This window comes from Sphingomonas sp. SORGH_AS_0438, from assembly GCF_031453475.1.
GTDB lineage: Bacteria > Pseudomonadota > Alphaproteobacteria > Sphingomonadales > Sphingomonadaceae > Sphingomonas.
In genome coordinates, this window is the sequence record NZ_JAVIZS010000001.1 from 3,737,930 (window position 1) to 3,795,600 (window position 57,671).

Genomic DNA, 57,671 nt, shown 5'->3' on the forward strand with positions numbered 1-57,671 from the left:
TTCGTCAACGGCACGTTGATCGGCCGGGGCGAGGTGGTGACGGTCGGCGACCGGTTCGGCGTGCGGATGACCGAGCTGGTCTCGCCCGACAAGGCCGGCGGGCTGCGGGGCTGATCCGATGCTCTGGTCCTACATCCTGAAGCTCGTCATCCTCCTGCCGCTGGTCTGCGGCCTGATGATCGGCTGCCTCTATCTGTGGCGGCGGCTGGAAAGCCGGATGCCCGGCCGGCCGGCGACGCGGCTGATCGCGGTGAAGGAGACGATGATGATCTCGCCGGGCCTGCGCCTGGCGGTGGTGGAGTTCGAGGGGCGGCTGCTGCTCGTCTCGGTCGGGCGTGGCGGCGTGTCGCTGGTCGACAAGGTGGACGCATGAGCATTTCCGTCACCCGCGGCGGTGTCGGTCCCGCGCTGGTCCGCGCCGGTCGCACGCCGCGCGCCGATCGCCGGTCGCGGGGCATGACGCTGCTCTGGATCGCGCTGGCGCTGGTCGTGGCGCTGATCGTCGCGATGCCGGCCTTCGCCCAGGCCGCCCCCCCGGTCGGTGCGCCGGGCGCGCCGGGTGCCGGGCGTCGGCGACGCGGTCGACCGCGCGCTGGGGCAGCTGGGCGGCCAGCAACAGGGCCAGTCCGCGCCGCTCAGCCTGTCATTGCAGGTCCTCATCATCATGGGGCTGCTGACGATCCTGCCGGGCATCCTGCTGATGATGACCAGCTTCACGCGGATCATCATCGTGCTGGCGGTGCTGCGCCAGGCGCTGGGCCTGCAACAGACGCCGCCCAACCAGGTACTGATCGGCCTGTCGCTGTTCCTCAGCCTGTTCGTGATGGCCCCGACGATCAGCCAGATCAACACCCAGGCGATCCAGCCCTATGCCGCCGGGCAGCTGGCCGGGACGCAGATGATCCAGACGGCGGCCACGCCGCTCCACCAGTTCATGACCAAGCAGACGCGGGTCAAGGACGTGACGATGTTCGCGCAGATGGCCAAGTCCGGCCCCTATGCCTCGCCCAACGACATTCCGTTCGCGGTGCTGCTGCCCGCCTTCGTCACCTCGGAGTTGAAGACGGCGTTCCAGATCGGCTTCCTGATCTTCCTGCCCTTCATCGTCATCGACCTGGTGGTGGCGACGGTGCTGATGAGCCTGGGCATGGCGATGCTGTCGCCGACGATCATCTCGCTGCCGTTCAAGCTGCTGCTGTTCGTGCTGGTCGATGGCTGGGCGCTGACCATGGGCAGCCTCGCCAACTCCTTCGCGACGTGAGGGCCGCCCTGCTCCTGCCTGAACCGGAGCATCGGCGCGACACGGCCACCCTCTCGAAACGGAACCCAAGGACATGGACGCCGATTATTTCCTGACCATCGCCAACCAGACCATGTGGGTGCTGGCGCTGGCGGCCGCGCCGATCCTGGTGCCGGCGCTGCTCGCCGGGCTGATCCTGGGGATGGTGCAGGCGGCGACCTCGATCAACGAGCAGACGCTGACCTTCGTGCCGAAGCTGGTCGTGGTGGCATTGTCGATCCTGATCTTCGGCGGGCTGATCCTGGGCCTGCTGTCCGACTTCACCGTGCAGATGTTCGAACGCATCCCGGACCTGGTGAAGTAGCGTCGCGATGCTGGGCTTCGGCCTCTCGATCGAGCCGCAGCTCTGGGCGCTCCTGTTCGTGATGGTGCGGATCGGCGCGGCGTTCGTGGCCGCGCCCGTGTTCGGCTCGGTCAGCCTGCCGCTGCTGGTCCGCGTCTCCCTGTCGGGCGCGGTCGGGGTGCTGGTGCTGGCGACGCACAGCATCGCGCCGCCGCCCAGCGTGTTCGCGGTCGCCACCTTCCTGTCGATCGCGGCCGAGGCGCTGGTCGGCTTCGCGATGGGCTTCATCCTCCAGATCGCCTTCGCCGCGCCGCTCATCGCCTCCGAACTGATCGGCGGCGCGATGGGGATCGGCTTCGCCTCGTCGATCGACCCGCAGAACGGGCGGTCCAGCCCGGCGCTGGGCCAGTTCTTCAGCATCATGCTGACGCTCCTGTTCCTGTCGATGGACGGGCATCTGGTGCTGGTCGACATGGTGGTCAAAAGCTATGCCGCGCTGCCGCCGGGCCAGGCGTGGCTGGGCGCGGACCGTTTCAAGGCGATCGCCTTCTTCGGCGGCTATGCCTTTCTGGCGGGGCTGCTGCTGGCGCTGCCGGTCGGCTTCCTGCTGCTCTGCCTCAACCTGGTCGTCGGCATGATGAGCCGCGCCGCACCGGCGCTCAACCTCTTCTCGGTCGGCCTGCCCGCCAGCCTCGCGGTCGGCGTGGTGGCGCTGGCGATCGCCTTCCCGGCGATGGGCGATTACATGCAGGTGATCGTGCAGGAGTCCTTGGGCGCGGTGCAGACCCTGGTGCTGGGCTGAGCCATGGCGGACGAATTCGGCGAAAAGACCGAGGCCCCGACCCAGAAGCGCCAAGACAAGGCGGTCGAGGACGGCAATGTCTGGCGCTCGCGCGATCTGGCGGCGGCGGTGGTGACGCTGGCGGGCGTCGGCTGGGTGCTGTTCATGGGGCCCGCCCTGCTCGCGGCGTGCAAGGCGGTGATGGCCGCCAGCTTCCAGTTCGGGCGCGGCGATGTCGAGGATTTCGCGCCCTGGCGGCCCCTGGCGGAGGCGGGATGGCGGCTGGCGGCACCGGTCGGCTCGCTGCTGGCGATCAGCCTGGCGGCGGCCCTGGTGTCGGGCGCGATGCTCGGCCATTTCGGCTTCAACGGCGGGCTGCTCGCGCCCAAGGCCAGCCGCATCAATCCCGCCTCGGGCGTGAAGCGCATCTTCGGGATGCAGGGCTGGATCGAGCTGGCCAAGTCGCTGCTCAAGGTCGTGCTGCTCGGCAGCATCGGCGGCTGGATGCTGTGGAAGGCGTCGCGGGCCACGCTCGGCCTGTCCTCGTCCAGCCTGCCCCAGGCGCTGAACGAGGTCGGCGGCACCTTCACCGGCATCCTGGTCGCGATGGCGCTGGGCATGGTCGCGATCGCCGGCATCGACGTGCCGGTCCAGTGGCTGCAACGGATGCGCAAGCTGCGCATGTCGAAGCAGGAGATCAAGGACGAGCATAAGGAAAGCGAAGGCTCGCCCGAGGCCAAGGGCCATATCCGCGCGCGCCAGCGGGCGATCCTGACCGGCGGCGCGCGCAAGGCGGTGCAGGAGGCGCATGTCGTGCTGACCAACCCGACCCATTTCGCGGTGGCGTTGCGCTACGACCGGGGCCGGGACCAGGTGCCGGTGGTGGTCGCCAAGGGGCGCGGCGCGACCGCGCTCGCCATTCGCGAGATCGCCGGCGAGATGGCGGTGCCGATCTTGGAATATCCGGCGCTGGCCCGCGCGGTCTATTACACCAGCCGCGAGGGGCAGGAGGTGCGCGACGACCTGTATGTGGCGATCGCGACCGTGCTCGCCTTCGTCTTCGGGCTGAACGCGAAGGTCGGGGGCAGCGCCGCGCCGTTGCCGCCGGTCGAGGTGCCCGACACCGCGCGCTTCGACGAGAATGGCGCCAAGCAGTAAATCCTAAAGGATGCGGCCCGCCGGCCGTTTACCCTGCCAGACAAGGGACGGGTGATGACCAGTACGACCTCGGCGACCAGTGGCTCTTCCTCCATCACCCAGGCGCTGGGCGTGGGATCGGGCATCGACCTGAAGGCGCTGGTCGCCTCGCTGGTCGATGCGCAATATGCCGCCAAGACCAGCCAGTTCACCGCGCGCCAGGACACGCTGACCGCGCAGATCAGCGGTCTCGCCAAGCTGAAGAGCGGCATCACCGGTTTCGATTCGGCGCTGCGCTCGCTGGTCAAGGGCGGCTCGCTCGCGACCCAGCCGACCAGTTCCAATACCGGCGTCGCGGTGGTCAGCCGGCTGACAGGGGCGAAGGTCGCCGGGATCAGCGCGAAGATCGACGTCACCCAGCTCGCCGCCGCGCAGGCCGCGACCACGAACACTCCGGTCGGCGCGACCGACGGGTTCCGCGCCGGCACGCTGTCGGTGGCGATCGGCAGCTATGTGACGGACCAGGACGGCAAGACCAGCCTGTCGGCCACCCGCAATGTCGCGGTCAGCATCGCGCCCGGCGCGACGCTGGGCGACATCGCCGCGCAGATCAAGGACAAGACCGGCCTGTCCGCCAGCGTCATCAGCGACGGCAACGGCCAGCGGCTGACGATCAAGGGCGCGACCGGCGCGTCCCAGGCGTTCGAGATCACCGGCAGCGACACGGGCGGCGACGGCGTGTCGCTCGCCACCCTGTCGGTCGGGCCGGGCGCGCAGGGAACCACCGTCGGCACCACCGCGCAGGATGCGGTGGTGATGCTCGACGGCGCGCGCTTCACGCGCAGCAGCAACACGATCAGCAACCTGTTCGACGGGGTGAGGCTCGACCTGCAATCGGTCGGCACGGTGACGATCGGCACCGCCAGCCCGTCCAACAGCCTGATGCAGGCGGCACAGGATTTCGTCGACACCTTCAATCAAGTGAAGGCGGTGATCGCCGAGGAGACCAACGTCACCGACGGCGTGCTGAAGACCGACAGCGCCGCGACCACGATGTTGCGCGCGCTGGGCGCGCTGACCACCACCCGGCTGGCGACCGTCGGCAGCGGCGGGGCGCAGACGCTGGCCGATATCGGCGTGTCGACCAATCGCGACGGCACGCTGTCGTTCAACACCGCCACCTTCAACAAGGCGATCGCGACCGATCCGGCGGCGGTCGAGGCGCTGTTCGCCGATGGCAGCGGGGCGAGCGGCGGCGGCCTGTCGGCGGCCCTGTCGGCGGTGGTCGGCAAGCTGACCGACAAGAATGCGGGGCTTGACGGCTCGACCGCGCGCTACACCAAGCAGCAGAGCGACCTGGCCGATGCCAAGAGCAAGGCGGACGATGCGGCGACGATACTGTCGACGCGCCTCACCAGCCAGTTCGCGGCGATGGACGCGCGCGTCGCGGCGTACAAGGCGACTCAGGCGTTCATGACGCAGCAGATCGCGCAGTGGACCAAGGGCAACGACTGATGGCCTATGCCTCCACCCTGCTCCGCGATCCCTGGGCGACGTATCGCGAGATCGATGCCGCCGGCCGCACCGCCCAGGCGGCGACCGGACCCAAGCTGGTGCAGCTCCTCTATGCCGAACTGGTCGCGGCGCTGCGTGCGGCGGCCTGTGCGGCAGAGCATCGCCAGCACCGTGTGAAGAGCGACCGGGTGACCCGCGCCACCGCGATCCTGTTCGCCCTGGAGACGGGGCTGGACTTCGACCAGGGCGGCGAGGTGTCGAAGACGCTGGCGCGGCTCTATGCCGGCACGCGCGCGCAGATCGTCCATGCCGCGCTGGACGACGACCCCACGCCGTTCCGCGCCACCGCCGACAGCATGGCCGAGATCGCCGCCGCCTGGGCCAGCATCTCGGCGGCGTGAGAGGGCGCGGCTGGAGCCCGATGACAATCTTGACTGAGGATCGTCATTGCGAGCGCAGCGAAGCAATCCATGCCCGCGCGCGTGACGCCCTGGATTGCTTCGCTGCGCTCGCAATGACGGTTTGAGTCAATCCGATGTCATCCTCTCCAAGCCTGTCCCGCCATTTCCGCGAAAGCGTGGCCTTTCAGGGGTCAATATTCCCCCATTAGGCACCACACCGGCGGAGGCCGGTGTGGTGCCTAATGCGTATGGGATGCGCTCGTGGCAGGCCGGGGCTCAGGCCGCGAACTGGTTCATCGTATTGTGGACGCCACCGGCCTTCAGCGCCGCCTCGCCTGCGAAATATTCCTTGTGGTCGTCGCCGATGTCGGAGCCGGACATGTTCTGGTGTCGGACGCAGGCGATGCCCTCGCGGATCTCGACCCGCTGGACGCCGCGGACATAGCCCAGCATCCCCGCCTCGCCGAAATAGTCGCGCGCCAGATGGTCGGTCGACAAGGCCGCGGTGTGATAGGTCGGCAGCGTGATCAGGTGGTGGAAGATGCCCGCCCGTGCCGAGGCGTCGCGCTGGAAGGTGCGGATCCGCTCATCCGCCTCCTGCGCCAGCGCGGTGTCGTCATAGTCAACGCTCATCAGCCGCGCCCGCTCGTAAGCGGATACGTCGCGCCCCGCCGCGCTCCACGCGTCATAAACCTGCTGGCGGAAGTTGAGCGTCCAGTTGAAGCTGGGGGAATTGTTGTAGACCAGCTTGGCGTCGGGCACGACCGCGCGGATGCGATCGACCATGCCGGCGATCTGGTCGATATGCGGCTTCTCCGTCTCGATCCACAACAGGTCCGCACCGTTCCGGAGCGCGGTGACGCAGTCCAGCACGCAGCGATCCTCGCCGGTGCCGGCGCGGAACTGGAACAGGTTGGAGGGGAGGCGCTTCGGCCGCATCAACTGCCCGTCCCGCTCGATCACCACATCGCCGCGCAAGGCGGAGAGGTCCGTCACCGGTTCGCAGTCGAGGAAGGCGTTATACTGGTCGCCCAGGTCGCCGGCCGCGCGCGAATAGGCGATCTGCTTGGTCAGCCCCGCGCCGAGCGAGTCGGTGCGCGCGACGATGACGCCATCCTCGACGCCCAGCTCCAGGAAGGCGTAGCGGCAGGCGCGGATCTTCGCTAGAAAGTCCTCGTGCGGGACGGTGACCTTGCCGTCCTGATGGCCGCATTGCTTCTCGTCGCTGACCTGGTTCTCGATCTGGAGCGCGCAGGCGCCGGCCTCGATCATCTTGCGGGCGAGCAGATAGGTCGCCTCGGCATTGCCGAAGCCGGCATCGATATCGGCGATGATCGGCACGACATGCGTCTCGTGATGGTCGATCGCGTGGAGCAGCCGCTGCGCCTCGATCGCGTTGCCGGCGGCGCGCGCCGTGTCGAGGTCGCGGAACATCATGCCCAGCTCGCGCGCATCGGCCTGGCGGAGGAAGGTGTAGAGTTCCTCGATCAGCGCGGGCACGCTGGTCTTCTCGTGCATCGACTGGTCGGGCAGCGGGCCGAACTGGCTGCGCAGCGCCGCGATCATCCAGCCCGACAGATAGAGGTAGCGGCCCTGCGTGCTGCCGAAATGCTTCTTGATGCTGATGATCTTCTGCTGGCCGATAAAGCCGTGCCAGCAGCCCAGCGACTGGGTGTAGCGCGCCGGGTCGGCGTCATAGGCGGCCATGTCGCGGCGCAGGATCGCGGCGGTGTGGCGCGCGATGTCGAGGCCGGTGCGGAACCGGTTCTGCGCGCGCATCCGGGCGACCGCGTCCGGGTCGATGCCGTCCCAGCTGCCCTGGTGCGCGTCGACCAGGCGGCGGATCTGGCTGGTCTGTTCCTGGTAGGTCATCGATGCGATCCTGTCGTGATGGGGAAGGTGGGCGGAGATGGGCGATGGCGACGGGGGAGCGACCCCACCCACGACCCTGCACCACCCCGGCCCTCGCCGGGGCGGGGGAAGGACAGAGGTCAGCCGAGCCGGCCGAGCCGGTGGTAGAGATTGGAGAATTTCACCGAGCGCGGGTCGTCGGCGATGCGGCGGACATAATCGGCAACCGCCTCCTTCATCAGGCTGAAATCCTCCGTCGAGAAGACGGCGCGGCTGCGTTGCGGTTCGTTCGGCATCGGAAATCCTCCTTCGCTCTGGCGGATCAGTCCGCCGGATAGATTGTGGTGTAATCCACCGAATCACCGCTGCTCAGCCTGTATCGATCCGGAATCGTGTCGCGGCGTCGGCCGGGGCGCGCTATGATCCGTCAGTTTGTAAATTTATCGACAGGATGCGGGATGGCGCGCGACAAGCTTTTCGCCGGACATGCGGTCCGCCGCCTGCGCCGCCGCACCGGCCTGACCCAGGCGGCGATGGCGGAGATGCTGGCGATCTCGCCCAGCTATCTGAACCTGATCGAGCGCAACCAACGCGCATTGCCCGCCGCCTTGCTGGTGGCGATGGCGGAGCGGTTCGACTTCGACCCGCGCGGGCTGGGCGGTGGCGATCCGGGCGGCGGGGCGGAGGCGATCCGGCGGCGGCTGGCCGATCCGCTGTTCGCCGACCTGGCGATCGACCGGCACGAGGTGGAGGAATGGTTGGCGGCCGCGCCGGGCGGGGCGGAGGCCTTCGCCCGCGCCTTCGACCGGATCGGTGGCGGCGGCGCATCGGGCGGGGGCGAGGACGATGATCCGATGCTGCTCGCCCGGCGCGAGATCGACCGCTGGCGCAACCATTTCGCCGATCTCGACGCCATGGCCGAGGCGCTGGCCGACGAATTGCGGCTGAGCGGCGCGGACCTGTACGGCGCGCTGGTCGAGCGGTTGCGCGTCCGCCACGGCCTGTCGATCCGCATCCTGCCGGTCGAGGTGCTGCCCGACCTGCTCCGCCGGCTCGACCTGCACGCCCGCCAGCTCCAGCTCAGCGAGCGGCTGGCTCCGGCCGAGCGGATATTCGCACTGGCGCACCAATTGGGGCAGGTCGAGGCGCGCACCGAGATCGACGCCCTGGCGCGCGGCGCGGGCTTTGCCGACCGGACGGCGGAGCGGCTGTTCCGCCAGCATCTGCTCGGCTATTTTGCGGGCGCGGTGATGATGCCCTATGCCCGCTTCCTGCGCGCCTGCGAGGCGAGCGGTTATGACCTGCTGATCCTGGAGCGGCGGTTCGGGGCGAGCTTCGACCAGGTGGCGCGGCGGCTGACGACCATGCAGCGCGTCGGCGCGCGCGGCCTGCCCTTCTTCCTCATCCGTATCGATCGGGCGGGACAGGTGGCCGAGCGGCTGGCGGGGGCGAGCGGCGCGGTGCTGGTCGAGGCGGCGGGGCGCTGCCCCCTGTGGCGGCTGCACCACGCCTTCGACCGGCCGGGCACGACGGGGGTGCAACTGGTCGAGCTGGAGGATGGCGCACGCTGGATCACGCTGACGCGCAGCACGCCTGCGCCGGGCGCGCCGACGGTCGGGCCGGAGGCAGTGCCGGCCGAATATGCGATCGGCCTGGGCGTCGCCGCCGCGCAGGCCGCCAGCCTGCACGCGGCGCGCGGGCTGGATCCGGCGGGCGCGGCGACGCCGATCGGCTTGGGGTGCCGCGCCTGCCTGCGCGCCGATTGCCCGCAACGCTCCGCCCCGCCCGCCGGCCGGGCGCGGATCGTGCAGGATCGCGAACGCGGCCTGTCACCCTATCGCTTCGCGGAGGGGTGACGGTGGATGGGCGCCGAGGCGCAAGACCTGCGTCTTCGCGTCGTCGCGCGAAAAGCAGGATCGATCAGCCTTTATCCGGCCGACAGGGTGCGGGCGCGCTCGTCCAGCCGGGCGATGGCGGCCTGCTGGATGCCGGGCGCGGCGACCAATACGCCGAAGGCGCGCGGATCGGGCTTGTTGAACGACAGGGGCTGGCCCAGCGCGTCGGACACGCCCGCGCCGGCCTCGCTGGCGACCAGCACGGCGGCGGCGATGTCCCATTCATTGCCCCAGCGCAACGTCGCGACCAGATCGGCCTCGTCCGCCGCGACCATGGCGATGCGCAGCGCGATCGAATTGGGCTTGTCGACCAGCACGAAGTCGCGATCCGCCTTGGGCAGGGCATCGGCCGGCACCCGCGTGCCCGCCAGTTCCACCCGATCGCCCACCGCCAGCGCGACGCCGTTGCGCCATGCGCCGCGGCCCGCCTTCGCCACCCAGCTTTCCCGCCGGGCCGGCGCGTCGAGCACCGCGAAGACCGGGCGGCCATTCTCGACCAGCGCGATCGACACGCACCAGCCGTCGCGCCCCCGGATATAGTCGCGCGTGCCGTCGATCGGATCGACCACCCAGACGCGGGCCTGCGCCAGCCGGTCGGGCGCGTCGGCCGTTTCCTCCGACAGCCAGCCGGCGTCGGGCAGCAGCGCCGACAGGCGCGCATGCAGCATCCGGTCGACATCCAGGTCGACCTCGCAGACCGGGCTGCCCGGCTCCTTCTCCCAGCGACGGAAATCGGTCCGCCAGCGGGCGAGCGCCATCTGACCCGCCTCGCGCGCGATATCGACCGCCGCCTCCAGGAGATAGCGGTCAGGCACTCGCGATCGTCATCCCGTCGATCCGCAGCGTCGGGACGTTGACGCCGTAGCGGAAGCGCAGGTCGTTGGCGGCGGTCATCGCCAGCAACATGTCCTTCAGGTTGCCGGCGATGGTGAACTCGGCGACCGGCGCGGCGATCTCGCCGTTCCGGATCAGGAAGCCGGCCGCGCCCCGGCTATAGTCGCCGGTGACGCCGTTCACGCCCATGCCGATCAATTCAGTGACATAGACGCCCTCGGCGATGTCGCCGATCAACGTTTCGACCGGCAGCTTGCCCCCGTCGAGATAGAGGTTGCTGGTCGACACGCCGGGCGCGCCGCCGATGCCGCGGCTGGCATGGCCGGTCGGCTCCAGCCCCAATTGGCGCGCGGCGGCGGAGTCGAGCAGCCAGGTCTCCAGCACCCCGTCCTCGACGATCGCGGTCGGCGACACCGCCAGCCCCTCGCCGTCGAAGGGGCGCGAGCGCAGGCCGTGCGGGCGATGCGGGTCGTCGCGCACCGACAGGCCGGCGGGCAGCACCGCCTCGCCCAGCGAGTCGAGCAGGAAACTGGTCCGGCGGGTAATCGCCGCGCCACCGATCGCACCGATCAGATGGCCGATCAGCGAGGCGCCGACGCGCGGGTCGAATACCACCGGCATCGCGCCGCTGGTCGGGCGGCCGGGATTGAGCCGCGCCACCGCCCGCTCGCCCGCCTCGCGGCCGATGGCGTCGGGGCCGTCGAGATGCTGGCGCTTGCGCGCGCCGTGATGCGCATAGTCGCGCTGCATCCCGCTGCCCTCGCCGGCCAGCACGCTGGCGGACAGGCCGTATCCGGTCGCGGCATAGGCGCCCGCGAAGCCGGTCGAGGTGGCGAGCGCCCACAGGCTGCGCGAGGTGCTGGCCCCGCCGCCCTCGCTGTTGGTGACGCCGGGCACGGCCCGTGCCGCATCCTCGGCCGCCAGCGCCAGGTCGCGCAGGGCTTCGGGCGAGGGTTCGCCCTGGCCGTTCGCCTGATCGTCCAGGTCGAGCTGCGGCGGCGCGCCGTGGAGCAGCCGCTCGGCGGGCGCGAGGCCGGCCCAGCGATCCTCTGGCGCCTCGCGCGCCATGGCGACGGCGCGTTCGACCAGCGCGTCCAGCGCCGCGTCGGACAGGTCGGAGGTGGACACGCTCGCCGAACGCTGACCGACGAAGACGCGCAGGCCCAGCTCGGCGCTTTCCGACCGGCCGACATCCTCCAGCTTGCCGAGCCGCACCGAAATCTCCAGTGCGCTGTCGGCGGCGAACACGGCATCGGCGGCATCGGCCCCGGCGGCGGTGGCGCGGGCGACGATGTCTTGGGCGCGGTCGCGCGCCTGGTCGGGGGACAACATGCCCGTGGACTTAAGCGCGGGTCTGCGCTCGCGCAACCTAACGGCTGAGGCCGACCACCAGAAAGGCGAGGAACAGCAGCAGCCCGGTGAAGCGGTTGCTGCGGAACCGGGCCAACGCGCCCGCGCCGTCGTCGGGCCGCAGCGTCGCGACCTGCCAGCCCAGATGCAGGCCGGCCGGGGCCAGCGCCGCGACCGCCAGCGGATCGGGCCGCACGCTCCAGATCGCCAGCGCCCAGGCGAGAAGCGCGCCGGCATAGAAGCCCGCCACGCCGCCGCGCACCCGCCGGCCCATCCGCAGCGCCGAGGAGCGGACGCCGATCAGCGCATCGTCCTCCCGGTCCTGCAACGCATAGATGGTGTCATAGCCGATCACCCACAGGATCGATCCCAGATAGAGCCACCAGATCGGCGCGGACAGGTCGCCCGCCGTCTCGCTCCACCCGACCAGCGCCGCCCAGGAGAAGACCAGCCCCAGCCACGCCTGCGGCCACCAGGTGATCCGCTTCATGAAGGGATAGGCGGCGACCGGCGCCAGGCTGGCGAGCGCGACCCCGGCGGCGAGCGGATGGAGCTGCACCAGCACCACCAGCCCCACTAGGCTGAGCGCGACCAGCCACAGCCAGGCGGTGCGCAGCGAGACGAGGCCGCTGGGGATCGGCCGCGCGGCGGTGCGCGCGACCTGCGCGTCGAGATCGCGGTCGATGATGTCGTTATAGACGCAGCCCGCGCCGCGCATCGCGATCGACCCGGCCAGGATCCACAGGATCAGCGGCCAGCGCGTCGCCGCCCCGCCGGCCAGCGCCACGCCCCAGGCGCCGGGCCAGAACAGCAGCCACCAGCCGATCGGCCGGTCGAACCGGGCCAGCAGGGCGAGGCCGCGCAAGGTCGCGGGAAGGCGCGCGACGAGCCCGCGATGCTCGCTGTCGGGAACGATGCCGATGGTCATCACGCGGCCTTATCGCAGCCGGCGCGCGGCGTCACCTTGCCGGGAAGCGGTAACGGCCGTGCGAAGACGCGATGCTGGGACGGGGGCGGGGGAGGCGGACGAACCCGCCCGTCCCGCCCTCCGCCGGGGTGGCGCACGCTCTTGGTGCTCCAGGCATCTTGAGACGCCCGCGCCTCCGCCATTGGCGCACCCCCGATCCGTCGCTATCCGGGGACGCATCATGCCTCGGCGCGCATCCTCTTGATCGGCCTGTCGGTCGCGGTCGGGCGCTTCGTCGAGGCGCTGTTCTGGGCGATCTTCCGCGTCGCCGGGGCGGTGGCGGGCGCGGCGATCCTGGCGGTCGTCGCGGCGGCGGCGCTCTGGTGGATCGGTCGCCGCCTGCTCCGCCGGAGACGCTGATGCCCGCCACCCCCGCCTGGCCACCCCAATCGACGCCGCGGCTGTTCGTCGACGACGCACTCGCCGCCGGTCCGCGCCGGATCGACGGACCGGCGGCGCATTACCTGCTGTCGGTCATGCGGCTGAAGCCGGGCGCGCCGGTCAAGCTGTTCGACGACCGCACCGGCGAATGGCTCGCCACCGTGGCCGATGCCGGCAAGCGCGACCTGACGCTCACCGTCGAGACGCTGCTCCGCCCGCGCGAGCCGGTGCCCGACCTGTGGCTGTGCGCCGCGCCGCTGAAGAAGGGCCGGGTCGACTGGATGGCGGAAAAGGCGTGCGAGCTGGGCGTCGCGCGGCTGGTGCCGGTCGTCACCCGGCGCACCGTGGTCGACAAGCCCAATGGCGAGCGGCTGCGCGCGCATCTGGTCGAGGCGGCGGAGCAATGCGACCGCACCGCGCTGCCCGAACTGGCCGAACCGGTGAAGCTGCCCGCCCTGCTGCGCGACTGGCCGGCGGAGCGCGCGCTGTTCTTCGCCGACGAGACGGGCGGGGAGCCGGCGTTCCAGGCGATGGCGGCGCGGCCCGGCCCGGCGGCGATCCTGATCGGGCCGGAGGGCGGCTTCGACGCGGAGGAGCGGGCGGCGGTGCGCGGGCATCCGGCGGCGGTCGGCATCGCGCTCGGCCCCCGCATCCTGCGCGCCGACACGGCGGCGGCGGCGGCGGTGGCGCTGTGGATGGCGGCGGCGGGCGACTGGCGGTCGTGACTTTCGATCGTCCGCAGGCGCTTGCACGGGGCGGCCGCACCGGGCAGACACCCGCACAACGGGAACGGGCAGGACGACAGACATGACCGCAGCGACGACGAACAGCGGCTCGGGGACGGGCACGGGTGAACGGCGCGCCGTGGTCTGCGTGATGGGCGCGGGGTCGCTGCGCTATGCCAAGGCGTGTCTGGCCAGCCTGATCCGCAACGTCGCCGAGCCGATCGAGCTGATCGTCGTCACCGATGGCGACAAGGACGTCGCCGCGATCAGCGCCGCGCTGGCGGAGGTCGATGCCCCGCGCCACAGCGCCTGGAGCGTCGTCGGGAAAGCGGCGGTGGATGCCATCGCCGAGGAACGGCTGGCGGGACAGCCGGCGGTGCGCCGGTTCCGCAATGGCCATCCCTGCTGGCGCAAGATCACCGATCCCGCGCTGGTCGTGGATGAGGGCCGGCCTGTCGTCATCATCGATCCCGACGTCTATTTCCCCAACCGCTTCACCTTCGAGCCCGCGCCGGCGCGCGGCGTGCTGCTGATGTGGCAGGGGCCGAACTGCCTGTTGCCGAAGGAGGTGGTCGAGACCGCGTTCGACCGGCAGGTGGCGCTCGCCGACCATACCGATATCGGCGTCGCGCAGGTGCGCGGGATCGACTGGGCCTATCTGGAGACACTGCTGGTCGAGCTGGGCGACGCGGCGTTGCCCACCTGGTCGATGCACGTCGAGTCGATCGTATGGGCGGCGCTGGCGATGCGCGAGGGCGGCGGCTATTTCGATCCCACCGCCTGGCATTGCTTCGCCAACAGCGTGTCGGTGCGGCTGCGGCGCAAGATGGGGCGCGACGGCGTGGCGATGCTGCGCGACCTGAACCTGCAATCGGCCAAGTGCCTCCATGCCGGCGGCGTCGCCAAGAACTGGCTGGTCGATGCGGAGCGCGCCGGCCTGTTCGACCATCCCGCCGACCTGACCGCGCCGACGCCGGTCCGCCCCTATCAGCCCTTCACCCGCCAGAAGTTCGACCGCAAGTTCCGGCTGCGGGCGGTGGCGGCCAAGCTGGGGCTGTACAAACTGTTGGCGCAATAGGAAAAATCACCTGCGGCGCGACGGCGGATCGGGATCGCTTCAATCCCGGCTGGCGTCCGCCTTCACGCGCGCGTAAGGGCCCGCCATGACCACCAAGACCGCCGAACCCAAGCGCTCGCCGATCATCGAATCGCGGGACCAGTTGATCGCCAGCTTCGCGCGCGGCGAGAAACCGGCGGAACGCTGGCGGATCGGCACCGAGCATGAGAAATTCGTCTATCGCACCGCCGATCACAGCGCGCCGGACTATGCGTCGCCGGGCGGCATCAAGGATCTGCTCGCCGACCTGACCCGGCATGGCTGGCAGCCGGTGACCGAGGGCGACACGGTGATCGCGCTGAGCGGCCAGGACGGCAGCGTCAGCCTGGAGCCGGCGGGCCAGTTCGAACTGTCCGGTGCGCCGCTCGACAATCTCCACCAGACCTGCGCCGAGACCGGCCGGCATCTGGCGCAGGTCAAGGAAGCGGGCGAGCGGCTGGGCCTGGGCTTTCTGGGCCTGGGCATGTGGCCCGACAAGGCGCGCGCCGACCTGCCGGTGATGCCCAAGGGCCGCTACGACATCATGCGCCGGCACATGCCGCGCGTCGGCTCGATGGGCCTGGACATGATGCTGCGCACCTGCACCATCCAGGTCAATCTCGACTATGCGTCGGAAGCGGACATGGTGCAGAAGTTCCGCGTCGGTCTGGCGCTCCAGCCGCTCGCCACCGCGCTGTTCGCCAACTCGCCCTTCACCGAGGGCAAGCCCAACGGCAAGCTGTCCTATCGCAGCCATATCTGGTCGGACACCGATCCGGCGCGCACCGGCATGCTGCCCTTCGTGTTCGAGGACGGCTTCGGCTATGAGCGGTACGCCGACTATATGCTCGATGTGCCGATGTACTTCGTCTATCGCGACGGACGCTATATCGACGCCGCCGGCCTGTCGTTCCGCGACTTCCTGAAGGGCGAATTGTCGGTGCTGCCGGGCGAGAAGCCGACGCTGGACGACTGGACCGACCATCTCTCCACCGCCTTTCCCGAGGTGCGGCTCAAGACCTTCCTGGAGATGCGCGGCGCCGATGGGGGCCCGTGGAACCGCATCTGCGCGCTGCCCGCGCTGTGGGTCGGCCTGCTCTATGACCAGGGGGCGCTGGACGCGGCCTGGAATCTCGTGAAGCACTGGACGCTGGAGGAGCGCCAGACCCTGCGTGACGCGGTGCCGACATTGGCGCTCGACGCGCCGGTGCCGGGCGGGGGGCGCCTGCGCGACATCGCTAGCGAAGTGCTCGATATCGCGCATCAGGGCCTGGCGGCACGCGGCCGGCTCAACGCGGCGGGCGAGAACGAGACCGGCTTCCTCGATCCCCTGCGCGAGATCGTGCGCAGCGGCGTGGTGCCGGCCCAGTCGCTGCTCGACCGCTATCACGGCATCTGGGGCGGCGACGTGTCGCGCGTCTATGCCGAGGAGAGTTTCTGACTTCGTTGTCGGAACCACAAGGACTGAAGTTCTGGTCGTTTCAACGACGACTATGATGTGATATTTGCGCCTCCGGTCGCCGGCGCTTCCGGCATGCTTTACATGGCCGGGGGGGCATGGATGCGGATACGCTCATTGGATGCGGTGCGGGGAATCGCGGCTGTCATAGTGTTGCTATGGCATGTGAGCTTGACCATCACGGCGACGGCCCATCAGCCATCATGGCTGTTTGCATCACCGCTACGCATGCTGGTTGCGGGGCCGCCTGCCGTCATTCTTTTCTTCGTGCTGAGCGGGTTGGTTCTTGCGCCAAGCGCTTCACTGGGCAGAGAGTATCTACCTTATATCGTTAGTCGGTGCATCCGGATCTGGATGCCCTTCGCGGCATCGATTGTTATTGCTGTAATCTTATGCGGCTTGCTGGGGCAAGACCCGCTGCGGGACGTGACCGGCTGGTTCAACTATAGCTGGAGCGACCCGGTCAGCGGCATGCTGGTCCTGCATCATTTGTTGATGACGGGTGCCAAGGATACGCTGAACAATCCGGCGTGGAGCCTTTTCCACGAAATGCGGATCGCCTTTATCCTCCCGTTTTTCGTCGTTGGATTGCGCCTGCGCCCGATGGAAACATGTGCGGCAACTTTGATCTTATTGATTATAGCGAGTTGGGCGATCCACTTGACGGATCGTTTCATAGTGCGATCCATCCTCACTTCGATGCAATATGTATCACTTTTCGTTGCGGGGTCGCTGATAGCAATCAACGCCAAGAGTGTATCGGCATGGATTGATGCCCGGTCGCCGCGATCGATCGCCATTGCATGGATTTTAGGCGTGGGATTGCTATGCTTTCCGCCATTTCAGGTGGGGTGGATAAGTGGCCCGGCAAATCTATTGTGGCTTTTGCTGCAAGGGGTGGGGGCGTGTATCATCCTGTCACTGTGCCTGTCCGACGCGGCTACACCTTCGTTTCTCCTGGGCAGAGCGACCAGCTTCCTTGGGCAAATATCCTATAGCCTGTATCTTACGCACATGCTGGTTCTGATCAGCGTTGTCAGGTTGATGGACGGTCATGCGCCATCTTGGATGGGGACCCTCCTGTCCGTGTCGCTTGTTTTTCCCTTCGCAATGGCATTTCATCACTGGATCGAACGCCCCTCGTCTATGCTGGCGCGACACTTGGCGAAGCAAGTTCCTATCTGGTTTGCACGCTCAGCATCATGGCGGCTTCATCCTGATGCGCGCGGGCGATAGGAAACTGCCATCGTCGATCAGACCGGGTCGATCATCACCGCGGCGATCCGCACGGCGTTGACCGGGCCGTCGGGGCCGCCCGCGCCCTTGTAGGTGGCGTTGGCGGCGAGCGCGCTCATGTTGAGGAAGTCGCTGAGGTCCAGCCGGTATCGGCCGGCGGGCAGCGTGACATAGACGCGGGTCGAGGCCCGCAACGGATGCGCGTCGCCGATGCCGCGGATATGCGGCATCTGGACGATCCCGCCGGTACGGCCGCCGGGGCCGGTCAGGGTCAGCCGCTTCACGCCGTTGGTGATGCCGGTGTTGAGCGGCCCGACATGATTGTCGTAGCGCAGGCTGATCGCATAGGTGCCGGCGCGCGGGATCGTCACGTCGGCGATGCTCGCCCGCATCCCCGTGCCGAGCAGCAAGGTGGGTTCCGCCACCCCGTCCGCCCCGGCGGGCAAGCGGCGGCCGGTGCCGGAGAGGCGCGGGTCGTCGATCGCGATCGTCTGCGCCGACCGGCCGCGCACGCAGGCCGCTGCCGAGGGTTGCGAGGCGAGGCCGCTGCCGGTGAAGGTCGCGATCGCGCTGTAGCAGGCGGTGCGTTCGGGATCGCGGCCGCGATCGGTCCAGCCGGTCGCGCGCAGGTCGCGCGCCACTGGTCGGCCGTCGCGCAGCAGCGTGTAGCGGACCGGGGCGATGGGGGTGGGGCCGGTGATCGCCAGTCGCACGCCGTCCGCCTGGGCGTTGGCGGTCAGGCCCGGCGTCGCGGGCATGAAGGCGCGGGGATCGTCATGGCTGGTCGCCGGGATCGCCGCCACGGTGGCGACGCGCGTGGCGGAGCGTCGCGCCTTGCCGAACGTCACCTCGATCCGGTTTTCGCCCGGTAACAGATCGCGCGTGGTGATCCGGACGGGGGCGGGGCGGCCGTTGAGCAGGATGCGCGCGACCGGATAGACGCCGCCGGCCGCCGACCGGGGCGGCAGGCGAAGCGTGATCGCGATCGGCCGGCCGGCATAGTCGAGCCGCGCCAGCGTCGCCGTGTCGCCCGGCCCCAGCAATGTGCGCATATGCGTGGTCAGGAACGGGGTGACGCGCACGCCGTCCGCCTCCGGATGCCAGCCGAACAGGGTGGCGGTGACCGCGCCGATATAGCCGCCGACCGACCAGAGCTGGCGGCGGGCATTGATCTCCGGCCCGTCGTCGAAGCGTGAACGGCCGGTGAGCCATTCGAGATTCTCCATGTTCGACAAGTGCAGCACCGCGCCGCGCATCAGCGCGTCCAGGCTGCGGTCGGCGGCGGCGACATGGCCCGCCCGCGCCGCCGCCGCCAGCGTATAGGCGGTGACGAACGGCCATTGCGCGCGGTTGTGGTAGACGAACTGGCCCGGCGCCTGGGGCCAGACGACGGGCGGGCCGTAGGGCGCGAACGGATAGCGCGACAGGATGGTGCGCGCCTGGGCCGCGTCGGCGATCCCCGACAGGATCGCCAGATCATTGCCGAGCAGGTCGTATTTGGCGATCGGGTAGGGCGTCGCATCGGCGCTGACATAAGTGGCGAACAGCCCCGCCTTCGCATCCCAGAAGCCACGCGCGATCGCACCGCGCAAGCTGCCGGCCCAGCCGTCATAGCGCGTGGCCAGCGCCGCCTGCCCCTGCTCGCTTGCCAGCCGTGCGGCGAGGCGGAGGGCGCGATAGTGGAGGATGTTGGTCGACAGCCCCTTCATCTGTGCCATCGCCGACAGGTCGTCGAGGATCCACGGCGCATAGGTCTGGTCGCGCCAGTCGAGGAAACTGTGCTCGCCGCCATAGAGCCCGTCGCGCGGGTCATAGGCGGCGACCCGGTCCGCCTCCAGGGTGCCGGTGAGCGCGGTGAGCGCGGCCCGCGCGAACCGGTCGCGCGCGGGGCCGTCGAGATTGGCCAGCGTCCGCTCCGCGCCCAGGGCCCAGGCGGTGCGGTCGGTGCTGATCGGCCAGCTGCCGCCCGACCCGGTGTCCTGCACGATCTGACGCGAGGCCGCCGGGATCTCGGGCGGGACCGCGACGCCGGCGCGGATGTCGCTAGTCTTGAACATCAGGCTGTCGACCGCGCGGCCCGGATCGATCGCCGCCAGCCCCAGGTCGAGCGCGTAGGACAGGTCGCGCGTCCAGACATAATGCCATTGCGAACCCGTCTCGAAACAATGGCAGGCGATTGGGCGGCCGCCATTATAGGCATCGTCCTTGATCGCCTCGACCGAGGCCTGGTGCGCATCGTCGATGGCGAGCGCGAACAGCGCGTCGAACCGGTCGCTGCCGCTGGCGACATAGGGGCCGGTGCCCTCGGTGACGGTGCGCCGCTGGGGACCGTCGTCGCGCTGCGGCTGGCTGGTCGACCAGGTGAAGCGGCGCGCGCCCGGCGTGCCGGTGGCGGCGCTCGCCACCGTCTCCGCCGGGCCACCGCCGTTCGGATAGGGCGGCACCGTCGTCACCTGTTCCTGCTGTGCCGCCGCGCCGGTCGCCAGCGCCGCGAGCGACACCAGGCCGAGGGCGCGCCATCCAAGGCCGAGGGGCGGAACCTGCATATCACTCTCCCATGGGCGCATCGTGTCGCCTTCTGCCCTCTGCTCTACCGGCGATCAGGCGGGAAATGCAAAGCGCTCCTATCCGTGCGGGGCCAGGCCCAGCTCGACGCCGGTCTTGTCATAACGGGCGAAGCGGTCAACCAGATCGGCGCTGGCGGCGTTATAGCCGGTCACCGTCACCTGCCGACCGTCGCGGCGCAACCGGGCGACGATCGTGTCGAGCGCGCCCACCGCTGAGATGTCCCAGAAATGCGCGGCGGACACGTCGATCGCCACCACGCGCGCCGGCTCGTCGCTCCGGAAGGCGCGGGTGAAGCGGTCGACCGAGGCGAAGAAGATCTGCCCGGTGACCCGGTAGGTGGTCGTGTCGCCCTCCGCGATACGCTCGACCGCGAACAGGCGGCGGACCTTGCCGGCGAAGAAGATGCCGGACAGCAGCACGCCGGCCAGCACGCCGCGCGCGAGGTCGTGCGTCGCCACCACCACCGCGACGGTGACCAGCATGACGATCGAGGAGGTCGGCGGATGGCGGCGGAGATTGGGGATGGAATTCCAGCTGAACGTGCCGATCGACACCATGATCATCACCGCGACCAGCGCCGGCATCGGGATTCGCCCGACCACCGGTCCCAGCCCGGTGAGCAGCACCAGCAGCACCGCGCCGGCGGTGAAGGTCGACAGGCGGAAGCGCCCGCCCGAGGTGACGTTGATCACCGACTGGCCGATCATCGCGCATCCGCCCATGCCGCCGACCAGCGCGGCGGCGATGTTGGCGGTGCCCTGGCCCAGGCATTCCTGCCGCTTGTTGCTGTCCGTATCGGTCATGTCGTCGACGATCTGCGCGGTCATCAGCGATTCGAGCAGGCCGACCGCCGCCATGGTGAGCGAATAGGGCAGGATGATGCGCAGCGTCTCCCAGGTCAGCGGCACGTCGGGCAGCGCCAGGCTGGGCAGCCCCTCCGGCAACCGGCCCATGTCGCCGACGGTGCGGACCGGCAGGCCGAGCGCGATGCTGACCGCCGCCAGCAGCAGGATCGCGACCAGCGGCGAGGGGACGAGCGTGGTGAGGCGCGGCAACAGGTAGATGATCGCCAGACCGGCCGCGACCAGCGCATAGCTGTGCCAGGTCACGCCGGTCAGTTGCGGAACCTGCGCCAGGAAGATCAGGATGGCCAGCGCGTTGACGAAGCCGGTGATGACCGACCGCGACACGAACTGCATCAGCAGGTCGAGCCGGAGCAGCCCGGCCGCCATCTGGATCAGCCCCATCAGGATGGTCGCGGCGAAGAGGTAGGAGACGCCATGATCGCGTACCAGCGGCGTGACGACCACCGCCACGGCGGCGGTGGCGGCGGAGATCATGCCCGGCCGCCCGCCGACCAGCGCGATCACCATCGCGATCGCCACCGAGGCATAGAGGCCGACGCGCGGATCGACGCCGGAGATGATCGAAAAGCCGATCGCCTCCGGGATCAGCGCCAGCGCGACGACCAGGCCGGCGAGCAGATCGCGGCGCACGCCGCCGAGATCGACGAACCATTGGGTCCGGTATGTGGAAAGAAGATGGGTCATGGAAGATATCCGCAACACGCGCCCGCCGTGCCCCATCGGGGTCACCGGACATTGGAATGGCGCGATTGAGGTTGTCCGGCGGATCGGCGGCCGGAAGAGCCACCCGGAATTGCACCGGGTCCATGCGAATGAGCGGGCCCTTACAGGATGGAGGCGGGGCGGGGCAAGGGTCAGGAGGCTTGTTGAGTGGGAAACGGGTAACCCGATGATGTTCCCCGGCGAAGGCCGGGGCCCAGTTGGAAAGGTGGTTGTACCGGAGCGCTGCGCGTCGTCACCAGCCTCCCCCAACCGGGCCCCGGCCTTCGCCGGGGAACAAGAAGGCAGAAGACCCCCTAGCGCCGGCCCCATTCACACCGCTACACCCTCCGCGAAATCGATAAGCCATTCAGGGGGATATCATGCTCGACCGCCGTCAGTTCCTGGCCACCAGCGGCCTTGCCGCGATCGGCACCGGCCTGGTTCCGGGCACCGCGCTGGCGCAGGGTGGCGATGCCGCGCTGAACGCCGCGTTCGAGCGCATCTTCCAGGATGCCGTCGCGCATTCGCCGGAAATGGCCACGTCGCTGGGCCTCGACAAGGGCGCGCTCGCGCCGCTCAAGCGCCAGCTGTCGCCCCGCACCGCCGTGCGCCGGGCGGAGGATGTCGCACGGACCAAGGCGGCACTGGCGCGGCTCGCCGCGTTCGATGCGAAGGGCCTGTCGCCCGCCGCGACGCTCAATCTGGAGGTGGTGCGCTATTCGCTGAACACGCAGATCGCCTCGGCCGAACGGTTCGGCATGGACAGCGCGATCCGCCCCTATCGCATCTTCCAGCAGGGCGGCGCCTATTTCTCGGTCCCCGATTTCCTCAACACCGCGCACACGATCAACCAGGCGAGCGATGCCGAGGCCTATCTGTCGCGGCTGGAGCAGTTCGCCACCGCGCTCGACCAGGACAGCGCGATGCAGGCCGCGGAGGCCCAGCGCGGACTGCTCGCGCCCGGCTGGTCGCTCGACCTGACGCTGGGCCAGATGCGCGCCTTGCGGCGCCAGCCCGCCGCCACCGCCACCATGGTCGATTCGCTCGTCCGCCGCGCCGCCGCCAAGGGGCTGGCCGGTGACTGGCAGGCGCGGGCCAGCCGCATCGTCTCCGACAAAATCTATCCCGCGCTCGACCGCCAGATCGCGCTGATCGAGAAGCTGAAGCCGATGACGCAGGCGGGCGATGGCATCTGGCGCATCCCGCAGGGCGATGCGGTCTATGCCATGGCGCTGGCGCAGGCGACCACCACCACCATGACTCCGGACGAGGTGCACAGGCTGGGCCTGGCGCAGGTCGCGGAGATCAGCGGCCAGCTCGACACGATCCTGAAGGCGCAGGGGTTGCGCGACGGCAGCGTCGGCGAGCGGCTGGCCAAGCTCAACGTCCGGCCGGACCAGCTCTACGCCAATGACGCGGCCGGCCGCGCCGCGCTGCTCGCCGGGCTGAACGAAGGCGTGAAAGGGATGTACGCCAGGCTGCCCCGGGCCTTCGCGACGGTGCCGACCCAGCCGCTGGAGATCCGCGCGGTGCCGGTGGAAATCCAGGACGGCGCGGCCAACGGCTATTACAACCGCGCCTCGCTCGACGGGTCGCGCCCGGCCATCTACTTCGTCAATCTGAAGGATGTCGGCGACTGGCCGAAATACACGCTGCCCTCGCTCACCTATCATGAGGGCGTGCCCGGCCATCATCTGCAGATCAGCCTGGCGCAGGAATCGCGCGACATCCCGACGCTTCGCAAGATCGGCTTCTTCTCCGCCTATTCGGAAGGCTGGGCGCTCTATGCCGAGCAGCTGGCCGACGAGCTGGGCGCCTATGCGACGCCGCTGGAGCGGGCGGGCTATCTGCAATCCTTCCTGTTCCGCGCCGCGCGGCTGGTGGTGGACACCGGCCTCCACGCCAAGCGGTGGAGCCGCGAACAGGCGACGGACTATATGGTCGCGACCACCGGCTTCGCCCGCCCGCGCACCTTGCGCGAGGTGGAGCGCTATTGCACCCAGGCGGGGCAGGCGTGCAGCTACAAGGTCGGCCACATGGCCTGGACCCGCGCCCGCGCCAAGGCCGAGGCGGCGCTGGGCGACCGGTTCGACCTGAAGCAGTTCCACGAGGTGCTGAAGGAAGGCGCGATGCCGCTGACCATCCTGGAGCGCCGCATCGACGAGCGGATCGCGGCGCAGCGGGGGTGAGGCCGTTCGGGGCTTCCCCGACCCCGGCCGTCGCGGCGCGTGCGGCGCGGCGATCCACGGTCCTGAGCGTGACTGCTCCGGGTCGCTTCGCCGCGCCTGTGACGGCGAGACTGTAGCGCATCACCATATCCGGGCAGCCCGCCCCACCTAGTTGCCTGATGGGACCTGCGCCCGTAATGCTGACCTTCATGTCGGGGGAAAAGCTGAACTGGTGGCAGACGCGGTGGTTCGTGGTGGCGATGGCGATCGCCGCGACGATCCCGCTCTGGTGGCCCACCATCCCGCCACTGGTCGATCTGCCCGGGCATATGGGGCGCTACCGCGTCCAATTCGCCATGGCGGAGAATCCGTGGCTGAACCAATGGTATGATTTTCGCTGGTCGCTGATCGGCAATCTGGGCATCGACCTGCTCATCATCCCGCTGGCCCCCCTGATGGGGCTGGAGCTGGCGGTGAAGCTGATCGTGATGGCGATCCCCTTCCTGATCGTCACTGGCCTGTTGTGGATCGCGCGCGAGGTGCATGGCCGCATCCCCGCGACCGCGCTGTTCGCGCTGCCGCTGGCCTATTGCTACCCGATCCAGTTCGGCTTCGTGAACTTCGCCCTGTCGATGGCGATCGCGCTCAACCTGTTCGCCTGGTGGCTGCGGCTGGCGCGACAGGGGCGGCTGATGTTCCGGGCGATCGTCTTCGTGCCGCTCAGCTGCGCCCTCTGGGTATGCCATACCTATGGCTGGGGCGTGCTGGGCGTGCTGGCCTTCTCGGCGGAGATGATCCGCCAGCACGACCTGCGCAAGGACGGTCGGGGCGGCCACTGGCTGGAAAGCTGGATCCGCGCCGGCTTGGGCTGCGTACCGCTCGCCCTGCCGCTGGTAATGATGGTGGTGTGGCGGTCGGGCGATCACGTCACCGGGGTCACCGCCGATTATTTCAACTGGCGCGCCAAGATCCAGTGGATGATGATGGTGCTGCGCGACCGCTGGCTGGCATGGGACATCGCCTCCACGACGATCCTGCTGATCATCCTGCTCAAGGGCGTGCGCGACGACCGGATCGAGTATTCGCGCAACCTGGGCCTGTCGGCGCTGTTCCTGTTCCTGGTCTATCTGCTGCTGCCGCGTATCGTGTTCGGCTCGGCCTATGCGGACATGCGCCTCGCGCCCTTCGTGCTGGCGATCCTGCTGATCGCGCTTCGGCCCAAGCGGGGCAGCCAGCCGCGCGACGCGGCGATACTGGCGACGCTGGGCCTCCTGTTCTACGCGGCGCGGCTGGTCGGCACGACGTGGAGCTTCGCGCTTTATGCCCAGGCCTATGACCGCACCCTGGCGGTGCTGGACGTGCTGCCGGAGCGCGCGCGCGTGGTCAGCTTCGTCGGGCGGCGCTGCTATGACGACTGGACCTATACGCGGCTGGAGCATGTCCCCGGCCTGCTGCTGGAGCGCAAGCTGGCCTATACCAACGACCAATGGTCGATGGCCGGCGCGCAGCAGCTGACCGCGCGCTACACGGCGGCGCGCGGCTTCGCGCATGATCCGTCGCAGATCGTCACCGATCGCTATTGCCGGGGCGAATGGTGGCGGCCGCTGGGCTATGCGCTCCAGCTGTTCCCGCGCAATGCCTTCGACTATGTCTATCTGATCAGCCCACCGCGCTTCGACCACAAGCAGCTCAAGGGGCTGTCGCTGATCTGGCAGAACGGCACCAACTATCTCTACCGGGTCGACGACCGGACCCAGCCGCCGCCCCCGCCGCCGCTAGTCAAGCGGCGGCCCAGGCCGGTCGCTAGGTAAACGACGCCATGACCGGGCGGGGGCGGCTACCCCCGTTTGAACGGGGTCAGCGCCTCCAAATATTCGGCGTCCGCCGCGACGCCCTGGCGTTCGCGCTCCAGAAAGGCGGCGACCGCGCGGCGGAAGTCGGGATGGGGGATGTAATGCGCCGACCAGGTCGGCACCGGCGCATAGCCGCGCGCCAGCTTGTGCTCGCCCTGCGCGCCCGCCTCGACGCGCTGGAGGCCGCGCAGGATCGCCGCCTCGATCGCCTGGTAATAGCAGAGCTCGAAATGGAGGAAGGGCACCTCCTCGGTGCAGCCCCAATAGCGGCCGTAGAGCGTATCCTCGCCGATCAGGTTGAGCGCGCCGGCGATCGGCACGCCGTCCCGCTCCGCCAGGATCAGCAGCACGCGATCCCCCATCGTCTCGCCGAGCAGCGGGAAGGTGGCGCGGGTCAGATAGGGCGTCCCCCATTTGCGGCTGCCCGTATCTTGGTAGAAGGTCCAGAAGGCATCCCAATGCTCCGCCCGGATCGCGTCGCCGGACAGGTGGCGGATCGTCAGCCCCTCCACCGCCGCCGCGCGCTCCTTGCGGATCGCCTTGCGCTTGCGGCTGGCGAGATCGTCCAGGAAGCCGTCGAAATTGCGATAGCCGCGATTGGTCCAGTGGAACTGCACGCCCTGACGGATCAGCCATCCCGCCGCCTCGAACAGCGGCACCTGCGCTTCGTCGAGGAAGGTGGCATGGGCGGGAGGACAGGTCGTTCTGGTCGACCACCGCCTGCACCGCGCCGATCAGCGCCGGGGCGAGGGTAGGATCTCGCAGCAGCAGCCGGGGACCGGGCACCGGGCTGAAGGGGGAGGCGATCTGGAGCTTGGGGTAATAGTCGCCGCCGGCCCGTTCCCAGGCATCGGCCCAACCATGGTCGAAGACATATTCGCCCTGGCTGTGCGCCTTGATATAGGCCGGGGCGATGGCGGCGGGGCGGCCGTCATCGCCGTCGACGATGATCGGCAGGGGCTGCCAGCCGCTGCGTCCGCCGACTGCGCCGGATTCCTCCAGCGCGGTCAGGAAAGCATGGCCGACGAACGGGTTGGCGCTGCCGGCGCAGGCATCCCAATCGGCGGCGGCGATCTGGCGGACGCCGTCGGCCAGGCGGGCGGTGATGCTGGTCATTACCGCCCGATCTAGGGATCGGAGGGTCAGGCCGGAAGGGGCAGCGCCTCGCCGACCTGCACGATCGCATCGACCTCGACCGCCGCGCCGAGCGGCAGCACCGGCACGCCGACCGCCGAGCGGGCATGGCGGCCATGATCGCCGAACAAAGCGACCATCAGTTCGGACGCGCCATTGGCGACCTTGGGCTGGTCGGTGAAGTCGCCGGTCGAATTGACGAACACGCCCAGCTTCACGATCCGCGCCACGCGCGACAGGTCGCCGCCCAGATATTTCTTGAGCTGCGCGACGATCATGAGGCCACAGGCCTGCGCCGCCGCCTGGCCATCCTCCAGCGAAACGCCGTCGCCCAGCCGACCGGTGACGAGCTGGCCGTCGCGGAACGGCAACTGGCCGGAGACATGGAGCAGCCCGCCCGCCTCGACGACGGGGACATAGGCGGCGACGGGAGCAGCGGCCTCGGGCAGGGTGAGGCCCAGCTCTTCGAGCTTGCGAGCGATATGGTCGGTCATGGCCGGGAGGTGCCTTTGCCCGCGCGACCGGTCAAGCCCCCTCAGGTCGCCGCCATCGCCTCGGCCGCCAGCGCCTCCGCCTCGATCAGCAGCGCGTCGTCGCCGGCATTGGTCGACACCCGCTCTCGGCCGATCAGGACCAGCACCGGCACCGCGAGCGGCGACACCCGTTCCAGGTCGACATGCACCATCGTCTCCGCCGCGCGGTCGAGCAGATGGGCGAGCCGGCCGACATCGGTCATCCGCGCCCGCGCATCGTCCCAGGCGGCCTGGAGCAGCAAATGGGTCGGCTCGTATTTGCGCAGCACGTCGTAGATCAGGTCGGTTGAGAAGGTGACCTGTCGCCCGGTCTTGCGCTTGCCGGGATGCTGGCGGTCGACCAGTCCGCCGATCACCGCCACCTCGCGGAACGCGCGTTTCAGCAGATGCGACTGCTGCACCCAGTCGACGAATTCCTCCTCCAGAATATCGGCGGAGAACAAGGCGGCGGGGTCCTCGATCTTCTCCAGCCCATAGCAGGCGAGCGCGTAGTCATTGGCGACGAAGCCCAGCGGCTTCAGTCCGCGCGCCTCCATCCGCTTGGTGACCAGCATTCCCAGCGACTGGTGCGCGTTCCACCCCTCGAAGCTGTAGGCGACCATGTAATGCCGCCCCTCGCGCGGGAAGGTCTCGACCAGCAACTGGCCCGGCTCCGGCATCCGGGACCGGCGGGCCTGCATCGCCAGCCAGTCGCGGACATCGGCCGGAAAGCGGTGCCATTCGGACGAATCGGCCAGGAACCGCCGCACCCGGTCGGCGAGGCTGGTCGACAGCGGCATCCGGCTGCCGCCATAGCTGGGGATGCGCGCCGGGCGGCTGGTGGCGCGGACGACCAGATCCTCGGTGTCGATCGTCTCCACCTCCAGGCTGAGCCCGGCGAAGAAGAAGGTGTCGCCATGGCTCAGCGTCGCGGCGAATCCTTCCTCGACCTTGCCCAGCTTGCGGCCGTTGCGGAAGCGCACGGTCAGCATCGTCGCCTCGACGATGATGCCGGCGTTCAGCCGGTGCTGCGCGACGAACTTCGGATGGGCGACGCGCCACGTCCCGTCCGCCTCCTGCACCAGCCGCTTGAACCGGTCATAGGCGCGCAGCGAATAGCCGCCGTCGCGGATGAAGCCGAGCACGCGGTCGAACGTCTCGTCGGTCAGCGCCGAATAGGGCAGGGCGGAGCGGACCTCGTCCAGCAGATCCTCCTGCCGGAACGGGCCGGCACAGGCACAGGCCATGACATGCTGCGCCAGCACGTCGAGCGCGCCGGGACGGAACAGGTCGGGGTCCAGCTCGCCCGCCGCCACCGCGTCCAGCGCGGCGCGCGCCTCCAGATATTCGAAACGGTTGCCGGGGACCAGGATCGCCTCGCTCGCCTCGTCCAGCCGGTGGTTGGCGCGACCGATGCGTTGCAGCAGTCGTGACGATCCCTTGGGCGCGCCCATCTGGATCACGCAATCGACATCGCCCCAGTCGACGCCCAGGTCCAGGCTGGAGGTGGCGACCAGCGCGCGCAGCCGGCCGGACGCCATCGCCGCCTCCACCTTGCGCCGCGCCTCCAGCGCCAGGCTGCCGTGATGGACGCCGATCGGCAGGCCCTGCGCATTGGCCTTCCATAGATCCTGGAAGATCAGCTCCGCCAAGCTGCGCGTGTTACAGAAGACGATCGAGGTCTTGTGCGCGGCGATCTCGCCCATCACCTGCTCGGCGGCATAGCGCCCCGAATGGCCGGCCCAGGGCACGCGGTCCTGCGGCAGCAGGATCTCGATGCGGGGGGCGGCGCCAGGCTCGCCTCGCACCAGCGACACCGCGTCGATGTCGCCGTCCGGGGCCAACCAGGCGCGATAGCCGTCCGGGTCCGCCACCGTCGCCGACAGCGCGACGCGGCGCAGGTCGGGCGCGATCCGCTGCAACCGCGCCATCGCCAGCGCCAGCAGGTCGCCGCGCTTGCCGGTGGCGAAGGCATGGACCTCGTCGACCACCATCGTGCGCAGGCCGGCGAACATCGTCGCGCTGTCGGGATAGCTGAGCAGCAGCGACAGGCTTTCGGGCGTGGTCAGCAGGATGTGCGGCGGCTTGACCCGCTGGCGCGCCTTGCGGTCGGAGGGGGTGTCGCCGGTGCGCGTCTCGACCCGGATATCCAGGCCCATCTCGTCGATCGGGTTGACCAGGTTGCGCTGGATATCGACCGCCAGCGCCTTGAGCGGCGAGACGTAGAGCGTGTGCAGCCCGTCGCGCGGGGCCTCGATCAGCTCGGCGAGCGTCGGCAGGAAGCCGGCGAGCGTCTTGCCCGCGCCGGTCGTCGCGACCAGCAGCGCGTGGCGGCCCGCCCGCGCCTCCGCCAGCATGTCGCGCTGGTGCCGCCGGGGCTGCCAGCCGCGCGTAGCGAACCAGGCGGTGAGGGGCGCGGGAAGGTCGGTCAGGGGCGAGTCGTTCAGGATCGGGGTGTCTCGTCCTTGTGGTACAGGTCGCGCGTCGCCTGTTCGCTGCGGCGCTCCTGTTCGGGCGGGATCGCCTTGTTCTTCGCGCGGGCCCACAGGATCACGCCGAACAGCACGAACGCGCCGACGAACACCACGATCATCCACAGGCTGCCCGTCAGCCAGTTGCTCTCCACCTGTCCCATCGTCCATTCTCCGAATGTCGTGCCGCCTGAACCCGGCGGCAATGGGTTTCGATCCGGGGACAAGCATTTGCGCGACGACGCCCAGGGCGCGGTCGGCGGGTCGAGCCTGTGTGTCCCGGGCGATCGGGACTGGATTTAGCTTGCGCTGGACGGGGTGTCCGCCTCCGCCAGCAATCGTTCCGCCTCCGCCAGATGGAGGCGTTCGACCATCGCGCCGTCGAGCGCGATCGCGCCGCGTCCATCGGCCTCGGGGGCGGCGAAGGCGGCGACCACGCGGGCGGCCCAGGCCAGTTCGGCGTCGGTCGGACCGAAGGCGGCCTGGGCGATGGCGATCTGGCCGGGGTGGATCAGCGTCTTGCCGTCGAAGCCCAGCATCGCGCCCTGCGCGCATTCCGCCGCCAGCCGCGCCTCGTCCTTGATCGCGTTGAGCACGCCGTCGAGCGCGATCATCCCGCCCGCGCGTGCCGCCGCCACGATCGCCGCCAGATGCGGGACCAGCGGCGTGCGCGCCGCGTCGGGGCGGCAGCGCAGGTCGAGCGCCAGGTCGTTGGTGCCGGCGACCAGCGCCTCCAGCCGCCATGTGGCCGCACCCGCCGCGAGCGCGGGCAGCGCCATCAGTCCGCGCGCCGTCTCGATCATCGCCCAGAGCGCGGGGCCATTCTTTCCAAGCGCCTGCCGCGCCGCGTCGCAAGACCCGGCATCGTCCAGCTTGGGCAGCAGCACCGCATCGACCGGCGCGCCGGCCAGCGCGGCGAGATCCTCGTCATGCCAGACCGTGCCGACCGCATTGGCGCGCACCACCAGCCGCCGGTCGCCGAACCCCTGATGCGCCACCGCCACCGCCGCGTCGCGCGCCGCCGCCTTCGCCTCGGGGGCGACCGCATCCTCCAAGTCGAGGATCACCGTATCGCAGGCCAGATGGCGGACCTTTTCTATCGCCCGTGCGTTCGAAGCGGGCAAAAACAGGGCGGTGCGACACCGGCGCTTCATCATCATGAAGTCTATCTAGTCGGTCCAGGGGGTTACCGAAAGTGACAGCGTCACGAAGACGGCATGATACAGCTTTGTCGAGGGCCATGCTGGCCGCGCCGTTACTGGTGCTCCAAGGATGTTCATCCGGCATCCTCGATCCCGCCGGTCCGGTGGCGGCGGGCAACAAGACGGTGCTGGTCAATGCGTTGATCATCATGCTGGGGATCGTGGTGCCGACGATCCTGGCGACCCTGGCTTTCGCCTGGTGGTTCCGCGCCGGCAATGCCCGCGCCAAATTCCGCCCCGACTTCACCTATTCGGGCAAGATCGAGCTGCTCGTCTGGTCGGTGCCCGCCCTGGTCATCATCTTCCTCGCCGGCCTGACCTGGACCAGCAGCCATGCGCTCGCCCCGGAAAAGCCGCTCGAATCGCGCGTCCGCGCCCGGTGACGGTGCAGGTAATCGCGCTCGATTGGAAATGGCTGTTCATCTATCCCGAACAGGGGATCGCGACCGTCAACCGGCTGGTCGTCCCCGTCGGGACGCCGATCAACTTCCGCATCACCAGCGGCACGGTGATGAACAGCTTCTTCGTGCCGCAGCTCGGCAGCCAAATCTACGCCATGTCGGGAATGGATTCGAAGCTGCACCTCCAGGCCGACCGGCCGGGCCGGTATCGCGGCCTGTCCGCCCATTATAGCGGGGAGCATTTCGCCGACATGACCTTCTTCGTCGATGCGGTGCCGCCCGCCGCCTTCCAGCGCTGGGCGGCGTCCGCGCGCGGGCAGGGGCCGGTGCTCGACGGCCCGACCTTCCTGCGCCTGGCCGAGGCGGACAGCCTCGCCCAGCCCGTCACCTTCCGCGCGGTGATGCCGCGCCTCTACGACCGGATCGTCGCCAATGGCGGCGCGCCGGTGCGCGAAACCGCCAAGAGCGGCCGGGAGTCGAAGCATTGAGCCGGCTGCAATCCGTGGAGACGGGGCAGATCTCGCCCATTTTCGGCAAGCTGCGCTGGGACTCCATTCCCTTTTCCGAACCGCTGCCCCTGGTCGCCGCGGGGCTGGTCGGCGCGGTGGTGCTGGCGACGTTGGGCTGGGCGTGGAAGCGGGGCTATATGCCCTATCTGTGGAAGGAGTGGATCACCTCCGTCGACCACAAGAAGATCGGCATCATGTATTGCGCGATGGCGGCGGTCATGCTGCTGCGCGGCTTTTCCGATGCGCTGCTGATGCGCTCGCAACAGGCGATCGCCTATAACAGCCCCGGCTATCTGCCGCCGGAACATTACGACCAGATCTTCTCCGCGCACGGCACGATCATGATCTTCTTCGTGGCGATGCCGTTCATGATCGGGCTGATGAACTTCGTGCTGCCGCTGCAACTCGGCATCCGCGACGTCGCCTTCCCGACGCTCAACTCGGTCAGCTTCTGGCTGACCGCCGCGGGCGCGCTGCTCGTCAATGTCAGCCTGGTGGTCGGCGAGTTCGCCAAGACCGGCTGGGTGGTCTATCCGCCGCTCAGCGAGTTGCGCTTCTCGCCCGGCGTCGGCGTCGACTATTATCTCTGGGCGCTCCAGATATCGGGAGTGGGCACGCTTCTGTCCGGCGTCAACCTGGTGACGACGATCCTGAAGATGCGCGCGCCCGGCATGGGCTATACCCGGATGCCGATGTTCTGCTGGACGTCGCTGGCCACCAACCTGCTGATCGTCGCCGCCTTCCCGATCCTGACCGCCACCTTGGCGATGCTGACGCTCGACCGCTATCTCGGCTTCCACTTCTTCACCAACGAGGCCGGCGGTAACCAGATGATGTTCGTCAACCTCATCTGGGCCTGGGGTCATCCGGAAGTCTATATCCTGATCCTTCCCGCCTTCGGCATCTTCAGCGAAGTGGTGTCGACCTTCTCGGGCAAGCCGTTGTTCGGCTATCGCTCGATGATCCTGGCGACCATGGTGATCTGCCTGTTGTCGTTCATGGTCTGGCTGCACCATTTCTTCACCATGGGGGCGGGCGCCGACGTCAACGGCTTCTTCGGGATCACGACGATGATCATCGCGGTGCCGACCGGGGTGAAGGTCTTCAACTGGCTGTTCACCATGTATGGCGGGCGGATTCGCTTCACCACGCCGATGCTCTGGTCGATCGGCTTCATGGTCACCTTCGTGATCGGCGGGATGACCGGCGTGCTGCTGGCGGTGCCGCCGGCCGATTTCGTGCTGCACAATTCGGTGTTCCTGGTCGCGCACTTCCACAATGTCATCATCGGCGGCGTGCTGTTCGGTGCGTTCGCGGGAACGACCTATTGGTGGCCCAAGGCATTCGGCTTCACGCTGGACGAAACCTGGGGCAAGCGCGCCTTCTGGTTGTGGATCACCGGCTTCTACCTGGCCTTCATGCCGCTCTACGTGCTGGGCCTGATGGGGATGACGCGGCGGCTGCAACATTATGACGTGCCCGGCTGGCAGCCCTGGCTGATCGCGGCGGGGGCCGGCGCGCTGCTGATCCTGTGCGGCATCGCCTGCCAGATCCGCATGATCTGGGTATCGATCCGGAATCGCGAGCATCTGGTCGATGCCAGCGGCGATCCCTGGGATGGCCGCACGCTGGAATGGATCACCAGCTCGCCGCCGCCCGCCTTCAACTTCGCGGCGCTGCCGCATGTCGAGGGCGAGGAAGCCTATTGGGACATCAAGTCCAGCGCCCGCGACCGCCGGCAACTGAGCGACCTGCCCGATTACGATCATTTCGAAATGCCGCGCAACAGCCCGACCGGGATCATCACCGCCTTCTTCGCGACCGCGATGGGCTTTGCCCTGGTCTGGCATATCTGGTGGCTGGTGATCCTGGGCTTCCTGGGGGCCTGGGCGACCTTCGTCGTCTTCGCTTGGCGCGACGAGGCGGAATATCAGGTCACCGCCGAGGAGGCGGAGGCGATCGACCGTGACCGGCGCGAGGCCAAGGCCCGGCTGCTCGACATTCCGATGGAGCGCCCGGCATGAGCGCCGCGACCACTGCCCCCAGCCCGTCCTCCCCGTCGGCAAGCGGGAAGGGCGATCCCAATCGGCTGGGCCATGGCACGGTGCCGATCAGCGAGCAGGGGCCGGCGCCCAAGCGGATCGTCGTCGCCTATGGCTTCTGGATCTTCCTGCTGTCCGACTTCATTATGTTCGCGGGCTTCTTCGCCGCCTATGCGGTGCTGGTCGGCGCGACCGCCGGCGGCCCGACCGGCACGGACGTGTTCGAACTGCCGCTGGTCGCCGCCGAGACGGTGCTGCTGCTCCTCTCCAGCTTCGCCTGCGGGCTGGCGGGCATCGCGGCCGTGCAGCGGTCGACCCGCTGGTTCCAGGTGGCGATGGCGGCGACCGCGCTGTTCGGCGCAGCGTTCCTGGCGTGCGAGCTCTACGAGTTCACGCATTTGATCGGCGAGGGGGCGGGGCCGGGACGCAGCGCCTTCCTGTCGGCCTTCTTCGCGCTGGTCGGCTGTCACGGCGTCCATGTCACCCTAGGCCTGGTCTGGCTGACGACGATGATGGCGCAGGTATGGGCCAAGGGATTCCGTGACGATATCCTGCGGCGGATCGCCTGTTTCAGCCTGTTCTGGCACGCGCTCGACATCATCTGGGTGGCGCTGTTCACCGTGGTCTATCTGATGGGAGCCGGCGGCGCATGAGCGACGAACACAGCCATGTCGACGACACGCGGACGGCCGGGCAGGGCCATGGCCATGCCGCGCCGGGCGAACAGGAGAGCGAGGCCAAGACCGATGTGCGCAAGGCCGTGGGCATCTATGGCGTCGGCCTGTTGCTGGCGGCGATCCTGACGGCGGCGTCCTTCTGGGCGGCAGGCAGCCATGCGATCTTCGGCCCCGCCGTGCCGGTCGCGCTGATCGCGCTGGCGGTGGCGCAGATGGGCGTCCATCTGGTCTTCTTCCTCCACATCACCACCGGGCCGGACAATACCAACAACGTGCTGGCGCTGGCGTTCGGCGTACTGATCGTCGCGCTGGTGCTGGTCGGCAGCCTGTGGATCATGCGCCATCTGGATCATAATCTGATGCCGATGAGCGTGGTGATGGACATGCAGCGCTAGGCGGGGGAGCGGACCCGGCTTGATCCCCCCGGCGGCGGCTTGCATGACCATCGCCTATGACTGCGGAACCCGATCTTCGCCGCCGTGCGATCCTGGCCTTGAGCGAAGGGCGCGTCGATGCCGGTATCCAGGCCTATCGCGCATTGCTGGCAAAGATACGGGGCGGACCGGACGACTGGTATAATCTCGGCTATCTGTTGCGATGCGCGCGGGACTTCGACGCGGCGCTCCATGCCTATGACCGGGCGATCGCGGCTGGCATCGATCGGCCCGAAGAGGTGCGGCTGAACCGCGCCGTCATCCTGTCCGAACATTGTGATCGGCCGGAGGCGGCGGAGGCGGAATTGCGGCTGGCGCTGGCCTCCGCGCCGGCATTGCTGCCCGCCTGGCTGAACCTGGGCAATCTGTACGAAGATCGCGGCGCGGCGGCGGAGGCGCAAGCGGCCTATCGGCAGGCGCTGGCGATCGACGCCGGCAATGGCCGGGCCCGGGCGCGGCTGGCGATGATCGACATCCATCAGGGCCGGGCGGCCGTCGCGGTCGACCAGCTTCGCGACCTGCTCGCGCGGCCCGGCCTGTCACCGGTGGCGGCGGCAGAGATGGGCTTCGCCTTGGGCGCGGCGCTGGATGCGCTGGAGGATTATGACGCCGCCTTCGCCGCCTTCACCGTCGCCAACCGGACGGCGGCGCAGGCCAGCGACCCCCGCCTCCGCTATGATCGCGCCGCGCAGGAACGGCTGACCGACGACCTGATCGCGGCGACGCCGGGGCGGGCGCAGGCTCGCCCGGAGGCGGAGGTCGCGCCGATCTTCATCTGCGGCATGTTCCGCTCGGGCTCCACCCTGACCGAACAGATGCTGGGCCGCCATCCGATGATTCATGCGGCCGGCGAGTTGGAGGTCATCCCGGCGCTGGCCCATGCGATCCCGGGCTACCCCCGCACGCTACCGTCGCTGGACGAGGAGCGGCTCACCGCCTTGCGCGATCGCTACCGGGCGGAGGTGCGGCCGCCCGCCGGAACGCTGCGGATCACCGACAAGCGGCCCGACAACATCCTGCATGTCGGGCTGATCAAGCAGATGTTCCCCGATGCGCGGATCGTCCACACCGTGCGGCAGCCGCTGGACAATATCCTGTCGGTCTGGTTCCTCTATTTCGACGATCATATCCGCTACGGCCATGACCTGGGCGATGCCGCGCATTACTACCGGCAATGCCGCCGCCTGATGGATCACTGGCAACGCAGCTATCCCGGGGACATCCACCAGATTCCATACGAGGCCCTGGTCGCCGACCCCGAGCCGGCGATGCGCGCGCTGACGGACTTTGCCGGCCTGCCCTGGGACCCGGCGGTGCTGGCGCCGGAGCGGGGCGATGCGATCGTGCGCACGGCGAGCGTGTGGCAGGTCCGCCAGCCGCTGCACCAGCGATCGGTCAACCGCTGGCGGCATTATGCCGGGCCGCTGGCGGCGTTCCGCGACCAACTGGGCGACCTGCTCGACGGCATGGCCTGAACCACGTTCAGGGCGCGATCGTGCCCTGGCCCGTGGCGTGGAACAGCGCCTTCAGCATCGAACGCTCCTCGGCCTCCAGATAGGGGTTCCAGATGTCGAAGATCAGCACGATCCGCAGGTCGTCGCTGTCGTTCCAGGCCTCATGCTCGATCGTGTCGTCAAAGGCGAAGGCCTCGCCCTCGCGCCAGGCGCGCGTCTCGCCGCCGACCCGGAAACGGCATCGCTCGGGTACGACCAGCGGCAGATGCACGATCGACCGGGTGTTGGTGACGCCGGTATGCGTCGGGATATGCGCACCGGGTCGCAGGATCGAGAAGAAGGCGGTCGGCGCCTTGCCGGGACTGTCATTCTGCGGAATCGCCGCCAGTGCGGCCGCGGTTTCCGGGCAGCGTTCGCACACGGCGTCGTTGCGAACGCCATATTCCCACAGGAAACAGGCGCTCCAGGCCAGGTCATGGTCCAGCTTCGACCAGGGATTGACGGGGGTGCCCGCCTCCTGCCGGACATAGGGGCGGATATGGGGCACGCCCTCGCGCAACAGCGTCTCCGCCTCGGCGCGGATCGCGGCGGTGCGCGCCTCCAGCGCCTCGAACCAGGGGAAGAGCGTGCGATCGAAGAACTCCACCGCCGGCAGGAAGGGATAATGCAGGCCGGCGCAGTGATTGTTGTAGATGCGCCGCCGCCCGAGCAGCGTATCGACGCAGGCGGCGAAGCGGCGCGCGCCTGCCGTCCCGTTGGCGGCATCGTCCAGTCCGGGCACGCTCTGCGCGATGCGGTCCCCCAGAGCGCGGGTCTGTTCCGCCAGGAAGCGTTCGCCACGCGCGACGGCCTCGACGATGGCGGGGCTGCGCTCCGGTAGCAGGGCGGCGATCTGCACCACCGCGCTCCAGCAGCGGATCGCCTCCACCGTCTCGGCGCGGCGTTCGTGCAGTTCGGCCAGGCGCAACTGGGCGGTCAGATTGCGCCGGTCGAGGGCGAGGGCCTCTTCCAGGGCCTTGCGTTCCGCGGCATCGTCGCCGGCCAGCCGGTGGGCGGTGGCCAGGTTGATCCACAGGATCGGCTGGTTCGCGTCCTGTGCGGCGGCGGTGGCGAAGCAGCGCGCCGCCATGGCCGCATCCGCATCGGCCAGCGCGCGCATCCCACGCGCGTTCAGCACCTGCGGATGATCGGGGACCAGGGCGAGCGCCTCGTCGAGCAGGCGGCGATCCTCGTCATGCGCGCCGCGCTGGCGGGCCTGCCCGGCGGCGGCGATACGCTGTTGAACCGATGCGGGAAGGGGAGGCATTCGGACGCTCCGTCCTGGATGGGAAAAGGAAGGCACCAACGGCCCTACGAAAAAGGGCGACCCAGCGGGCCGCCCTTCCTCGATACCATCGCTGGTGCCGTGCTTAGAAGCGCAGCTTGCCGGCCACGGCGAACGAACGACCCAGCACGTCGTAGGTCGACGGATAGGTGTTGCCGCTGTTGAAGGCGGTGGCACCGGCCGAGGACCCGACCACCGGCGGCTTGCGGTCGCCGATGTTGCGGCCCGTCACCGTGAAGGTGAAGTTGTCCGTGACATCGAACTGCACCGACAGGTCGAAATAGTCGTACGCGCCGATGCGGTTGAAGTTGTAGCTCCGACCCGCCAGCGGGCTCGGGCCGGTGATCGTGCCGTTGAACAGGTTGCGGTTCGTGGCGGTGAAGCCACGGGCCGCGAAGTCCGATGCCTGGCCCTCATACTGGACCGCGCCGATGTGACGCCACAGCAGCGACAGCGTACCCGGCCCGAAGGTCAGGCTGGTGCGCTGGTTCCAGGCCCATTCCGGCTGGATCGAGCCGCAGTTGACGCTGTAATAGCCGACGCAGTCGCGCGCGTAGGACGTGCTGGACGCCTGGAAGGTGTTCTTGTTCGTCCAGGTGCCCTGGAAGCTCAGGTTGAGCCCCACTTCGCCGAAGTTACGCGCATAGTTGGCGTTCAGGTCGATGCCGTCGGTCGCCAGGCGGCCGTTGTTGGTCAGCGGCTGGGGCAGACCCGGCACCGTGGCCGACGAACCGCTCAGACGGCCGTTGACCGTGCTGCGGCGGATCGAGGTGCAGGCGCTCGACGCGGCCTGCGCGGCGGTGACCGTCGCCGGGTTGTTGCCGAAGCAGGCACCCAGGATGTCGTTCGGCGTGGCCGAGGTGATCGCGTCGTTGACCTTGATGTTGAAGTAATCGACCGCAACGCTCAGGCCCGGCACCAGGCCGCGCGGCTGGATGATGACGCCCAGCGTATAGGTGTCGGCGGTTTCCGGACGGATGTTCGGATTGCCGCCGCCGGTCACGTTCACCTGGCCGCTGGCCGGGTTCTGGATCAGGCCGATCGCCGCGGCGGGTGCGCCCTGGTTGCGGCAGACGAGCGTCAGGTTGGCATTGCCGACCGGTGCCGCGCCCGCGCAGGGATCGACCAGCAGGTTGTCGAGGCTGGTGACGCTGGGCGTGAAGAGCTCGGCGATGTTCGGCGCGCGGACCGCACGCTGATAGTTGCCGCGGAACTTCAGCTCCGCGAACGGCTCCCAGCTTGCGCCGGCCTTCCAGGTGGTGGCGTTGAAGCTCGGATTGTTGGCGGCCTGGACCTTGTAGTCCGAGTAGCGGATGCCGGCTTCCAGCGTCAGCGCGCGGAAGAAGGGCTTGTCGGCGACCAGCGGGGCAATGACTTCGCCATAGGCTTCGCGCACGTCATAGCCACCCGAGAAGGGCAGGATGGCGCCGCCCGCACCGCCCAGCTCGCCCGGCGACAGCGCATAGGCATCGGGGATGCGACGATAGGTGTACTTGCGATACTCGCCACCGGCCGCGAACGCGATCGGCTCGCTCGCCCAGGGCAGGGTCGTGCCGAAATCGCCGTTCAGCACCGCGCGTGCCTGCGACAGGGCGGTCTGGATCTGGATCGTGCTCTGCCCGTTCAGGAACGCAGCCTGTTCCGGGGTGATCGAGCCGGCCTGGCCGAACAGATTGAGCGGCACGCAGTTGTTGGTGGTGACGGTGCAGGTCGTGGTATTGTTGGCGTTCAACGCCTGCTGCACGCGCGACCTGAGCACATAGCCCGACTGGGTCTGGTTCAGATCGCTCTCGCCATACGCGCCCGACACGTCCAGCTTGGCGTGTTCGGAGAACTTCAGGCGCAGGCCGGCCTTATAGTCGAACATCTGCGTGGTGTAGCGCGAGATGCGCGGGCCGATCTCGACCGTGCGGCGGTACACCGCCGGCAGCGGCAATGCGCTGTTGTTGTTGCAGGTCGCGCCCAGGGCGATGCCGTTCAGGGTGCAGATCTGATCGCGCAGGCCAGCCGACAGATAGGGATTGTTGCCCGGAATGGTCAGCGACTCGCCGAAGATGCCGGACGGCGCGATGATGGTGTCGATCGTGTTCTTCGAGAACAGGCCGCGGCTATAGACTTCGAGGTTGTCCGAGATCTCGTAATGCGCAGCCGCGTACATGTTGTAACGCTTGAACGGCGTTTGGAAGATGTTGTACGGGCTGAAGTTGAACGGCGCATAGGCCGAGACCAACGCGGTGCTGCTGGGATTCAGCTGAAGCTGACCCGCACCGAAATCCACGCCGGTCGGGACCGAGGTGGGCGACGCGCCGGAGGCGACGCCGCTGGTCGAGCCGATCGTGAAGAGCGAAACGTCGCGATCGCCCTGATAGAGCGCGTCGGCTTCCTGATAGCCGAGGCTGACCACCGCATTGCCCTTGCCGTCGTCGAAGTTCGCGCCGATCGTCAGGTCCGAGTTGAAGATGTTGCCGTCGCCACGCTCGGTGATCTGCTGGCTGGCCGAAGCCTGCACGCCGGCGAAATCGCGCTTGGTGATGAAGTTGACGACGCCCGAGACGGCATCGGCGCCATAAGAGGTGGACGCGCCGCCGGTCAGGATGTCGACGCGCTGCACGAGCGCGGCCGGGATGTTGTTGAGGTCGACCGTGCCGCCGGCCGCCGCGGGCACCAGGCGGTTGCCGTCGAGCAGCACGAGGTTGCGGTTGGCGCCGAGGTTGCGCAGGTTGACGGTCGAGAAGCCGCCATTGCCGTTGTTCACGGCCGCGCCGATGCCCGGCACCGCGCCCGGCAGTTCACGCACGATCTGCTCGACATTGGTGATGTTGCGCAGGGTCAGTTCGTTTTCGGAGACCGTGTTGACCGGGCTCGACGAAACGAGGTTCGGGTTGGTGATCAGCGTACCGGTGACGACGATGTCGCCGCCCTGGTCGGCCGGGGCCGGCGTGTTGGCATCGGTGGCCTGCTGCTGCGTTTCCTGGGTCGCGGGCGCGGTCTGCGCCATGACAGGCGAAGCGAATGCCGCGGACCCGACGATCAGCGTCGTGTGCAGCAGGCGCGAGCGGAATGGATTGCGCATCAAAATTTGGATCCCTTTTTACCGTCGATCTGGAACTGACGATCACCTGCGAGCTTATGACGCTAGGATTCTGAAAACATACGCGAAGCGCTGATGTTGTCGATTTCTCATTCAAATCGTGCAGCAGAAAAGCAAATTTGTGTTGCGTTTGGGCAACTAAGACACGCACGCTTACCTAATTGAATTTGCTATGATACTCCGAAGGTGTCATGATGACGGCGGTTTTGGTGAGTAATTCTGCCACAATCGCAATTTCCGCAGTGACAACAGGGTGCGCATGCTGAACATGGTCATGGCGGCCGCTCTGGTCGTGCAGGGAGGGCCGGCCCCGTCGTCCGCGGATGGCGCGTTCGATCAATTGACGGCGTGCCGGCGGATCGCTGCCGATGCGGAGCGGCTGGCCTGTTTCGATCGGGCGGCGGCCTCCCTCGACGACGCGCGTCGCAGGAAGGATGTGGTGGTGCTGAATCGGGCCGAGGTCCGACAGGCGAAGCGGTCGCTGTTCGGCTTCTCGCTGCCGTCGATCCGCCTGTTCGGGCAAGGCGAGGATGACGAGCCGCTGCGTCAGCTTGTCGGCCGCGTCGAGGAGGTCAGCAGCTTGCCTGGCGGCCTGTTCCGGTTCCGGGTCGAGGGGGGCGGATCATGGGATTCGACCGAGGCCGTGATGGTGCCGCTCCGCAAGGGCGACGAGGTGACGATCAAGGCCGGGACGTTGGGCAGCTATGTCGCCAACGCACCGGGACGACGCGCGGTGCGCGTGCGCCGGTTGCGCTGACGCCGGGGGCGGATGCGCCTAGCGCTCCGCCAGTAGCGCCCGCGTCACGCCGTTGGTCCAGCCGAAGCCGTCCTGCGTCGGATATTCGCCGCCGCCGCCGGGCTTGCGCTCGGTGACGTCGTACTTCTCCAGCAGCTTGCCCGAGGCGGCATATTCGCGCTCCACCGTCGCAAGCCAGCCCGCCCTGATCCGCTCGGCCGGCGCGACCAGGCCGTAGCGGCGCAGGCCGGTGATCGCCGTCCATTGCAGCGGCGCCCAGCCATTGGGATCGTCCCATTGCTGGCCCGAGGCGACCAGCGTGGTGCGCACGCCGCCCTCGCCGATCAGCGGGGCCAGCGCCGCCGCCACGCCGCGCGCCTGGTCGGGCGTGGCGATGCCGGTGAACAGGGGGAAGGTCATGGCGGCGGTCGGCTGGTCCGACACCGTCCTGGCGTCCAGGTCGTAATCGGCGAAGAAGCGGCCGTTCCACATCCAGCGACGGATCGCGGCGGCGCGGGCCTCGGCCTGTCGGGCGAAGGCGTCGGCCGCCTTGCGGTCGCCCAGCGCCCGGTACTGGTCGGCCAGCGCGCGTTCCATCCCGACCATCAGGCTGTTGAGGTCGACCGGCAGCAGCCGCGTCGTGCGGATCGTCGCCAGCGCGCGCCGGTCGCCCAGCCAGCGTGAGGAAAAGTCCCAGCCGCTTTCCGCCGCCGCGCGCAGGTCGCGATAGAGCTGGCGCGGATCGCGATCCGGCGTCGCCGCCGCCAGTTCGGCATCCTCGCGATAGCTTTCGTCGCGCGGGTCGTCGCGATCGTCCCAATAGCGATTGAGCAGCGTGCCGTCGGCCAGCCGCACGACGCGCGCGTGTTCGCCGCCGGGGGGCAGTCCCTCAGCCCCTCGCATCCACCAGTCATGCTCGGCGCGGAGCTGGCGCGTGCGGGTGGCGAGCGTCGCGGGGTCGCGGGACATGGCCGCGATCAGGTAGAAGAAGGGCGGCTGCGACCGGCTGAGATAATAGCTGCGCGTGCCGTTGGGGATATGGCCGTAGCGATCGATCAGGCTGCCGAAATCGACAATCATGTCCTCGACCAGCCGCTGCTGCCCCGAGGCCCGCAGGCCCAGCATGGTGAACCAGCTGTCCCAGTAATACATCTCGCGGAAGCGTCCGCCAGGCACGACATAGGGGCGGGGCAGCGGCAGGGCGGAGGCGCCGGGCGGCACGGTCGGCGTGGTGCGGGTCAGTTGCGGCCACAGCCGGTCGATATGCGCGACCAGGGGCAGCTTTTCCTGCGGGCGCGGCGCGGCGTCGGGGGCGAGCGCGAAATGCGCCGCGACGAACCGGCGCAGGCCCGCATCGTCGTCACAGGCGCAGGCGCGATAGGCGGCCATGATCGCGGCGGCCGGTCGCTTCGGCACCGCATCGGCGAAGGTCTTCGAATCGGGGAAGATCCGACGCATCTCCACCGCCTGGTAGAGCGGGCCGAAGATCTGCGCGGGCGAGGGGGGCATGGCGGTCGGGCTGGTCTGGGCGGTGGCGGGGGACACGGCCATCAGGCCGGCGGCGGCGGCAAGGGTCAGGCCACGTCTCACGGGCGGCTCTCCAACAGGGTGCTGCGGGCCAAGGTGACGCGGCGTTCGTCGCGGTCGACCCGCACGGTCAGCATCTCCGCCCCCATCGGCAGGCGCAGGACGAAGCCGTTCGCCGCTTGCCAGCGTTCGGGCGTCATCGGCCGCACGCTCAGGTCGCGCCAGTCGGCCTGTGCCAGCCAATGCTGGTCGGCGAACGGCCCGGCGCGGCGCAGCGCGGCCAGCCGCGCGACGAATTCCTCCAGCGCGGTGTCGCGCCCGGTCCAGTCGAGCCAGGACAATTCGTCCTGCGCATAGGCGTTGTTGTTGCCGCGCTGGCTGCGGCCGAACTCGTCGCCGGCGGTCAGCATCACCGTGCCGCGCGAGGCGAACAGCGTGGCGAGCAGCGCGCGGATATCGGCGTCGCGGCGGCGGCGGATGTCGGGATCGTCGCTAGGCCCCTCGACACCGTTGTTCCAGCAGACCTCCTCGGCATGGCCGTCGCGATTCTCCTCGCCATTGGCCTGGTTGTGGCGGCCGGAATAGCTGACCACATCGGCAAGCGCGAAGCCGTCATGCGCGCTGATGAAGTTGACGCTGCGGGTGTGGGCGGAGCGGCCGAACAGGTCCGACGATCCCGCGACCCGCGTGGCGAGCGCGCCCACGCCCAGGTCGCCGCGCCAGAAGCGGCGGACATCGTCGCGATACCGGTCGTTCCATTCCAGCCAGGTGTCGGGGAACGCGCCCAGCCGATAGCCGCCGGGGCCGATGTCCCAGGGTTCGGCGATCATGATCCGCGTCGACAGCACCGGGTCCGCCGCGATGGCGGCGAAGATCGGCGCCTGCGGGTCGAAGCCGGGCGAGCGGGCGAGGACGGGGGCAAGGTCGAAGCGGAATCCCTCTACCCCCATGCGCGCGAAGTGGCGCAAGCTGTCCAGGGCCAGCGTGCGGACATGGGGCCGTCCGAAATCCAGCGTGTTGCCGGTGCCGGCATCGTTGATCAGGCTGCCGTCCGGGGCGTGGGCATAGGATAGGGGATCGAGGCCGCGCAGCGACAGCGTCGGGCCGGCGAGATCGCTCTCGCCGCTATGGTTGAACACCATGTCCAGGATCACGCCGATCCCGGCCTCGCGCAAGGTGGCGATCGTGGCGCGCAGTTCGTCCATGCCGCCGGGGGCGAGGCGCGGATCGAGCGCCATCATCGCCACCGGATTATAGCCCCAGGCATTGGTCAGGCCGAGCGGCCCCAGATGCCGCTCGTCGATCCAGGCGACGATCGGCATCAGTTCGATCGCGTCGACGCCGATCCGGCGGAAATGGGCGATGACGGCGGGATGCGCCAAGGCCGCGATCGTGCCGCGCTGTTCGGCGGGCACCTCGGGATGGCGCATGGTGAACCCGCGCACGTTCAGCTCATAGATGAAACCGCCTGGGCAGAAGCGGCGCGGTGGCAGCGGATCGTCGGTCCAGGGAACCGGCACGATCGCGCGGGGCACCAGGTCGGCCGTGTCGACGCCGCGCTGACCGAGCCGGGGATCATAGGCGAAGGGGCGGTCGAGTTCGAGCGCATAGGGATCGACCAGCAGCTTCGCAGGGTCGAAGCCCATCGCGGCGGGGCCATCGGCGCGATAGCCGTACCGGTCGCCCGGGCCGACGCCCGGCACATCGGCGCGCCACTGGTCGTCATGGCGGATCATCGCCACGCGACGCTCGCCGCCGGAGCCGAACAGGCAGAGCATCACCATCGACGCATCCGGCGCACGCACCGCGAAGCGGGTGCGGCCCTCCACCGGATGCGCGCCGAGCGTGCCCGCCTCGGGGGCGGGCGGCCAGAGGAACGCACCGACCCGCCGCCCCAGGCGGCCGAGCACCCCCTGGCCGTCGCTCACGTCACCACATCGGGTTCGGTGCGGCCGGTGTGGTGGACGATCCCGGCCACCGCATCCGCCGCCGCGACGATGTCGGCGAGCATCGCGGTCGTGTCCTCGTCGATCCGCTCCGCCTCATAGCGTTCCAGATAGACGCGCAGCGTCGCGCCGCTGGTGCCGGTGCCCGACAGGCGGAACACGACGCGGCTGCCGCCGGCGAACAGGATGCGCACGCCCTGGTTGCGGCTGACCGAACCGTCGGTCGGATCGTGATAGGCGAAATCGTCCGCCGTCTCGATCACCAGGTCGCCGATCGCGGTGCCGGGCAGGTCGGCCAGCTTGCCGCGCAGTTCCGCCATCAGCGCATCGGCGCGCGCGCTCTCGACGCCCTCGTAATCGTGGCGGGCATAGTAGTTGCGGCCATAGGTCGCCCAATGGTCGCGCGCGATCGCATCGACCGACCGGCCGGTGGCCGCCAGGATGTTGAGCCACAGCAGCACCGCCCACAGTCCGTCCTTCTCGCGGACGTGATCCGATCCGGTGCCGGCGCTTTCCTCGCCGCAGATCGTCGCCATGCCGGCGTCGAGCAGGTTGCCGAAGAACTTCCAGCCGGTCGGCGTCTCATAGGCGGGGATGCCGAGCTTTTCGGCGACCCGGTCGGCGGCGGCGCTGGTCGGCATCGAGCGGGCGATGCCCTTCAGCCCGTTACGGTAACCGGGGGCGAGATGCGCATTGGCGGCCAGCATCGCCAGGCTGTCCGAGGGCGTGACGAAGCGGCCGCGCCCGATGATCAGGTTGCGGTCGCCGTCCCCGTCCGAGGCCGCGCCGAAATCGGGCGCGTCGGGGCCCATCATCGTGTCGTAGAGGGCGCGCGCATGGACCAGATTGGGGTCGGGATGATGACCGCCGAAATCGGGCAGCGGCGTGCCGTTGCGCACCGTGCCGGGCGCGAAGCCCAGTCGTTTCTCCAGGATCTCGGTCGCATAGGGGCCGGTGATCGCGCTCATCGCGTCGAACGCCATGGTGAGGTTCGCGGCGCGGATCGCGTCGAAGTCGAACAGCGTCTCCATCAAAGCGGCATAGTCGGTGACCGGGTCGACGATCTCGACCGTCATGGCGCCGACCGTCACCGCGCCGAGCGCGTCGAGGTCGATATCTGCGCCCTCGACGGTCAGCCAGCGGTCGATGGTCAGGGTGCGCGCATGGATCGCGTCGGTCACCTTCTCCGGCGCGGGGCCGCCATTGGCGACATTATACTTGATGCCGAAATCCTCGTCCGGCCCGCCGGGATTGTGGCTGGCCGACAGCACCAGCCCGCCCAGCGCGCCGCGCTGGCGGATCAGGTTGCTCGCCGCCGGGGTCGAGAGCAGGCCGCCGCGTCCGACCAGCACCCGGCCGAAGCCATTGGCGGCGGCGATGCGGATCGCGACCTGGATCACCTCGCGATTGAGGAAGCGGCCGTCGCCGCCGATCACCAGCGTCGCGCCGTCCTTGCCGTCGATCGCGTCGAAGACCGACTGGATGAAATTCTCGGCATAATTGGGCTGCTGGAAGACGCGCACCTTCTTGCGCAGGCCGGAAGTGCCCGGCTTCTGGTCGGTATATGGCGTCGATTCTACGGTACGGATCATGCGGCCCCCAGGCTATGATAGAGTCGGGCATAGCGGCGGCCGCTCTCCGTCCAGGAGAAGTCGGCCCGCATCCCATTGGTTTGCATCATCTTCCACGCCGCCCGGTCGGCGAACAGCTCGGTGGCGCGGGTGATGGCGTGGATCAGTGACTCGCGCGTGACACCGTCATGGACGATGCCGGTCGCGACCCCGGCGCCGCGCGCGGCCTCGTTGGCGTCGATCACCGTATCGGCCAGGCCGCCGGTCCGGGCGACGACCGGGACGCAGCCATAGGCGAGGCCGTAGAGCTGGGTCAGGCCGCACGGCTCGAACCGCGACGGGATCAGGATCGCGTCGGCCCCGCCCTGCAAGCGGTGCGACAGGGGCTCGTCATAGCCGATGCGAAGGCCGATGCGGCCGGGATGGCGGCTGGCCGCGTCACGAAAACCCTGTTCCAGCCCGGCGTCGCCCGAACCCAGCAGCGCGAGCCGGCCGCCGAGCGCGACCAGATCGTCCAGCACCTCGACCAGCACGTCCATGCCCTTCTGCCAGGTCAGACGGCTGACGACGGTGAAGATCGGCCCGTCGCCGGGGCTGAGGCCGAACGCCTGTTCGATCGCGGCGCGGTTGGTGGCGCGCTGGTCCAGCGTGTCGACATCGTAGCGCGCGGCGAGCAGCGGGTCGGTCGCCGGGTTCCACACTGCGGGATCGATGCCGTTGACGATGCCGCTGACGCTGTCGGCGCGGGCGGCGATAAGCCCCTCCAGCCCCATGCCGAAATCGCCATGCCGGATCTCGCGCGCATAGGTGGGCGAGACGGTGGTGATCGCATCGGCCGATTCCAGCCCCGCCTTCAGGAAGCCGACGCCGCCATAATATTCCACCCCGTCCAGTTGGAAGGCGTGGTGCGGCAGGCCCAGATCATGGAAGACGGAGGCGTCGAACCAGCCCTGGAACGCCATGTTGTGGATCGTCACCACGGTGCGCGCCGCCGGGCCGGGGCCGGGGGCGAAGCGCAGATAGGCGGGGACCATCGCCGCCTGCCAGTCATGCGCATGGACGATGGCGAACTCGCCGCCGGGCACCGCGCCGCTGCCCAGATCGGCGGCGGCGCGGGCCAGCGCGGCGAAGCGCCGCCAGTTGTCGGGCCAGTCCTTGCCGCCCTGGTCGGTGTAGAGGCCGCCGTCGCGCGCGAACAAGGCGGGCGCGTCGAGGATCAGCAGCGGGTGGTCGCCCAGCCGCGATTCGACCAGCCGCGCCTCGACCCCCAGCAGGTGCGGCCAGTGATGCACCACCGTGCCGGCGCGAATAGAATCGGCGAGCGCCGGATAGCCGGGGATGAGCGTCGAGGTGGCGAAGCCGTGCGGCGCGAGCGCGGCCGGCAACGCGCCGACCACATCGGCCAGCCCGCCGGTCTTCACCAGCGGATAGCATTCGGATGCGACGGAAAGGACGGGGGTCATGGATGGGCCTGTCGTGGGGCTGTGTGGCGGATCATCATCGCACGTCGTGGCAGAAGTGGCCCCTCTGCAAAATACCCTGCCACCCCGGCAAAGGCCGGGGTGGTCGCGTTGGAGAGGGGCCGGCATTCCGCAGCATCATTCGGGCGGTATGGCGAAGCCGTCCGCTTCGATTCACCCCTCACGCGGTCAGCCGGTCGATCATCGGCTGGGTGATGAGGCAGATGCCCTTGTCGGTGCGGCGGAAGCGGCTGGCGTCCAGCTCGGGATCGTCGCCGACCACCAGGCCGTTGGGGATCTGCACGCCGGCATCGATCACCACCCGGCGCAGCCGAGCGCCGCGTCCGATATGGCAATTGGGCAGCACCACCGCCTCGTCGAGCATCGAGAAGCTGTGCGCGCGCGTGCCGGTCGACAGCAGCGAGCGGTTGATCGACGCGCCCGACACGATGCAATTGCCCGATACCAGGCTGGCCACCGCGCTGCCGCGCCGGCCGTCGATGTCGTGGACGAACTTGGCCGGCGGCGTGATCTCCGAATAGGTCCAGAGCGGCCAGCTCTTCTCGTACAGGTCGAGCGCGGGGACGACATCGGTCAGGTCGATATTCGCCTCCCAATAGGCGTCGATCGTGCCGACATCGCGCCAATAGGCGCTGACCTCCGATTCCGAACGCACGCAGGACGCGCCGAACCGATGCGCCTGGGCGGTGCCGTGCTTGACCAGATAGGGGATGATGTCCTTGCCGAAATCGCGGCTGGAACCGGGCGTCGCCGCGTCGCGGCGCAGTTCCTCGATCAGGAACTTGGTGGCGAAGACATAGATGCCCAGGCTGGCGAGCGCGACGTCGGGCTGGCCGGGAATGGCGGGGGGATCGGCGGGCTTCTCGACGAAATCGACGATCCGGTCGCGTTCGTCGACATGCATCACGCCGAAGCCGACCGCCTCCATGCGCGGCACCTCCATGCAGGCGACGGTGACGTCGGCGCCACTGTCGCAATGCTGCTGGAGCATGATCTCATAGTCCATCTTATAGATATGGTCGCCCGCCAGGATGACCATGAACTCCGGACCATAGCTTTCGATGATGTCGATATTCTGGAACACCGCGTCGGCGGTCCCCTCATACCATTGGAATTCCGAGACGCGCTGCGAGGCGGGCAGGATGTCGAAGCTTTCGTTGCGCTCCGGCCGCAGGAAGTTCCAGCCGCGCTGCAGGTGGCGGATCAGCGAATGCGCCTTGTACTGGGTCGCCACGCCGATGCGGCGGATGCCCGAGTTGATCGCGTTCGACAGCGCGAAGTCGATGATGCGCGACTTGCCGCCGAAATAGACGGCGGGCTTCGCGCGCGTGTCGGTCATCTCGTACAACCGGCTGCCGCGCCCTCCCGCCAGTACATAGGCCATGGCGTCGCGTGCCAGCGGCTGCCCCCTGCGATGATCCATCCTCGTCCCTCCTGTCTCGACGGCACTGTTCCACCCGGAATGGAAACTGTCGAGGGATCGCCGCCCTGTTTGTCGCTGTTTTTATATCGGGTCCGGTCGGAGCCCGGAGGTGTGGGCGGCTAGGTCATGGCGGAGGACATCGCTGGAGGATAGGGGCGCGGCGAACGGGGTCGGGACCGACCCCGGTCCCGTTCAGCCGTCGAAGCGCAACATGATCGTGGCGAGCGGCGGCAGCGTGACCCAGCCGATCCCGTCCTTCGCCTCGATCCCGCCCAGATTGCCCAGGCCCGATCCCCAATATTCGCCCGCGTCGGAGTTCAGCACCTCCGTCCAGCGACCGTCATGGGGCAGCGGCAGGCGATAGGGCGCGCGCGCGATCGGCGTCATGTTGGTGATGACCGCGACCGGCGCCTCGCCCGGTGCCTTGCGCAGCCAGGCGAAGACCGAATTGGCGGAATCGTCGGCGACCAGCCACTCGAACCCCTCGCCCTCGCAATCGCGCGCATGGAGCGCGGGCGTCTCGCGATAGATGCGGTTGAGGTCGCGGACCAGGTTGCGCACGCCCTCATGCGCGTGGCTGTACCTGAGGCCCCAGTCGAGCGCCCGCTCCTCCGACCATTCGGCGCGCTGAGCGAATTCCTGGCCCATGAACAGCAGCTTCTTGCCGGGATAGCCCCACATGAAGGCATAATAGAGCCGCAGATTGGCGAATTGCTGCCAGTCGTCGCCGGGCATCTTGGCCAGGATCGACCCCTTGCCGTGCACCACCTCGTCATGGCTGAGCGGCAGGACGAAATTCTCGCTGAAGCTGTAGACCAGGCCGAAGGTGATCTCGCCGTGATGATGCTGGCGATAGATGGGCTCGCGCGCCATGTACTGGAGCGTATCGTGCATCCAGCCCATGTTCCACTTGAAGCCGAAGCCTAGCCCGCCATTCCGCTCGCCCGGCGGCGGCGCGGGTTGCGAGACGCCCGGCCAGCTGGTCGATTCCTCGGCGACGGTGAAGATGCCGGGATGCTGGCCATAGACGGCGCGGTTGGTGGCGCGCAGGAACTCCACCGCCTCCCAATTCTCGCGGCCGCCCTGTTCGTTCGGAATCCACTCGCCCGCCTTGCGGCTATAGTCGCGGTAGAGCATCGACGCGACCGCATCGACGCGCAGGCCGTCGATATGATAGCGCTCGGCCCAGAACAGCGCGTTGTTGACGAGGTAGCTCGACACCTCGCGCCGCCCGAAATTGTAGATCGCGGTGTTCCAGTCGGGGTGATAGCCGAGCCGCGGATCGTCATGCTCGTAGAGCGCGGTCCCGTCGAACCGGGCCAGGCCGTGCGCGTCGAGCGGGAAATGCGCGGGCACCCAGTCGAGCAGCACGCCGATCCCGGCCTGGTGCGCGGCATCGACGAAGCGGGCGAACCCCTCATGATCGCCGAACCGGGCGGACGGCGCATAGAGGCCCGTCGTCTGATAGCCCCAGGACGGATCATAGGGGTGTTCGGTGATCGGCATGAACTCGATATGGGTGAAGCCCAGATCGACCACATAGGGGATCAGCCGCTCGACCATCTGGTCCCAGCTCAGGAACCAGCCATTCTCGTCCTTGTCCCAGGAACCGGCATGGACCTCGTAGATGCTGATCGGCACGCGGCGCGGATCGACCGAGGCCCAATGTTCGCGATGCCCCGCATCCTGCCACTGGTGCTGGAACGGCCCGGTGGTCAGCGAGGCGGTGCGCGGCCGCAATTCGGCGGCGAAGGCGAAGGGATCGGCCTTTTGCGGCAGCAGCGCGCCGCCCTGCGACAGGATCTCGAACTTGTACGGCTCGCCCGCGCCCAGACCGGGGATGAAGATCTCCCACACCCCGACGCTGCCGCGCCGACGCATGACATGCTGGCGGCCGTCCCAATGGTTGAAGCCGCCGACCAGCGACACGCGGCTGGCATTGGGCGCCCAGACCGCGAAGTGCATGCCCGCGACGCCCTGATGCTCGATCGGATGGGCGCCCATCCGGTCCCACAGCCGGTGATGCGTCCCCTCGGCGAAGAGATATTCGTCGAGCGGGCCCAGCACGGGGCCGAAGCTATAGGGATCGACGACCTGCCATTCCGCCTCGCCGCGCGTCGCGCGATAGGTGGTGGGGCCGGGTTCGCCGGTGATCGGGCCTTCGAAGATGCCGGCATCGTGCACCGGCTCCAGCGTTCCCAGCGACCGGCCGTCCGGGCCGATCGCCTCGACCTTTTCGGCTCCGGCTATCCAGGTCCGGGCGAATGCGCCGTCCGGACCGGGAAAGACACCCAGAAGCGAAAAGGGATCGTCGTGACGCCCCTCGACCAGGGCGATGATGGCGTCACTTGGTGGGTTCACAGGACTCCCCAGATATCCTTGGCATATTCCCGGATGGTACGATCAGAGGAGAACCAGCCGACCCGTGCAACGTTCCGGATGGTGGATTGGTTCCATGCCTTGCGGTCGTTCCAGCGCCGGTCGACCTCGCGCTGCGCGGTCGCATAGGCGTCGAAATCGGCGCAGAGCATAAACCAGTCGCCGTCGTAGAGGCCGCCGATCAGCCCCTTGTACCGGTCGGGATCGTCGGGCGAGAAGACGCCGGAGGCGATCGCCGACAGTGCCTGGCTCAGTTCGGGCGAACGTTCGATATATTCGCGCGGATTATAGCCCTGGGCACGCTTCTCGGCGACCTGATCGGCGGTCAGGCCGAAGATCACGATATTCTCCGCGCCGACATGGTCGCGGATCTCGACATTCGCGCCGTCCAGCGTGCCGATGGTCAGCGCGCCGTTCAGCGCGAACTTCATGTTGCCGGTGCCCGACGCCTCCATGCCGGCGGTGGAGATCTGTTCGGACAGGTCGGCCGCCGGGATCATCCGTTCGGCGACGGAGACATTGTAGTTGGGGACGAAGGCCACCTTGAGCAGGCCGCCGATCGCCGGGTCGGCGTTGATCCGCCGCGCCACGTCATTGGCCAGTTTGATGATCATCTTGGCATTGTGATAGCTCGACGCCGCCTTGCCGCCGAACAGCTTCACGCGCGGCGTCCAGTCGCGTTCGGGATGGCTGCGGATCTGGTCGTACAGCGCCACCGTCTCGATGATGTTGAGCAGCTGGCGCTTATATTCGTGGATGCGCTTGATCTGCACGTCGAACAGCGCATCGGGATCGATGCGCAGGCCCATCTGCGCCTTCAGCCACTGCGCCAGCACGACCTTGTTCGAGCGTTTCACCGCCTGGAACTTGGACTGGAAGGCGCTGTCGTCGGCCAGCGTCTCCAGCCCCGACAGACGGTCCACATCGTTGCAGAAATCCGGCCCGATCGCGTCGCGGATCAGCCCGGTCAGGCCCGGATTGGCCTCGAACAGCCAGCGGCGCGGGGTGATGCCGTTGGTCTTGTTGTTGATCCGGTCGGGATAGAGGCGGTGCAGGTCGGCGAACACCGTCTGCTTCATCAGCTCGGTATGGAGCGCGGCGACGCCGTTGACCGAATGGCTGCCGGCAAAGGCCAGGTTCGCCATGCGCACGCGCCGCTCGCCGCCCTCGTCGATCAGGCTGATCGCCTTGATCGCATTGTCGTCGGAGCCCAGCGCCCGCGCCTCGCGCAGCAGCTTGGCGTTGATCGCATAGACCAGCTGCATGTGGCGCGGCAGCAGCCGCTCGAACAGCGGCAGCGGCCAGCTTTCCAGCGCCTCGGGCAGCAGCGTGTGGTTGGTATAGCCGAAGGTGCGGCGCGTAACGTCCCACGCCTCGTCGAAGCCGAGGTCGTGGAAGTCGATCAGCAGCCGCATCAGCTCCGCCACCGCCACCGCCGGGTGGGTGTCGTTGAGCTGGATCGCCGCCTTGTCGGGCAGCAGGCGGATGTCGCCGGTATATTGGACGTGGCGGCGGACGATGTCCTGGATCGAGGCGGAGGAGAAGAAATACTCCTGCCGCAGCCGCAATTCCTGCCCCGCCGCCGTCGAGTCATTGGGATAGAGGACGCGGGTCAGCGTCTCGGCGCGGAGCTGCCCGGCCAGCGCGCCCTCGAAATCGCCGTCGTTGAACCGGTCGAGCCGCAGGGGATCGATCGCGCGGGCGGTCCAGAGGCGGAGGGTGTTGACCCGCTTGCCGCGCCAACCGACCATCGGCGTGTCGACCGCGATCGCCTCCACCGCCTCGCCGGCCTTCCAATGGACATGGCCCGTCTCGGTGCCGACCACCTCGCCGCCGAAGCCGACGAAATAGGCGCTCTCGCGCCTCTCGAACTCCCAGGGGTTGCCGTGCTGCAGCCAGTTCTCGGGCAGTTCGACCTGATAGCCATCGTCGATCCGCTGGCGGAACATGCCGTTCACATAGCGGATGCCATAGCCATAGGCCGGCAGGTCGAGGCTGGCGAGGCTCTCCATGAAGCAGGCCGCCAGCCGGCCCAGGCCGCCATTGCCGAGTGCGGCGTCGGGCTCGATCTCCTCGATCTCGGCCAGGTCGACGCCCAGCGTCTTCAGCGCCTCGGCGATCTCGCCGGTCTGGCCCAGATTGGCGAGCGCGTCGCGCAGCAGCCGGCCGATCAGGAATTCCAGGCTGAGATAATAGACGCGCTTGGCCCCCTTGGCATGGGCGTCGCGGGTCGATTCCATCCAGCGCTGGATGATGTCGTTGCGGACGGTCAGGATGGTCGCGGCCAGCCAGTCATGCGGGCGGGCGGCCTTCTCGTCCTTGCCGATGCGCTGGACGAGGGTGGCGACGATCGCCGCGGCCAGCGGGTTGGTGGAGGCAACAGGCGTGGTCGAAGCGTCGAGCGAAGTGGCCAATGCGATACCCCAATCGTGGTTTCTTGTTCGTATCTATCCCGGATCGGGACCATACGCATCCCTTGTTACGTATGCGGCGGGATCAGAACATTCCGTAAAGCAGCGTGAGGTTGAGCGCGATGATGACGCCCGTGATCCCCCAAGCCAGCACGCGCAGCCAGGCGGGGCTGGCGAGTTCACCCATGATTGTCCGGCTGCCGGTGAAGCGGACCAGCGGCACCACCGCGAAGGGAAGTTGCAGGCTGAGGATCACCTGGCTCAGCACCAGAAGCTTGGTCGCGCCCGCATCGCCGGTGGCGCCGACCACGATCACCGCCGGCACGATCGCCAGCGCGCGCGTAACCAGCCTGCGCAGCCAGACGGGCAGGCGCAGGTTCAGGAAGCCCTCCATCACGATCTGCCCGGCGAGCGTGCCGGTGATCGTGCTGTTCTGGCCCGAGGCGAGAAGCGCCACCGCGAACACCACACTGGCTGCCCCCACGCCCAGCGACGGCGCGAGCAGGCGATAGGCCTGGTCGATCTCCGCCACGTCGGTGCGGCCGCTGCTGTGGAAGGTGGCCGCCGCCAGGATCAGGATCGCGGCGTTGATGAAGAAGGCGAGGCCCAGCGCGACCGTGCTGTCGATCGTCGCCATGGTCGCCGCCTCGCGCCGTCCGGCCGCATCCTCGCCATGCGCGCGGGTCTGCACGATCGAGGAATGGAGGTAGAGATTGTGCGGCATCACCGTCGCGCCCAGGATGCCGATCGCCAGATACAGCATCGCCGGGTTGGTGACGATCTGGCTGGTCGGCACCAGCCCGGTCAGGATGCCGCCCATGTCCGGCTTGGCGAGCATCAGTTCGTAGACGAAACAGCCGGCGATGATGCCGAGCAGTGCGATGATGAACGCCTCCAGCTTGCGGAAGCCGAAGCGTTGCAGCGCCAGCACCAGGAACACGTCCGCCGCCGTCACCAGCACGCCCCAGACCAGCGGCAGGCCGAACAGCAGCTTGAGCGCGATGGCCGTGCCCAGCACCTCCGCCAGGTCGCAGGCGATGATCGCGATCTCGCAGAGCAGCCACAAGGCGATCGCGACCGGCCGCGAATAATGCGCGCGGCACGCCTGCGCCAGGTCGAGCCCCGCGCCGATGCCGAGTCGCGCCGACAGCGCCTGCAGCACGATCGCCATCAGGTTCGACAGCAGCACGACCGATAGCAGGGCATAGCCGAAGGCGGAGCCGCCGGCGATGTCGGTCGCCCAGTTGCCGGGGTCCATATAGCCGACCGCGACCAGATAGCCGGGGCCGGCAAAGGCCAGGAAACGCCGCCAGAATCCGGCGCCTTGCGGCACGCGGATCGTCCGGTGGCTGTCGCCCAGCGAGCGGGCGGGTGCGGCGCGCGGGATCGGCGCGGTGGATGGAGGCATGGGCATGAACCCTGCCGCAACGCACGACGCCCGGCAAGGTGGCGGGTCACGCGGCCTTTTGCGATGGATCAACGCTTGGCGGCAAAGTCTGCCTGACCAGCCGGCAATTTGTGCCGCCATTCCCGGTCTCAATTGCCGGATCGGCCGAATAATCGAATGGAAGTTTCCCGATCGCAGTTAAATGTCATGGTTATCAGGCGGTGACCTTCAAATAAAACCTACATTAACTTGATGTAGTCTAAAACAAAATCGACATGATCGTAATAGATCGATCGCAAAAGCGGTGATCTTTGCAAGGTCGTGGCAAGACGAGGCAATTGCAAAGGATTTGGTGAGGCGATTCGCTGTTCGAATCACGAGAAGGCTGAAAGCAGCATCGTGCAGCGGATCGACGAAATCTATTGGCGTGATGTGGTTTGCGGTGCGGCGGTCCGACGGGATCGCTGCGTCGATGATCGATCGCGTCCTTTGCCGGCCCTTCGACGTGAATCAATCCAGTGCGATGGAGCGACTATAACCATGCGAGCAACCATCACGATGAAATTGGCGGCGACCTTTGCGGTCGTGCTGCTGATGTTGGCGGCGATCGTCGGCTTCGGGGTATCCCGCCTGTCGACCCTGAACGGGGCGATGAGCGATATGGCCGATGGCCCCGTCACCGATCTCGACCGCGTACAGCAATTCAACGACGCCACCACATCGGCGGTGGTCGCGGAGAAGAACCAGTCCCTGGCCCGGGATGCCGCCGCGCTCGAACGCGAAGGGGCCGAACTGAAGCGCCAGCGGATGCGGGCCGACGAGGTGATCGAGACCGCGATCGCCAAGGCGGACGATAGCGACCGGCCACTCTATATCGATGCCAAGCGCCATTGGGAGGTCTATAAGGCCGAGGCGGACAAGGCGCTGGGGCTGGCCGCCAATGGCCAGACGGCGGCGGCCAGCGCCATCTCCATGGGGTCCGCCAAGGCGGCGGCGGATCGTACCGGCGAGATCGTCGACAATATCGTCCAGAAGCAGCGCGGCGAGATGAAGGCGGCGGACGCCGCCGGTGACGCGCTCTATGCCAATGCCCGCACGACCCTGTTGATCGTCGCCGCCATGGCGCTGATCGCGGCGATCGCCGGCGCGACCTGGATCGGCCGGCTGGTCTCGCGGGGGCTGGAACGCGTGTCGGTGGCGCTGCGGGCGGTGGCGGTCGGCGATCTCGACCAGCGGCTGGAGGTCACGTCGAACGACGAGATCCGCGATCTGGTCGATACCGTCAACCGGATGACCGATACGCTGCGCGGCTCGGCCGCGCTGGCGGAGACGATCGCGAAGGGCGACCTGACCGTCGACTATCAGCCGCTATCGGATCGCGACAAGCTGGGCCAGGCGCTGAAGATGATGGTCGAGCGGCTGCGCGGCGTCGTCGGCGGCGCGACCGAGGCGGCGGGCAGCGTCGCATCGGGCAGCCAGCAGCTCTCCTCCTCGTCCGAGCAGGTGTCGCAGGGCGCGACCGAACAGGCCGCCGCCGCCGAGGAAGCCTCGGCGTCGATGGAGCAGATGGCCGCCAACATCAAACAGAATGCCGACAACGCCGCCCAGACCGAGAAGATCGCCCGCCAGTCCTCGCTCGATGCCGAGGAAAGCGGCGTCGCCGTCAACAAGGCGGTGATCGCGATGCGGACCATCGCCGACAAGATCGGGATCGTGCAGGAGATCGCCCGCCAGACCGACCTGCTGGCGCTGAACGCGGCGGTCGAGGCGGCGCGGGCCGGTGAACATGGCCGTGGCTTCGCGGTGGTGGCAGCCGAGGTGCGCAAGCTGGCGGAACGCAGCCAGGTCGCCGCCGCCGAGATCGGCGCGGTGTCCAGCGACACGGTCGCCGCGGCGACCCAGGCGGGGGAGATGCTGACCCGATTGGTGCCCGATATCCGCCGCACCGCCGAGCTGGTCGCCGAGATCAGCGCCGCTTGCCGCGAGCAGGATGTCGGCTCGAGCCAGATCAATGCGGCGATCCAGCAGCTCGACCAGGTGACGCAGCAGAACGCCTCCGCCTCCGAGCAGATCAGCGCCACCTCCGAGGCGCTGGCGGGGCAGGCCGGCGAGTTGCAGCGGACCATCGCCTATTTCCGGGTCGATACGCACGGATTGTCCGCGCCCGCCGCGCCGCGTCCTGTGCCGACCG

Annotated in this window: 44 protein-coding genes, 2 pseudogenes and 1 other annotated feature (2 of these 47 running past the window's edge); of the genes and pseudogenes, 24 read left to right on the forward strand and 22 right to left on the reverse strand. The window is 68.6% G+C overall.

Annotation, left to right across the window (positions count from 1 at the left end):
* The 8 genes and pseudogenes from fliN to QE452_RS17645 form a co-directional block, all read left to right on the forward strand.
* Positions 1-114 carry the 3' portion of a flagellar motor switch protein FliN gene (fliN, locus tag QE452_RS17610; protein WP_125993587.1) on the forward strand. The gene continues 189 nt to the left of window position 1, outside the view, so only the last 114 of its 303 coding nucleotides appear in the window; the start codon falls outside the window, past its left edge; the stop codon is at positions 112-114.
* A gap of 4 nt (positions 115-118) precedes the next feature.
* Positions 119-373 carry a flagellar biosynthetic protein FliO gene (locus QE452_RS17615; RefSeq protein ID WP_309660038.1) on the forward strand — a complete coding sequence of 85 codons (255 nt, stop codon included), beginning with the start codon at positions 119-121 and terminating at the stop codon, positions 371-373.
* A gap of 83 nt (positions 374-456) precedes the next feature.
* Positions 457-1,261 (forward strand): annotated as a pseudogene (gene fliP, locus QE452_RS17620) (flagellar type III secretion system pore protein FliP).
* A 73-nt stretch (positions 1,262-1,334) separates the two neighbouring features.
* Positions 1,335-1,604, forward strand: a complete 270-nt coding sequence (gene fliQ, locus QE452_RS17625) for a flagellar biosynthesis protein FliQ (protein WP_125993583.1) — start codon at positions 1,335-1,337, stop codon at positions 1,602-1,604.
* 7 nt (positions 1,605-1,611) lie between these two features.
* Positions 1,612-2,385 carry a flagellar biosynthetic protein FliR gene (gene fliR / locus QE452_RS17630; protein WP_309660036.1) on the forward strand — a complete coding sequence of 258 codons (774 nt, stop codon included), beginning with the start codon at positions 1,612-1,614 and terminating at the stop codon, positions 2,383-2,385.
* Positions 2,386-2,388: 3 nt separating this feature from the next.
* Positions 2,389-3,522, forward strand: a complete 1,134-nt coding sequence (locus QE452_RS17635) for a flagellar type III secretion system protein FlhB (protein WP_309660035.1) — start codon at positions 2,389-2,391, stop codon at positions 3,520-3,522.
* Between the two features lie 54 nt (positions 3,523-3,576).
* Positions 3,577-5,016 carry a flagellar filament capping protein FliD gene (fliD, locus tag QE452_RS17640; RefSeq protein WP_309660034.1) on the forward strand — a complete coding sequence of 480 codons (1,440 nt, stop codon included), beginning with the start codon at positions 3,577-3,579 and terminating at the stop codon, positions 5,014-5,016.
* Entirely contained in the window at positions 5,016-5,417 is a 402-nt protein-coding gene (locus QE452_RS17645; RefSeq protein ID WP_309660033.1) for a flagellar protein FliS, read from the forward strand. Before fliD ends, QE452_RS17645 begins: the two co-directional genes overlap by 1 nt.
* Before the next feature lie 276 nt (positions 5,418-5,693).
* Here the strand turns inward: QE452_RS17645 and QE452_RS17650 are convergent, their stop codons facing one another.
* Together QE452_RS17650 and QE452_RS17655 are read right to left on the reverse strand one after the other, a co-directional pair.
* Positions 5,694-7,289, reverse strand: a complete 1,596-nt coding sequence (locus QE452_RS17650; protein ID WP_309660032.1) for an isocitrate lyase — start codon at positions 7,287-7,289, stop codon at positions 5,694-5,696.
* A 119-nt stretch (positions 7,290-7,408) separates the two neighbouring features.
* Positions 7,409-7,564 (reverse strand): hypothetical protein, encoded by a 156-nt coding sequence (locus QE452_RS17655; RefSeq protein ID WP_164523519.1) that lies wholly within the window; start codon positions 7,562-7,564, stop codon positions 7,409-7,411.
* Positions 7,565-7,726: 162 nt separating this feature from the next.
* On the opposite strand from QE452_RS17655, the gene QE452_RS17660 reads away from it, so the two are divergent.
* Entirely contained in the window at positions 7,727-9,124 is a 1,398-nt protein-coding gene (locus QE452_RS17660; protein ID WP_309660031.1) for a short-chain fatty acyl-CoA regulator family protein, read from the forward strand.
* A 71-nt stretch (positions 9,125-9,195) separates the two neighbouring features.
* Here the strand turns inward: QE452_RS17660 and QE452_RS17665 are convergent, their stop codons facing one another.
* Genes QE452_RS17665 through ubiA form a run of 3 tightly spaced genes read right to left on the reverse strand, consistent with a single transcriptional unit; the run spans position 9,196 to position 12,275 of the window.
* Positions 9,196-9,978 (reverse strand): 3'(2'),5'-bisphosphate nucleotidase CysQ, encoded by a 783-nt coding sequence (locus QE452_RS17665; protein WP_125993573.1) that lies wholly within the window; start codon positions 9,976-9,978, stop codon positions 9,196-9,198.
* A complete protein-coding gene (locus QE452_RS17670; protein ID WP_309660030.1) occupies positions 9,971-11,329 on the reverse strand; it encodes a metallopeptidase TldD-related protein in 1,359 nt (452 codons plus the stop codon). The genes QE452_RS17665 and QE452_RS17670 overlap by 8 nt, the downstream gene beginning before the upstream one ends.
* 37 nt (positions 11,330-11,366) lie before the next feature.
* Entirely contained in the window at positions 11,367-12,275 is a 909-nt protein-coding gene (ubiA, locus tag QE452_RS17675; protein WP_309660029.1) for a 4-hydroxybenzoate octaprenyltransferase, read from the reverse strand.
* Between the two features lie 240 nt (positions 12,276-12,515).
* Here ubiA and QE452_RS17680 point away from each other — a divergent pair, with 240 nt between their 5' ends.
* The 5 genes from QE452_RS17680 to QE452_RS17700 all read left to right on the forward strand — a co-directional run bounded on the left by QE452_RS17680 (position 12,516) and on the right by QE452_RS17700 (position 17,211).
* Positions 12,516-12,674 carry a hypothetical protein gene (locus QE452_RS17680; protein WP_164523518.1) on the forward strand — a complete coding sequence of 53 codons (159 nt, stop codon included), beginning with the start codon at positions 12,516-12,518 and terminating at the stop codon, positions 12,672-12,674.
* Entirely contained in the window at positions 12,674-13,420 is a 747-nt protein-coding gene (locus QE452_RS17685) for a 16S rRNA (uracil(1498)-N(3))-methyltransferase (protein WP_309660028.1), read from the forward strand. Before QE452_RS17680 ends, QE452_RS17685 begins: the two co-directional genes overlap by 1 nt.
* Before the next feature lie 82 nt (positions 13,421-13,502).
* Complete coding sequence (locus QE452_RS17690) at positions 13,503-14,498, forward strand: glycosyltransferase family A protein (protein WP_309660027.1); 996 nt, start codon at positions 13,503-13,505, stop codon at positions 14,496-14,498.
* An 85-nt stretch (positions 14,499-14,583) separates the two neighbouring features.
* Positions 14,584-15,957: a glutamate--cysteine ligase gene (locus QE452_RS17695; RefSeq protein WP_309660026.1), complete on the forward strand. Its 1,374-nt coding sequence runs from the start codon at positions 14,584-14,586 to the stop codon at positions 15,955-15,957.
* A gap of 120 nt (positions 15,958-16,077) precedes the next feature.
* Entirely contained in the window at positions 16,078-17,211 is a 1,134-nt protein-coding gene (locus QE452_RS17700) for an acyltransferase (RefSeq protein WP_309730573.1), read from the forward strand.
* Positions 17,212-17,228: 17 nt separating this feature from the next.
* On the opposite strand, the gene QE452_RS17705 is transcribed toward QE452_RS17700, so the two are convergent.
* Both QE452_RS17705 and QE452_RS17710 read right to left on the reverse strand, forming a co-directional pair.
* Positions 17,229-19,757, reverse strand: a complete 2,529-nt coding sequence (locus QE452_RS17705) for an MGH1-like glycoside hydrolase domain-containing protein (RefSeq protein ID WP_309660024.1) — start codon at positions 19,755-19,757, stop codon at positions 17,229-17,231.
* 78 nt (positions 19,758-19,835) lie between these two features.
* Positions 19,836-21,329: a SulP family inorganic anion transporter gene (locus QE452_RS17710; protein ID WP_309660023.1), complete on the reverse strand. Its 1,494-nt coding sequence runs from the start codon at positions 21,327-21,329 to the stop codon at positions 19,836-19,838.
* A gap of 69 nt (positions 21,330-21,398) precedes the next feature.
* Positions 21,399-21,454 (reverse strand) — a sequence feature (sul1 is cis-regulatory element that is thought to sense ions involved in sulfur or methionine metabolism; They are found in Alphaproteobacteria).
* A 273-nt stretch (positions 21,455-21,727) separates the two neighbouring features.
* On the opposite strand from QE452_RS17710, the gene QE452_RS17715 reads away from it, so the two are divergent.
* Positions 21,728-23,536 carry a DUF885 family protein gene (locus tag QE452_RS17715; protein ID WP_309660022.1) on the forward strand — a complete coding sequence of 603 codons (1,809 nt, stop codon included), beginning with the start codon at positions 21,728-21,730 and terminating at the stop codon, positions 23,534-23,536.
* 176 nt (positions 23,537-23,712) lie between these two features.
* A complete protein-coding gene (locus QE452_RS17720) occupies positions 23,713-25,326 on the forward strand; it encodes a hypothetical protein (RefSeq protein WP_309660021.1) in 1,614 nt (537 codons plus the stop codon).
* Positions 25,327-25,352: 26 nt separating this feature from the next.
* Here the strand turns inward: QE452_RS17720 and QE452_RS17725 are convergent.
* From QE452_RS17725 to QE452_RS17745, 5 genes and pseudogenes are all read right to left on the reverse strand, one after another.
* Positions 25,353-26,484: pseudogene (locus QE452_RS17725) on the reverse strand (GNAT family N-acetyltransferase).
* Positions 26,485-26,510: 26 nt separating this feature from the next.
* Complete coding sequence (locus QE452_RS17730) at positions 26,511-26,996, reverse strand: RidA family protein (protein WP_309660019.1); 486 nt, start codon at positions 26,994-26,996, stop codon at positions 26,511-26,513.
* Between the two features lie 41 nt (positions 26,997-27,037).
* Positions 27,038-29,446: a ligase-associated DNA damage response DEXH box helicase gene (locus QE452_RS17735; protein ID WP_309660131.1), complete on the reverse strand. Its 2,409-nt coding sequence runs from the start codon at positions 29,444-29,446 to the stop codon at positions 27,038-27,040.
* A gap of 11 nt (positions 29,447-29,457) precedes the next feature.
* Positions 29,458-29,691 carry a hypothetical protein gene (locus QE452_RS17740; RefSeq protein ID WP_309730451.1) on the reverse strand — a complete coding sequence of 78 codons (234 nt, stop codon included), beginning with the start codon at positions 29,689-29,691 and terminating at the stop codon, positions 29,458-29,460.
* Positions 29,692-29,784: 93 nt separating this feature from the next.
* Positions 29,785-30,642, reverse strand: coding sequence for an HpcH/HpaI aldolase/citrate lyase family protein (locus QE452_RS17745; RefSeq protein ID WP_405052813.1), 858 nt, complete (start codon positions 30,640-30,642; stop codon positions 29,785-29,787).
* 71 nt (positions 30,643-30,713) lie between these two features.
* On the opposite strand from QE452_RS17745, the gene QE452_RS17750 reads away from it, so the two are divergent.
* Genes QE452_RS17750 through QE452_RS17775 form a run of 6 tightly spaced genes read left to right on the forward strand, consistent with a single transcriptional unit; the run spans position 30,714 to position 36,225 of the window.
* Positions 30,714-31,070, forward strand: coding sequence for a hypothetical protein (locus QE452_RS17750; protein ID WP_309730454.1), 357 nt, complete (start codon positions 30,714-30,716; stop codon positions 31,068-31,070).
* The gene (locus QE452_RS17755) at positions 31,067-31,576 is read left to right on the forward strand and encodes a cytochrome ubiquinol oxidase subunit II (protein ID WP_309730456.1); all 510 of its coding nucleotides are present in this window, start codon (positions 31,067-31,069) and stop codon (positions 31,574-31,576) included. The genes QE452_RS17750 and QE452_RS17755 overlap by 4 nt, the downstream gene beginning before the upstream one ends.
* Positions 31,573-33,621, forward strand: a complete 2,049-nt coding sequence (cyoB, locus tag QE452_RS17760; RefSeq protein WP_309660016.1) for a cytochrome o ubiquinol oxidase subunit I — start codon at positions 31,573-31,575, stop codon at positions 33,619-33,621. Before QE452_RS17755 ends, cyoB begins: the two co-directional genes overlap by 4 nt.
* The gene (locus tag QE452_RS17765) at positions 33,618-34,292 is read left to right on the forward strand and encodes a cytochrome (ubi)quinol oxidase subunit III (protein ID WP_309660015.1); all 675 of its coding nucleotides are present in this window, start codon (positions 33,618-33,620) and stop codon (positions 34,290-34,292) included. Before cyoB ends, QE452_RS17765 begins: the two co-directional genes overlap by 4 nt.
* Entirely contained in the window at positions 34,289-34,711 is a 423-nt protein-coding gene (gene cyoD, locus QE452_RS17770; protein WP_309660014.1) for a cytochrome o ubiquinol oxidase subunit IV, read from the forward strand. The genes QE452_RS17765 and cyoD overlap by 4 nt, the downstream gene beginning before the upstream one ends.
* Before the next feature lie 56 nt (positions 34,712-34,767).
* A complete protein-coding gene (locus QE452_RS17775; RefSeq protein ID WP_309660013.1) occupies positions 34,768-36,225 on the forward strand; it encodes a sulfotransferase in 1,458 nt (485 codons plus the stop codon).
* A 7-nt stretch (positions 36,226-36,232) separates the two neighbouring features.
* On the opposite strand, the gene QE452_RS17780 is transcribed toward QE452_RS17775, so the two are convergent.
* Together QE452_RS17780 and QE452_RS17785 are read right to left on the reverse strand one after the other, a co-directional pair.
* Positions 36,233-37,510: an aspartyl/asparaginyl beta-hydroxylase domain-containing protein gene (locus QE452_RS17780; protein WP_309660012.1), complete on the reverse strand. Its 1,278-nt coding sequence runs from the start codon at positions 37,508-37,510 to the stop codon at positions 36,233-36,235.
* A gap of 103 nt (positions 37,511-37,613) precedes the next feature.
* The gene (locus QE452_RS17785) at positions 37,614-40,601 is read right to left on the reverse strand and encodes a TonB-dependent receptor domain-containing protein (RefSeq protein WP_309660011.1); all 2,988 of its coding nucleotides are present in this window, start codon (positions 40,599-40,601) and stop codon (positions 37,614-37,616) included.
* 277 nt (positions 40,602-40,878) lie between these two features.
* Between QE452_RS17785 and QE452_RS17790 the strand changes: the two genes are divergently transcribed.
* Positions 40,879-41,376, forward strand: coding sequence for a hypothetical protein (locus QE452_RS17790; RefSeq protein ID WP_309660010.1), 498 nt, complete (start codon positions 40,879-40,881; stop codon positions 41,374-41,376).
* 18 nt (positions 41,377-41,394) lie between these two features.
* On the opposite strand, the gene treA is transcribed toward QE452_RS17790, so the two are convergent.
* The 8 genes from treA to QE452_RS17830 all read right to left on the reverse strand — a co-directional run bounded on the left by treA (position 41,395) and on the right by QE452_RS17830 (position 55,507).
* Entirely contained in the window at positions 41,395-42,945 is a 1,551-nt protein-coding gene (gene treA / locus QE452_RS17795) for an alpha,alpha-trehalase TreA (protein ID WP_309660009.1), read from the reverse strand.
* Positions 42,942-44,711: a glycogen debranching protein gene (locus QE452_RS17800; RefSeq protein ID WP_405052814.1), complete on the reverse strand. Its 1,770-nt coding sequence runs from the start codon at positions 44,709-44,711 to the stop codon at positions 42,942-42,944. The genes treA and QE452_RS17800 overlap by 4 nt, the downstream gene beginning before the upstream one ends.
* 95 nt (positions 44,712-44,806) lie before the next feature.
* A complete protein-coding gene (locus QE452_RS17805) occupies positions 44,807-46,420 on the reverse strand; it encodes an alpha-D-glucose phosphate-specific phosphoglucomutase (RefSeq protein ID WP_309730459.1) in 1,614 nt (537 codons plus the stop codon).
* Complete coding sequence (gene glgA, locus QE452_RS17810) at positions 46,417-47,862, reverse strand: glycogen synthase GlgA (protein ID WP_309660007.1); 1,446 nt, start codon at positions 47,860-47,862, stop codon at positions 46,417-46,419. Before glgA ends, QE452_RS17805 begins: the two co-directional genes overlap by 4 nt.
* Positions 47,863-48,040: 178 nt before the next feature.
* The gene (gene glgC / locus QE452_RS17815) at positions 48,041-49,303 is read right to left on the reverse strand and encodes a glucose-1-phosphate adenylyltransferase (RefSeq protein WP_309660006.1); all 1,263 of its coding nucleotides are present in this window, start codon (positions 49,301-49,303) and stop codon (positions 48,041-48,043) included.
* A gap of 192 nt (positions 49,304-49,495) precedes the next feature.
* Positions 49,496-51,664, reverse strand: coding sequence for a 1,4-alpha-glucan branching protein GlgB (glgB, locus tag QE452_RS17820; protein WP_309660005.1), 2,169 nt, complete (start codon positions 51,662-51,664; stop codon positions 49,496-49,498).
* The gene (locus tag QE452_RS17825; RefSeq protein WP_405052781.1) at positions 51,661-54,096 is read right to left on the reverse strand and encodes a glycogen/starch/alpha-glucan phosphorylase; all 2,436 of its coding nucleotides are present in this window, start codon (positions 54,094-54,096) and stop codon (positions 51,661-51,663) included. Before QE452_RS17825 ends, glgB begins: the two co-directional genes overlap by 4 nt.
* 82 nt (positions 54,097-54,178) lie before the next feature.
* Positions 54,179-55,507, reverse strand: a complete 1,329-nt coding sequence (locus QE452_RS17830) for an Nramp family divalent metal transporter (protein ID WP_309730462.1) — start codon at positions 55,505-55,507, stop codon at positions 54,179-54,181.
* Positions 55,508-56,020: 513 nt separating this feature from the next.
* Between QE452_RS17830 and QE452_RS17835 the strand changes: the two genes are divergently transcribed.
* On the forward strand, positions 56,021-57,671 hold the 5' portion of the coding sequence (locus tag QE452_RS17835; protein WP_309660003.1) for a methyl-accepting chemotaxis protein. 134 nt of this gene lie beyond the right edge of the window; 1,651 of the gene's 1,785 nt are visible here — the first part of the coding sequence; its start codon is at positions 56,021-56,023; its stop codon lies beyond the right edge, outside the window.

Bases quoted from the DNA above. Each gene is read 5' to 3' on its own strand.
- QE452_RS17615 (WP_309660038.1), top strand. From the start codon at position 119: ATGCTCTGGTCCTACATCCTGAAGCTCGTCATCCTCCTGCCGCTGGTC.
- fliQ (WP_125993583.1), top strand. From the start codon at position 1,335: ATGGACGCCGATTATTTCCTGACCATCGCCAACCAGACCATGTGGGTG.
- fliR (WP_309660036.1), top strand. From the start codon at position 1,612: ATGCTGGGCTTCGGCCTCTCGATCGAGCCGCAGCTCTGGGCGCTCCTG.
- QE452_RS17635 (WP_309660035.1), top strand. From the start codon at position 2,389: ATGGCGGACGAATTCGGCGAAAAGACCGAGGCCCCGACCCAGAAGCGC.
- fliD (WP_309660034.1), top strand. From the start codon at position 3,577: ATGACCAGTACGACCTCGGCGACCAGTGGCTCTTCCTCCATCACCCAG.
- QE452_RS17645 (WP_309660033.1), top strand. From the start codon at position 5,016: ATGGCCTATGCCTCCACCCTGCTCCGCGATCCCTGGGCGACGTATCGC.
- QE452_RS17650 (WP_309660032.1), bottom strand. From the start codon at position 7,289: ATGACCTACCAGGAACAGACCAGCCAGATCCGCCGCCTGGTCGACGCG.
- QE452_RS17655 (WP_164523519.1), bottom strand. From the start codon at position 7,564: ATGCCGAACGAACCGCAACGCAGCCGCGCCGTCTTCTCGACGGAGGAT.
- QE452_RS17660 (WP_309660031.1), top strand. From the start codon at position 7,727: ATGGCGCGCGACAAGCTTTTCGCCGGACATGCGGTCCGCCGCCTGCGC.
- QE452_RS17670 (WP_309660030.1), bottom strand. From the start codon at position 11,329: ATGTTGTCCCCCGACCAGGCGCGCGACCGCGCCCAAGACATCGTCGCC.
- ubiA (WP_309660029.1), bottom strand. From the start codon at position 12,275: ATGACCATCGGCATCGTTCCCGACAGCGAGCATCGCGGGCTCGTCGCG.
- QE452_RS17685 (WP_309660028.1), top strand. From the start codon at position 12,674: ATGCCCGCCACCCCCGCCTGGCCACCCCAATCGACGCCGCGGCTGTTC.
- QE452_RS17690 (WP_309660027.1), top strand. From the start codon at position 13,503: ATGACCGCAGCGACGACGAACAGCGGCTCGGGGACGGGCACGGGTGAA.
- QE452_RS17695 (WP_309660026.1), top strand. From the start codon at position 14,584: ATGACCACCAAGACCGCCGAACCCAAGCGCTCGCCGATCATCGAATCG.
- QE452_RS17700 (WP_309730573.1), top strand. From the start codon at position 16,078: ATGCGGATACGCTCATTGGATGCGGTGCGGGGAATCGCGGCTGTCATA.
- QE452_RS17705 (WP_309660024.1), bottom strand. From the start codon at position 19,757: ATGCAGGTTCCGCCCCTCGGCCTTGGATGGCGCGCCCTCGGCCTGGTG.
- QE452_RS17710 (WP_309660023.1), bottom strand. From the start codon at position 21,329: ATGACCCATCTTCTTTCCACATACCGGACCCAATGGTTCGTCGATCTC.
- QE452_RS17715 (WP_309660022.1), top strand. From the start codon at position 21,728: ATGCTCGACCGCCGTCAGTTCCTGGCCACCAGCGGCCTTGCCGCGATC.
- QE452_RS17720 (WP_309660021.1), top strand. From the start codon at position 23,713: ATGCTGACCTTCATGTCGGGGGAAAAGCTGAACTGGTGGCAGACGCGG.
- QE452_RS17730 (WP_309660019.1), bottom strand. From the start codon at position 26,996: ATGACCGACCATATCGCTCGCAAGCTCGAAGAGCTGGGCCTCACCCTG.
- QE452_RS17745 (WP_405052813.1), bottom strand. From the start codon at position 30,642: ATGATGAAGCGCCGGTGTCGCACCGCCCTGTTTTTGCCCGCTTCGAAC.
- QE452_RS17765 (WP_309660015.1), top strand. From the start codon at position 33,618: ATGAGCGCCGCGACCACTGCCCCCAGCCCGTCCTCCCCGTCGGCAAGC.
- cyoD (WP_309660014.1), top strand. From the start codon at position 34,289: ATGAGCGACGAACACAGCCATGTCGACGACACGCGGACGGCCGGGCAG.
- QE452_RS17775 (WP_309660013.1), top strand. From the start codon at position 34,768: ATGACTGCGGAACCCGATCTTCGCCGCCGTGCGATCCTGGCCTTGAGC.
- QE452_RS17780 (WP_309660012.1), bottom strand. From the start codon at position 37,510: ATGCCTCCCCTTCCCGCATCGGTTCAACAGCGTATCGCCGCCGCCGGG.
- QE452_RS17785 (WP_309660011.1), bottom strand. From the start codon at position 40,601: ATGCGCAATCCATTCCGCTCGCGCCTGCTGCACACGACGCTGATCGTC.
- QE452_RS17790 (WP_309660010.1), top strand. From the start codon at position 40,879: ATGCTGAACATGGTCATGGCGGCCGCTCTGGTCGTGCAGGGAGGGCCG.
- QE452_RS17805 (WP_309730459.1), bottom strand. From the start codon at position 46,420: ATGATCCGTACCGTAGAATCGACGCCATATACCGACCAGAAGCCGGGC.
- glgA (WP_309660007.1), bottom strand. From the start codon at position 47,862: ATGACCCCCGTCCTTTCCGTCGCATCCGAATGCTATCCGCTGGTGAAG.
- glgC (WP_309660006.1), bottom strand. From the start codon at position 49,303: ATGGATCATCGCAGGGGGCAGCCGCTGGCACGCGACGCCATGGCCTAT.
- QE452_RS17830 (WP_309730462.1), bottom strand. From the start codon at position 55,507: ATGCCCATGCCTCCATCCACCGCGCCGATCCCGCGCGCCGCACCCGCC.